General features: G+C 53.8%; 56 protein-coding genes and 1 other RNA gene (2 of these 57 only partly in view). 32 read left to right on the forward strand and 25 right to left on the reverse strand.

Translation table 11 applies throughout. The annotated features are described in order from the left end of the window. On the forward strand, window positions 1-550 hold the 3' portion of the coding sequence (gene thiI, locus ACFX4U_RS11380) for a tRNA uracil 4-sulfurtransferase ThiI (protein ID WP_313506424.1). 899 nt of this gene lie to the left of the window's left edge; only the last 550 of its 1449 coding nucleotides appear in the window; its start codon lies beyond the left edge, outside the window; its stop codon occupies window positions 548-550. 91 nt (window positions 551-641) lie between these two features. On the opposite strand, the gene yajL is transcribed toward thiI, so the two are convergent. Both yajL and panE read right to left on the reverse strand, forming a co-directional pair. Next, entirely contained in the window at window positions 642-1235 is a 594-nt protein-coding gene (yajL, locus tag ACFX4U_RS11385) for a protein deglycase YajL (protein ID WP_313506425.1), read from the reverse strand. Next, window positions 1198-2109 carry a 2-dehydropantoate 2-reductase gene (panE, locus tag ACFX4U_RS11390; RefSeq protein ID WP_305736942.1) on the reverse strand — a complete coding sequence of 304 codons (912 nt, stop codon included), beginning with the start codon at window positions 2107-2109 and terminating at the stop codon, window positions 1198-1200. Before panE ends, yajL begins: the two co-directional genes overlap by 38 nt. 139 nt (window positions 2110-2248) lie before the next feature. Between panE and ACFX4U_RS11395 the strand changes: the two genes are divergently transcribed. Then, entirely contained in the window at window positions 2249-2740 is a 492-nt protein-coding gene (locus ACFX4U_RS11395; protein ID WP_200552983.1) for a YajQ family cyclic di-GMP-binding protein, read from the forward strand. Between the two features lie 41 nt (window positions 2741-2781). Here ACFX4U_RS11395 and ACFX4U_RS11400 read toward each other — a convergent pair whose 3' ends face one another. From ACFX4U_RS11400 to ACFX4U_RS11435, 8 genes are all read right to left on the reverse strand, one after another. Then, window positions 2782-4143 carry an MFS transporter gene (locus ACFX4U_RS11400; RefSeq protein WP_313506426.1) on the reverse strand — a complete coding sequence of 454 codons (1362 nt, stop codon included), beginning with the start codon at window positions 4141-4143 and terminating at the stop codon, window positions 2782-2784. A gap of 147 nt (window positions 4144-4290) precedes the next feature. Beyond that, on the reverse strand, window positions 4291-5178 hold the full coding sequence (gene cyoE, locus ACFX4U_RS11405; protein ID WP_200552981.1) for a heme o synthase: 888 nt from the start codon (window positions 5176-5178) through the stop codon (window positions 4291-4293). A gap of 12 nt (window positions 5179-5190) precedes the next feature. Then, a complete protein-coding gene (locus ACFX4U_RS11410) occupies window positions 5191-5517 on the reverse strand; it encodes a cytochrome o ubiquinol oxidase subunit IV (RefSeq protein WP_017458876.1) in 327 nt (108 codons plus the stop codon). Continuing rightward, on the reverse strand, window positions 5517-6131 hold the full coding sequence (locus ACFX4U_RS11415; protein WP_017458877.1) for a cytochrome o ubiquinol oxidase subunit III: 615 nt from the start codon (window positions 6129-6131) through the stop codon (window positions 5517-5519). Before ACFX4U_RS11415 ends, ACFX4U_RS11410 begins: the two co-directional genes overlap by 1 nt. Then, on the reverse strand, window positions 6121-8112 hold the full coding sequence (cyoB, locus tag ACFX4U_RS11420; RefSeq protein WP_200552979.1) for a cytochrome o ubiquinol oxidase subunit I: 1992 nt from the start codon (window positions 8110-8112) through the stop codon (window positions 6121-6123). The genes ACFX4U_RS11415 and cyoB overlap by 11 nt, the downstream gene beginning before the upstream one ends. Window positions 8113-8130: 18 nt before the next feature. Then, window positions 8131-9078 carry a cytochrome o ubiquinol oxidase subunit II gene (gene cyoA, locus ACFX4U_RS11425; RefSeq protein WP_200552978.1) on the reverse strand — a complete coding sequence of 316 codons (948 nt, stop codon included), beginning with the start codon at window positions 9076-9078 and terminating at the stop codon, window positions 8131-8133. Window positions 9079-9709: 631 nt separating this feature from the next. Further along, window positions 9710-11185 carry a muropeptide MFS transporter AmpG gene (gene ampG, locus ACFX4U_RS11430; RefSeq protein WP_313506427.1) on the reverse strand — a complete coding sequence of 492 codons (1476 nt, stop codon included), beginning with the start codon at window positions 11183-11185 and terminating at the stop codon, window positions 9710-9712. Window positions 11186-11224: 39 nt separating this feature from the next. Next, the gene (locus tag ACFX4U_RS11435) at window positions 11225-11803 is read right to left on the reverse strand and encodes a lipoprotein (protein ID WP_017458882.1); all 579 of its coding nucleotides are present in this window, start codon (window positions 11801-11803) and stop codon (window positions 11225-11227) included. A 297-nt stretch (window positions 11804-12100) separates the two neighbouring features. On the opposite strand from ACFX4U_RS11435, the gene bolA reads away from it, so the two are divergent. The 9 genes from bolA (at window position 12101) to ACFX4U_RS11480 (ending at window position 22520) form a co-directional block, all read left to right on the forward strand. Further along, window positions 12101-12418 carry a transcriptional regulator BolA gene (bolA, locus tag ACFX4U_RS11440; RefSeq protein WP_017458883.1) on the forward strand — a complete coding sequence of 106 codons (318 nt, stop codon included), beginning with the start codon at window positions 12101-12103 and terminating at the stop codon, window positions 12416-12418. 349 nt (window positions 12419-12767) lie between these two features. After that, entirely contained in the window at window positions 12768-14066 is a 1299-nt protein-coding gene (gene tig / locus ACFX4U_RS11445) for a trigger factor (protein WP_313506428.1), read from the forward strand. A 287-nt stretch (window positions 14067-14353) separates the two neighbouring features. Beyond that, a complete protein-coding gene (clpP, locus tag ACFX4U_RS11450) occupies window positions 14354-14977 on the forward strand; it encodes an ATP-dependent Clp endopeptidase proteolytic subunit ClpP (protein WP_017458886.1) in 624 nt (207 codons plus the stop codon). Between the two features lie 125 nt (window positions 14978-15102). Continuing rightward, window positions 15103-16377 carry an ATP-dependent protease ATP-binding subunit ClpX gene (gene clpX, locus ACFX4U_RS11455; protein ID WP_007373539.1) on the forward strand — a complete coding sequence of 425 codons (1275 nt, stop codon included), beginning with the start codon at window positions 15103-15105 and terminating at the stop codon, window positions 16375-16377. Window positions 16378-16560: 183 nt separating this feature from the next. Beyond that, complete coding sequence (gene lon, locus ACFX4U_RS11460) at window positions 16561-18915, forward strand: endopeptidase La (RefSeq protein WP_017458888.1); 2355 nt, start codon at window positions 16561-16563, stop codon at window positions 18913-18915. A gap of 210 nt (window positions 18916-19125) precedes the next feature. Next, a complete protein-coding gene (gene hupB / locus ACFX4U_RS11465) occupies window positions 19126-19398 on the forward strand; it encodes a nucleoid-associated protein HU-beta (RefSeq protein ID WP_017458889.1) in 273 nt (90 codons plus the stop codon). Window positions 19399-19607: 209 nt separating this feature from the next. Further along, the gene (gene ppiD / locus ACFX4U_RS11470; protein WP_380218023.1) at window positions 19608-21485 is read left to right on the forward strand and encodes a peptidylprolyl isomerase; all 1878 of its coding nucleotides are present in this window, start codon (window positions 19608-19610) and stop codon (window positions 21483-21485) included. A gap of 151 nt (window positions 21486-21636) precedes the next feature. Continuing rightward, window positions 21637-22017: a helix-hairpin-helix domain-containing protein gene (locus ACFX4U_RS11475; RefSeq protein WP_313506430.1), complete on the forward strand. Its 381-nt coding sequence runs from the start codon at window positions 21637-21639 to the stop codon at window positions 22015-22017. 95 nt (window positions 22018-22112) lie between these two features. Then, window positions 22113-22520, forward strand: coding sequence for a YbgC/FadM family acyl-CoA thioesterase (locus ACFX4U_RS11480; RefSeq protein WP_065369168.1), 408 nt, complete (start codon window positions 22113-22115; stop codon window positions 22518-22520). Window positions 22521-22617: 97 nt separating this feature from the next. Here ACFX4U_RS11480 and queC read toward each other — a convergent pair whose 3' ends face one another. Next, complete coding sequence (gene queC / locus ACFX4U_RS11485) at window positions 22618-23313, reverse strand: 7-cyano-7-deazaguanine synthase QueC (protein ID WP_289892368.1); 696 nt, start codon at window positions 23311-23313, stop codon at window positions 22618-22620. A gap of 66 nt (window positions 23314-23379) precedes the next feature. Continuing rightward, window positions 23380-25077, reverse strand: a complete 1698-nt coding sequence (locus ACFX4U_RS11490; protein WP_313506431.1) for an SgrR family transcriptional regulator — start codon at window positions 25075-25077, stop codon at window positions 23380-23382. Between the two features lie 110 nt (window positions 25078-25187). On the opposite strand from ACFX4U_RS11490, the gene cof reads away from it, so the two are divergent. After that, on the forward strand, window positions 25188-26006 hold the full coding sequence (gene cof, locus ACFX4U_RS11495) for an HMP-PP phosphatase (protein WP_313506432.1): 819 nt from the start codon (window positions 25188-25190) through the stop codon (window positions 26004-26006). Between the two features lie 42 nt (window positions 26007-26048). Here cof and ACFX4U_RS11500 read toward each other — a convergent pair whose 3' ends face one another. Further along, window positions 26049-27095, reverse strand: a complete 1047-nt coding sequence (locus ACFX4U_RS11500; protein WP_380218019.1) for a PLP-dependent cysteine synthase family protein — start codon at window positions 27093-27095, stop codon at window positions 26049-26051. 115 nt (window positions 27096-27210) lie between these two features. Between ACFX4U_RS11500 and ACFX4U_RS11505 the strand changes: the two genes are divergently transcribed. From ACFX4U_RS11505 to amtB, 5 genes are all read left to right on the forward strand, one after another. Beyond that, on the forward strand, window positions 27211-27669 hold the full coding sequence (locus ACFX4U_RS11505; protein ID WP_017458897.1) for an Lrp/AsnC family transcriptional regulator: 459 nt from the start codon (window positions 27211-27213) through the stop codon (window positions 27667-27669). Window positions 27670-27720: 51 nt separating this feature from the next. Then, window positions 27721-29484: a SmdA family multidrug ABC transporter permease/ATP-binding protein gene (locus tag ACFX4U_RS11510; protein ID WP_313506434.1), complete on the forward strand. Its 1764-nt coding sequence runs from the start codon at window positions 27721-27723 to the stop codon at window positions 29482-29484. Beyond that, complete coding sequence (locus ACFX4U_RS11515) at window positions 29477-31255, forward strand: SmdB family multidrug efflux ABC transporter permease/ATP-binding protein (protein WP_313506435.1); 1779 nt, start codon at window positions 29477-29479, stop codon at window positions 31253-31255. Before ACFX4U_RS11510 ends, ACFX4U_RS11515 begins: the two co-directional genes overlap by 8 nt. A gap of 255 nt (window positions 31256-31510) precedes the next feature. Then, window positions 31511-31849 (forward strand): P-II family nitrogen regulator, encoded by a 339-nt coding sequence (gene glnK, locus ACFX4U_RS11520; RefSeq protein ID WP_002891893.1) that lies wholly within the window; start codon window positions 31511-31513, stop codon window positions 31847-31849. A gap of 31 nt (window positions 31850-31880) precedes the next feature. Further along, window positions 31881-33167, forward strand: a complete 1287-nt coding sequence (amtB, locus tag ACFX4U_RS11525) for an ammonium transporter AmtB (RefSeq protein WP_020456781.1) — start codon at window positions 31881-31883, stop codon at window positions 33165-33167. A gap of 74 nt (window positions 33168-33241) precedes the next feature. Here the strand turns inward: amtB and tesB are convergent, their stop codons facing one another. Next, window positions 33242-34102: an acyl-CoA thioesterase II gene (tesB, locus tag ACFX4U_RS11530; protein WP_305736933.1), complete on the reverse strand. Its 861-nt coding sequence runs from the start codon at window positions 34100-34102 to the stop codon at window positions 33242-33244. A gap of 215 nt (window positions 34103-34317) precedes the next feature. Here tesB and ACFX4U_RS11535 point away from each other — a divergent pair, with 215 nt between their 5' ends. After that, window positions 34318-34887 (forward strand): YbaY family lipoprotein, encoded by a 570-nt coding sequence (locus ACFX4U_RS11535; RefSeq protein ID WP_200552965.1) that lies wholly within the window; start codon window positions 34318-34320, stop codon window positions 34885-34887. Window positions 34888-34919: 32 nt separating this feature from the next. On the opposite strand, the gene ACFX4U_RS11540 is transcribed toward ACFX4U_RS11535, so the two are convergent. Then, on the reverse strand, window positions 34920-35231 hold the full coding sequence (locus ACFX4U_RS11540; protein ID WP_313506604.1) for an MGMT family protein: 312 nt from the start codon (window positions 35229-35231) through the stop codon (window positions 34920-34922). A 171-nt stretch (window positions 35232-35402) separates the two neighbouring features. Here ACFX4U_RS11540 and ffs point away from each other — a divergent pair. Continuing rightward, window positions 35403-35499: signal recognition particle sRNA small type (ffs, locus tag ACFX4U_RS11545), an RNA gene on the forward strand. A gap of 30 nt (window positions 35500-35529) precedes the next feature. Here the strand turns inward: ffs and ACFX4U_RS11550 are convergent. Then, complete coding sequence (locus tag ACFX4U_RS11550; protein WP_313506437.1) at window positions 35530-35940, reverse strand: GFA family protein; 411 nt, start codon at window positions 35938-35940, stop codon at window positions 35530-35532. Window positions 35941-36095: 155 nt separating this feature from the next. On the opposite strand from ACFX4U_RS11550, the gene ACFX4U_RS11555 reads away from it, so the two are divergent. Next, complete coding sequence (locus tag ACFX4U_RS11555) at window positions 36096-36689, forward strand: hypothetical protein (RefSeq protein WP_313506438.1); 594 nt, start codon at window positions 36096-36098, stop codon at window positions 36687-36689. Window positions 36690-36692: 3 nt separating this feature from the next. Here ACFX4U_RS11555 and ACFX4U_RS11560 read toward each other — a convergent pair whose 3' ends face one another. Further along, window positions 36693-38114, reverse strand: coding sequence for a PLP-dependent aminotransferase family protein (locus ACFX4U_RS11560; protein ID WP_313506439.1), 1422 nt, complete (start codon window positions 38112-38114; stop codon window positions 36693-36695). Between the two features lie 84 nt (window positions 38115-38198). On the opposite strand from ACFX4U_RS11560, the gene ACFX4U_RS11565 reads away from it, so the two are divergent. The 7 genes from ACFX4U_RS11565 (at window position 38199) to ACFX4U_RS11595 (ending at window position 45119) form a co-directional block, all read left to right on the forward strand. Next, window positions 38199-38810 (forward strand): hypothetical protein, encoded by a 612-nt coding sequence (locus ACFX4U_RS11565; RefSeq protein WP_313506440.1) that lies wholly within the window; start codon window positions 38199-38201, stop codon window positions 38808-38810. A 132-nt stretch (window positions 38811-38942) separates the two neighbouring features. Then, window positions 38943-39488 carry a GNAT family N-acetyltransferase gene (locus ACFX4U_RS11570; protein ID WP_313506441.1) on the forward strand — a complete coding sequence of 182 codons (546 nt, stop codon included), beginning with the start codon at window positions 38943-38945 and terminating at the stop codon, window positions 39486-39488. A gap of 234 nt (window positions 39489-39722) precedes the next feature. Continuing rightward, on the forward strand, window positions 39723-39974 hold the full coding sequence (locus ACFX4U_RS11575; RefSeq protein WP_313506442.1) for a hypothetical protein: 252 nt from the start codon (window positions 39723-39725) through the stop codon (window positions 39972-39974). Further along, window positions 39971-40189, forward strand: a complete 219-nt coding sequence (locus ACFX4U_RS11580) for a hypothetical protein (RefSeq protein WP_313506443.1) — start codon at window positions 39971-39973, stop codon at window positions 40187-40189. Before ACFX4U_RS11575 ends, ACFX4U_RS11580 begins: the two co-directional genes overlap by 4 nt. A gap of 256 nt (window positions 40190-40445) precedes the next feature. After that, a complete protein-coding gene (locus ACFX4U_RS11585; protein ID WP_305736927.1) occupies window positions 40446-41525 on the forward strand; it encodes a LacI family DNA-binding transcriptional regulator in 1080 nt (359 codons plus the stop codon). 105 nt (window positions 41526-41630) lie between these two features. Further along, window positions 41631-44705, forward strand: a complete 3075-nt coding sequence (locus tag ACFX4U_RS11590; RefSeq protein WP_313506444.1) for a beta-galactosidase — start codon at window positions 41631-41633, stop codon at window positions 44703-44705. Window positions 44706-44765: 60 nt separating this feature from the next. Next, window positions 44766-45119, forward strand: a complete 354-nt coding sequence (locus ACFX4U_RS11595) for a DUF1428 family protein (RefSeq protein WP_313506445.1) — start codon at window positions 44766-44768, stop codon at window positions 45117-45119. 8 nt (window positions 45120-45127) lie between these two features. Here ACFX4U_RS11595 and ACFX4U_RS11600 read toward each other — a convergent pair whose 3' ends face one another. Continuing rightward, window positions 45128-45673 (reverse strand): flavin reductase family protein, encoded by a 546-nt coding sequence (locus ACFX4U_RS11600; protein ID WP_313506605.1) that lies wholly within the window; start codon window positions 45671-45673, stop codon window positions 45128-45130. A gap of 43 nt (window positions 45674-45716) precedes the next feature. Next, window positions 45717-47276: an EAL domain-containing protein gene (locus ACFX4U_RS11605; RefSeq protein WP_313506446.1), complete on the reverse strand. Its 1560-nt coding sequence runs from the start codon at window positions 47274-47276 to the stop codon at window positions 45717-45719. 99 nt (window positions 47277-47375) lie between these two features. On the opposite strand from ACFX4U_RS11605, the gene ACFX4U_RS11610 reads away from it, so the two are divergent. After that, window positions 47376-48092, forward strand: coding sequence for a GntR family transcriptional regulator (locus ACFX4U_RS11610; protein ID WP_313506447.1), 717 nt, complete (start codon window positions 47376-47378; stop codon window positions 48090-48092). 2 nt (window positions 48093-48094) lie between these two features. Here ACFX4U_RS11610 and ACFX4U_RS11615 read toward each other — a convergent pair whose 3' ends face one another. Beyond that, window positions 48095-49294, reverse strand: a complete 1200-nt coding sequence (locus ACFX4U_RS11615; RefSeq protein WP_313506448.1) for an enolase C-terminal domain-like protein — start codon at window positions 49292-49294, stop codon at window positions 48095-48097. Window positions 49295-49570: 276 nt separating this feature from the next. On the opposite strand from ACFX4U_RS11615, the gene ACFX4U_RS11620 reads away from it, so the two are divergent. Next, complete coding sequence (locus ACFX4U_RS11620) at window positions 49571-50941, forward strand: PTS transporter subunit EIIC (RefSeq protein WP_313506449.1); 1371 nt, start codon at window positions 49571-49573, stop codon at window positions 50939-50941. Window positions 50942-50943: 2 nt separating this feature from the next. On the opposite strand, the gene ACFX4U_RS11625 is transcribed toward ACFX4U_RS11620, so the two are convergent. From ACFX4U_RS11625 to ACFX4U_RS11640, 4 genes are read right to left on the reverse strand one after another with little or no spacing between them, the layout of a single operon-like run. Continuing rightward, window positions 50944-51603, reverse strand: a complete 660-nt coding sequence (locus tag ACFX4U_RS11625) for a methionine ABC transporter permease (RefSeq protein ID WP_305737640.1) — start codon at window positions 51601-51603, stop codon at window positions 50944-50946. Further along, window positions 51600-52391: an ATP-binding cassette domain-containing protein gene (locus ACFX4U_RS11630; RefSeq protein ID WP_349350614.1), complete on the reverse strand. Its 792-nt coding sequence runs from the start codon at window positions 52389-52391 to the stop codon at window positions 51600-51602. Before ACFX4U_RS11630 ends, ACFX4U_RS11625 begins: the two co-directional genes overlap by 4 nt. Beyond that, complete coding sequence (locus ACFX4U_RS11635; protein WP_305736921.1) at window positions 52388-53194, reverse strand: MetQ/NlpA family ABC transporter substrate-binding protein; 807 nt, start codon at window positions 53192-53194, stop codon at window positions 52388-52390. The genes ACFX4U_RS11630 and ACFX4U_RS11635 overlap by 4 nt, the downstream gene beginning before the upstream one ends. Window positions 53195-53216: 22 nt before the next feature. After that, window positions 53217-54245 (reverse strand): isopenicillin N synthase family oxygenase, encoded by a 1029-nt coding sequence (locus ACFX4U_RS11640; protein ID WP_313506451.1) that lies wholly within the window; start codon window positions 54243-54245, stop codon window positions 53217-53219. Between the two features lie 260 nt (window positions 54246-54505). Between ACFX4U_RS11640 and ACFX4U_RS11645 the strand changes: the two genes are divergently transcribed. Both ACFX4U_RS11645 and ykgO read left to right on the forward strand, forming a co-directional pair. Next, a complete protein-coding gene (locus tag ACFX4U_RS11645; RefSeq protein ID WP_017459984.1) occupies window positions 54506-54766 on the forward strand; it encodes a type B 50S ribosomal protein L31 in 261 nt (86 codons plus the stop codon). A gap of 3 nt (window positions 54767-54769) precedes the next feature. Next, window positions 54770-54910, forward strand: a complete 141-nt coding sequence (ykgO, locus tag ACFX4U_RS11650; RefSeq protein ID WP_025263710.1) for a type B 50S ribosomal protein L36 — start codon at window positions 54770-54772, stop codon at window positions 54908-54910. Here ykgO and ACFX4U_RS11655 read toward each other — a convergent pair. Then, window positions 54907-55608, reverse strand: coding sequence for a GNAT family protein (locus tag ACFX4U_RS11655; RefSeq protein WP_313506452.1), 702 nt, complete (start codon window positions 55606-55608; stop codon window positions 54907-54909). The two genes, ykgO and ACFX4U_RS11655, sit on opposite strands and share 4 nt — an antisense overlap. A gap of 99 nt (window positions 55609-55707) precedes the next feature. Here ACFX4U_RS11655 and ACFX4U_RS11660 point away from each other — a divergent pair, with 99 nt between their 5' ends. Continuing rightward, window positions 55708-56578: the 5' portion of a PLP-dependent aminotransferase family protein gene (locus ACFX4U_RS11660; RefSeq protein WP_313506453.1), read on the forward strand. The gene runs 578 nt beyond the window's last position; 871 of the gene's 1449 nt are visible here — the first part of the coding sequence; it begins with the start codon at window positions 55708-55710; its stop codon lies off the right edge, out of view.

Here is a 56578-nt window from a genome sequence, read left to right on the forward strand (position 1 = left end):
CCTGCGTTTGATTGACAACGTTTCTGACACGCTGATTTTGCGCCCGCTTATCTCTTACGACAAAGAGCACATCATCGATCTGGCGCGTGAAATCGGTACTGAAGATTTCGCCCGTACCATGCCGGAATATTGCGGTGTGATCTCAAAAAGCCCAACCGTTAAAGCGGTGAAGGCGAAGATTGAAGCGGAAGAGGAGCATTTCGACTTCTCCATCCTTGATAAAGTGGTTGCTGAAGCGAGCAATATCGATATCCGCGAAATCGCCCAGCAGACCCAGGAAACGGTTGTTGAAGTTGAAACAGTAACTGGTTTTGGCCCGAACGATGTGATCCTGGATATTCGTTCTATTGATGAACAGGATGACAAACCGCTGAAGCTGGAAGGGATCGACGTGGTTTCGCTGCCGTTCTATAAACTGAGTACCAAGTTTGGCGATCTCGATCAGAACAAAACCTGGTTGCTGTGGTGCGAGCGCGGCGTGATGAGCCGCCTGCAGGCGCTCTATCTGCGCGAGCAGGGCTTTGCCAACGTCAAAGTGTATCGCCCATAAAAACTGCCGGAAAGGTTGACCTTTTCCGGCAGCGTTCGCGTTAATTTTCATTGCAAGCCCGGCAGACATCGCACCGCCGGGCTTTTTGTTTTCAGGCTTCGTAGTAGTTATAAATTCCGGCAGCTATCACCAGTTGTGACGCCACTTCGTGCGCTTTTTCGCGCCCCACCAGTAAGTCAATGATCTTCAAACCAAAATCGATGGCGGTACCCGGCCCCTGGCTGGTGAGCAGATTAACGCGCGGATCCCACACAACGCGTTTATCCTGCCACTGTTCGGCGGGAATGGTCTCTTTCAGGCCGGGAAAGCCGGTCATGTTGCCCAGCGGGAAAATCTCATGCGGTACCAGCACGGTGCCCGCTGCCGCGCAAATTGCGGCAACAATACGGCCCGAGAGATGGAACTGGCGCACGGTTTCCACCATTAACGGACTATCGCGAAAACACTCTGCCCCTTTCAGACCACCGGGCAGTACTATCACGTCGTAATCGCCATCGGCTACCTCTACTAACGGCGCATCCGCCACCAGTTTGACGCCGCGTGAGCAGGTGATGACCAGGTCGCCATCGCTGGCGACGCTGGCGGTAGTAACGGCAATTCCGCCACGAACCAGCAGATCGATAGTGGTGACCGCTTCGGTTTCTTCACTACCAGGGGCGAGACATATCAGAGCCGATGCGCTCATACTCACTCTCCTTACGTTTAATCATTTCATAGAGACGGGCGTTTTCCGGCACTGCGATACCGTGCGCGCGGGCGCGTCTGAGCAGGTAACCCGTAATATAATCGCACTCGGTATGGCGCATCGCGCGTACGTCCTGCAGCATAGATGAAATATTTTCTGCCGTGTTTTCAATAATCTGATTCACGTAGCTCAGTAAATCATCGGCAGAAATATGGTGGCCTTCACGTTCAATCACTGCGGCAACTTCATGCGTGACCTTGTGGATCTCTTCCGGGAAAGCACGCAGATCGCCATTTTTACAGTCATGCAGCGCGGTTAACGGGTTGATGACGCAGTTCACTGCCAGCTTGCGCCACAGCGCCGGACGAATCGTGTTATGCCAGGCAACGTCCGGCAGCACATCCTGCAGGATGTCGGCCAGATAGCTGAATTCGCCATCCTGCTGTCGCGCCGGGCCAATGTGCGTGGTGCCGCTGGCAACGTGCACGATAACGTTGCCATCGCGGCGCGCAGCATGAGTAGTAGTGCCGATCAGTAACGGATTCGTCAGCGCTTTCAACTCTTCGACGGTGCCCATGCCGTTGTGAATCAGTAGCACGGGTGTTGAAGGCGAGAGTGTTGCTGCCAGCCCTTTCACCGCATCGGAAACTTGCCACGCTTTTAACGTCACCAGCAATAAATCGCTTCGCGCCAGGAATTCAGGATCGTTGGCCGTCAGGGATTCGTTAAATATTGAGCCGTCTTCATCAACGACATTCACACTGCAAAATGGCTGTGGAACGCGCAACCAACCCTGTACCTCATGTCCCTTTTTACACAACGCGGTTAACCACAATTGCCCTAAAGCACCGCATCCGAGTACGGTAATTCTCATTTATCCTCCTCACCTGCAACGTCGCCAGGTGTTGCTTTCACCATTATAGCGCTGTCGGCTAAGCTTCCCGTATTACAAGTTGAGTTATGCCTCGTTGCGGGTATTATGCAACGCAACAAATGCAGAGGGAGAAGAAAAGATGCCATCTTTCGATATCGTTTCCGAAGTTGAAATGCGTGAAGTGCAAAACGGCGTTGAGAATGCGACCCGTGAAGTAGCGACTCGCTTTGATTTTCGCAACGTTGAAGCCACGTTTGACCTGAACGAAGAGAAACAGACCATTAAGGTGTTGAGCGAATCCGATTTCCAGGTTAACCAGTTGCTGGATATTTTGCGCGCTAAGTTGCTGAAACGTGGCATTGAAGGGGCGTCGCTGGACGTGCCGGAAGAGTTTGTCCACAGCGGCAAGACCTGGTTCGTTGAAGCAAAACTGAAACAGGGTATTGATGCAGCGACGGCGAAGAAAATCATCAAGCTGATTAAAGACAGCAAGCTGAAAGTGCAGGCGCAGATTCAGGGTGAAGAGATCCGTGTGACCGGAAAATCCCGTGATGACTTGCAATCCGTCATGGCGCTGGTGCGCGGCGGCAATCTCGGTCAGCCGTTCCAGTTCAAAAACTTCCGCGATTAATGTGCGCGCTCTCTCCCCGGCGGAGAGAGCGTGTCGCAGCGTTAACCCGCTACGGCTTGTTCAACTTCAAAGCGGTTAGTGATCTTACTGTCGATTTTGACGTAAGCGCTGCGCTCTTCGGCAACCACCAACACTTCACTCACACCCTCAGTTGCCAGCAAACGTTGCTGCAGCGCTTCATTAATGGTGACATTTTCCGGGATCGCGATGCGTAAGCTGCTGACATAGGGCGGTTCCTGCATGGTGCCTGCGACAAGCAGCCAAACCATCGCCAACAATGCACCGGCAAGAAACACCGTTTGCGAGTCAAACAGACCATCTACCCAGCCGCCGAGCGCGCCGCCAATCGCCACGCCGATAAACTGGCTGGTGGAGTAAATCCCCATCGCCGTGCCTTTATAACCCGCAGGCGCTTCTTTGCTGATTAACGAAGGTAATAATGCTTCCATCAGGTTGAAGGCGAGGAAAAAGATCTGCACGCCAATGACGATTTCCCAGAAATGTGGCCCCGCGCCCCACAACACGATTTCCGCAATCAGCAGCAGCGCCACGCAGAACACGAAAACGCGCTTCATTCGGCGCTTTACTTCGGCGTAGATAATAAACGGCACCACCGAAACGAAAGAGATAAGCATGGTGACAAGGTAGATTTTCCAGTGATCCGGCGCGAGAAAACCAGCGGCTTCGAGTTGCCCTGGCAGGGCAACGAACGTCGACATCAGCAGGATATGCAGGCACATAATGCCAAAGTTGAGTTTTAGCAGCTTCGGGTTGACCATCACCATCTGGAAACAGTCTTTCACCATGCCGGATTCGCGGTTACGCACGTGTTGCTGGCTGTCTGGTACTACCCATACGGTTAACGCAATGCCGGCAGTTGCCAGCCCGGCAATCATCCAGAACAGCGCATGCAAACCCAACTGGTGCGTGATAATCGGGCCGAGAACCATCGCAATCGCGAAGGTGACGCCAAAGCTGACACCGATAAAGGCCATCGCTTTGGTGCGGTTCTGTTCGCGGGTGAGATCGGAAAGAAGCGCCATGACGGCAGCGGCGATGGCACCGGAGCCTTGTAATGCGCGGCCAAGAATAATGCCCCAGATAGAATCGGAAAGGGCGGCAATCACACTACCGGCAACAAAAATCGCTAACCCACCAACGATAAGCGGCTTGCGGCCAATGCGGTCAGAAAGCAAGCCAAAGGGAATTTGAAACACGGCTTGCGCGAGACCATAAATACCAATCGCCAGACCGATGAGAGCTTCACTGGCACCCTGCAGCGCCATACCGTAGGTGGTCAGAACGGGCAGGACCATAAACATGCCGAGCATGCGCAGTGAGAATACAGTCCCTAAACCCCAGGTAGCGCGCAACTCGCCTGGCGTCATTTTATAATCGTTCATTACCACCTCAATTTGAAAACCGGACATAGTGTAGTGCGGGGGCAGGGCGGGGTAAATAACAGCTTAATTAACAAATATTACCTGTAAAGCGGGGCGTTTGGGCATGAAAAAAGGGTGCCGTAGCACCCTTTAGAATGGCGGTTTGGATCACCAGACGTAGGTCAACAGGTTATGGGAATCCGGCACCATAAAATCGACTGACATCATCACGCTGAGCGAGGTGATAGCGACAATGGAGAAGACGAACAGCTTGCGCGCCCACACCCTGTCATCCTCAACTTTATATCCACGTAGCGCCATGCCCAGCCACCAGAGGCTTACCGCTGCGGCAACGACCAGGTATTTGTAACCGGCATAGCCGCCAAGCGACAGCATCAAAGTGGCGATAGCGAACGCCAGGATATAGAGCGTGATATGGTTTTTCGCCACGGAAATACCTTTCACCACCGGCAGCACCGGGATGTTCGCTGCCTGATAATCCTTAAAGCGGAAAATCGCGATGGCATACGAGTGAGGCATCTGCCACAGGCTGAAAATCGCCAGCAGGATCGCCGCGCCGCTGTCAAATTCGTTGGTGACGGCGCAGTAGCCAATCACCGGCGGCGCAGCGCCGGAGAGCGAACCAATCAGCGTGCCGTAAACGGAGTGGCGTTTCATATACAGGCTGTAGACGCCCACATATACCACGAACCCCATTACCCCGAGCCAGCAGGCCAGCGGGTTGGCACCAAACCACAGCAGCATGAAGCCAGCAATACCCAGCAAGGCGGCGTAAACCAGCGAGACTTTTGGCGAGATCAGCCCTCTGACCAGCACCCTGTTTTTCGTCCGTTCCATCTTTTTGTCGATGTCACGATCGATGTAGTTGTTAAAAACACAACCAGAGGCGACCACCAGCGACACACCAATCAGCGTGTAGATGAACAGGGGATAATCGATGTGGCCTTTAGAGGCCAGCAGGAATCCCCCGATCACGGAGATCAAGTTGCCAAAAATAATGCCCGGTTTCGTGACTTGCAGGTATTGCTTAAACATACTTCGCCGCTCTTATCGAACCATCATGTTGTAGTTGAGGTTCCACATAATCCAGATGGAACCTACCACCACGATTGCGATGATCAGCACAGTAAAGACGAAAGCCGTCATGTTCCAGCCTTCATCAGACTTGGTGTTCATGTGCAGGAAGCACACCAGATGCACCAGAATCTGTACTACCGCTGTCACCAGCACAGTGCCGAGAATCGCAACGTGGGACGCAGTACCGCTCATCACCATCCAGAATGGGATTACCGTCAGGATGATCGACAGGATAAAACCTGTCATGTAGGTTTTTACGCTACCGTGGGAAGCGCCATGATCGGTTGAATGACTCATTACATCGCCCCCATCAGATAAACTACTGAGAATACGCAAATCCATACCACGTCCAGGAAGTGCCAGAACAGGCTCAGGCACAGGATACGTGTACGGTTTGTACTGGTCAGGCCGCGACGGGAAATCTGGAACATCAGCACGGCCATCCAGATCAGACCCGAGGTCACGTGCAGACCGTGAGTGCCAACCAGCGCGAAGAACGCTGACAGGAAGCCGCTGCGATCCGGACCCATGCCTTCAACAATCAGGTGATGGAATTCATAGAGTTCCATCCCGATGAAGCCTGCGCCGAACAGCCAGGTCAACGCCAGCCAGGAAACGACCTGGCTTTTGTTGTTCTTATACATGGCGATCGCCGCCATGCCATAGGTAATGGAGCTGAACAGCAGCAGGGCGGTTTCCACCAGAACGAACGGCAGTTCAAAGATGTCTTTACCCGACGGGCCACCCGCCGTGTTATTCACTAACACGGCATAGGTCGCGAACAGGATCGAGAACAGAATGCAGTCGCTCATCAGGTAGATCCAGAAACCGAAGACTTTCGTCGGTCCTGAATCATGGTGCCCATGTTCGTGCGCGTGGGCGTTCGCAGTCGTCAGAGTATCAGTTGCCATTTTTCAGCCCTGCCTTTTTGATCTCATCGAAATGCTGATTTTCCAGTTTTTCGACTTCTGCAACCGGTACGTAGTAATCCACGTCCTCATCAAAGCTCTTCACAATCCAGCTAATTACGATGCCGGCGAAACCGACGATCGCCATCCACCAGATGTGCCAGATCATGGCAAAGCCAAACACCGTTGCGAAAGCAGCAATAACAATGCCCGCACCGCTGTTTTTCGGCATATGAATTTCTTCATAATGCGCAGGTTGCTTATACGCTTCGCCTTTTTCTTTCATTTCCCAGAATGCATCACGCTCATGAACGTGCGGCACTTCAGCGAAGTTGTAGAACGGCGGCGGAGAAGAGGTTGCCCACTCCAGCGTACGTCCGCCCCACGGGTCACCGGTCAGGTCACGGTTGAGGTGACGGTCGCGGATGGAGACGTAGTACTGAATCAGCTGGCACAGAATACCGCAGGCAATCAGCGCAGCGCCGCAAGCGGCAACCACCAGCATGGTGTGGAACTGCGGATCGATCTGCTGGCTCAGGCGACGGGTCATACCCATAAAGCCCAGCACATACAGCGGCATAAATGCTACGAAGAAGCCGATGATCCAGAACCAGAACGCGCGTTTACCCCAGGTTTCATTCAGGGTGAAGCCAAACGCTTTTGGCCACCAGTAAGTGATACCCGCAAAGCAACCAAATACCACACCGCCGATGATGACGTTATGGAAGTGAGCAATCAGGAACAGACTGTTGTGCAGCACAAAGTCCGCGCCCGGTACCGCCAGCAGTACGCCGGTCATACCACCCACAGAGAAGGTCACGATAAAGCCGATAGTCCACATCATTGCTGAATGGAACACGATACGGCCCTGGTACATGGTGAACAGCCAGTTGAAGATCTTCACCCCGGTCGGGATGGCGATAATCATGGTGGCGATACCGAAGAAGGCGTTAACGTTCGCGCCTGCACCCATGGTGAAGAAGTGGTGCAACCAAACGATAAACGACAGTACGGTAATACACACGGTCGCCCAAACCAGCGAGGTGTAACCGAACAGGCGTTTACGCGAGAAGGTTGCGGCGACTTCCGAGAACACACCGAACACCGGCAGAACCAGGATGTACACTTCCGGATGGCCCCAGGCCCAGATCAAGTTGATGTACATCATCATGTTGCCGCCCATTTCGTTGGTGAAGAAATGGGTACCCAGATAGCGGTCCAGGGTCAGCAGCGCGACGGTGACTGTCAGGATCGGGAACGAGGCGATAATCAGCACGTTGGCGCACAGTGATGCCCAGGTAAATACCGGCATCTTGAACATGGTCATGCCCGGCGCACGCATCTTCAGAATGGTGACGAAGAAGTTGATACCGGTCAGCGTCGTACCGATACCGGAGAGCTGAAGTGCCCAGATCCAGTAATCGACCCCTACGCCCGGACTGTACTCGATTCCCGATAGCGGCGGATAAGCCAGCCAGCCAGTCTGCGCGAATTCACCCACGCCGAGAGACAGGTTAACCAGGATCACACCGACAACCGTGAACCAGAAGCTCAGGTTGTTCAGGAACGGGAACGCCACGTCGCGAGCGCCGATCTGCAGTGGGATAACCACGTTCATCAGACCGATAACCAGCGGCATTGCTACGAAGAAGATCATGATCACGCCGTGGGCGGTGAAGATCTGATCGTAGTGGTGCGGCGGCAGGAAGCCTGCTTCACCCGCCGAGGCGAGTGCTTGCTGGCTACGCATCATGATGGCGTCAGCAAAGCCACGAATCAGCATTACGATACCGACGATGCAGTACATGATGCCGAGTTTTTTGTGGTCAACCGAAGTCAGCCACTCTTTCCACAAGTAGTTCCACTTACCGAAGTAAGTAATCAGGGCCAGTAATGCCAGGCCACCGATGATAATGGCAGCCACCGTAACCACAATAATGGGTTCATGGTAGGGGACTGCATCCAGTGTCAATTTTCCGAACATCGTTTCTTCCTCGACCCCTTAGTGAGAGGTTTCCGCGTGGCTCATGTCCATGCCTTCCATACCCTGGTGCTCGCTATGCTCGCCCTTCGGTTGGTTCATGTCCATGCTCATGCCGTGGCCCATAAATTTGTTGATAACGTCTTTAAACAAATCGGGTTTCACGCTGGAGAAGTATTCAACCTTGTTGTATTCGCTTGGCGCAGCAAGTTTGTCATACGCTGCCATATCCGGCAGTGTATTCGGAGCTTGTTTCGCTTTTGCGACCCACTGGTCGAATGCGGCACGGTCCGGCGTAGCAATTGCTTTAAACTTCATACCCGAGAAGCCCGGGCCGCTGTAGCTTGCGGAGATACCATCGTAGGTTCCAGCTTCGTTGGCGATCAGATGCAGGTTGGTCTGCATACCGGCCATCGCATAAATCTGGCTACCCAGTTTCGGGATAAAGAACGAGTTCATCACGGAGTTGGAGGTCACTTTGAACTGAACCGGAACGTTAGCCGGGAAGGCGATTTCGTTCACGGTAGCAATGCCTTGCTCCGGATAGATGAAGAACCATTTCCAGTCCATAGAAACAACTTCAATGGTGATCGGTTGTTCGTCATGGGCTAATGGTTTGCTTGGTTCAAGCGCGTGGGTGGTTTTCCATGTCAATACGGCAAGGAACAGGATGATCAGAATTGGCACCGTCCAGACCACAGCTTCCACTTTATTGGAGTGTGACCAGTTAGGGCTATACTTCGCATCTTTATTGCTCGCACGATACTTCCAGGCGAAACCAACGGCCATCAAGATGGCGGGAATAACGACAATCAACATCAGGCCAAAAGCCGTCAGTATCAGCGAACGTTGCTCCAGTCCAATCTGTCCTTTGGGGTCAAGAAGTGCAGAATCGCAGCCACTGAGTAAAACAGTACCGGCGATTAATGACAACCATCCCAAACTTTTATTGTATTTCCTGAGTCTCATTTAACGACCTCAATTCCACGGGATCTGGTGGCGCTTAAAGTGTGCGGGCATTTTACGGAAAGGTTACGTTACTGTAAACATGATTGGCTCTGTGTCAGTAAGGTGTTACTGGCTTTTGCCGTTTATGTCACATCGAATGCAACAATCTGTAAAAAAAGCGATTCGCACTGCCAGAGAGTGAGATTATAACGGAAAAATTACATCACAATCAGTCTTGGGGGTAAATTGGTATAACCAATTAGTTAAATATACATTTATTTAACAAATATCCAGCAAATATCGAACATTATTGGAACGAACTTGAAACCCAACAATTAATAACCGTGCTGAATCGTTAAAGAGTAGCCTTTAATTTATAAGGCACAAAACAATTAAGATTTTTTATTTGTTCAGTTTGAATTAGGTGATTTGCTAAAAAGATAGAGTGTTTATTTATTGAGCATAATAATAACTTCGGTGAATTGTTTTGGGCCGTTTTTATTTTTAGATGGCCTGATTTTAATAGAAAAATAGTCGGGAAATATATTCTTAAGTGATTTTTTTGTCACTTTACTGTTTTTTAACATTTTGAGGCTTTCGACGCCGAAAAAAAGCGCCCGCAGGCGCTTCTTAATCACGTCTGTTCATCACGTCATAGCAACTCTGTTTTACGTAGCGCCAGCAAATCCAACACACCGCCAAACACAATGCCGATAATGGCTAACAGCGCACCCCATTCCAGCAGCATGGTGCCGAAAGACCAGGCAGTAAAACCTGTGGCGTTAATCATCAGCACCAGCAGCCAGCATCCTAACAGCACGCAACCGGCGCTCAGTATGCGCAGCGCCAGCCGGTACGCCGCAGCGTATTCCGTCCTGCAGAGAAAACGTTCACTCTGTTGCGTAAATTCCAGCGTTTTTTTGCACAACACCAGCAATACCAGGCCGGGAAGCGCGGCCACAATCGAAAAGAGATAGAATGTCGACCAGCTGTAGCTTTCAACAAACCAGCCAGCCAACGGGCCGACATAGACGCGCCCAACCGCCGACAGTGCCGAGAGCAAAGCAAACTGCGTTGCGGAGAAGGATTTGTTGCAGAGCGTCATTAATAGTGCAACAAACGCTGCGGTCCCCATGCCGCCACACAAGTTTTCTAAAAAGACGGCTGAACCCATCGTAAAAATGCTTTTCGCCGTAATCGATAGCAGCCAGTAACCGGCATTTGAAATGGCCTGCAGTACGCCAAAAATGAATAGCGCGCGGAACAGGGATAACCGTTGCATCAGTACGCCGCCAAACAACGCGCCGATAATCGTGGCGATAAGCCCCAGGGTTTTGTTCACCACGCCGACTTCTCCGGCGTCAAAACCGACACCGCGGATGAGAAATGTTGTTGTCAGGCTCATGGCGAACGCATCGCCCAGTTTGTACAGCACTATTAATAGAAGGATAAGCCAGGCGTTGTTGCGCCCGAAGAAATCACGCAGCGGCTCGACAACGGCGCGTTCCAGCGTTTTCGGCACCGGAATCACATCCTCTGGCTCCGGTGCGAGCAGGGTGGCGATAATGCACGGGACCAGTAGCACGGCCATTAACCAGTACATCCCTTGCCAGCCGAGCCAGCGATCTGCCAGCCATAAGGCCAGACCCCCGGAAACCAGCATTCCGAGCCGATAGCCCAGCACACTGATTGCCGCACCTGCGCCTCGCTCTTCGAGCGGCAGCACATCCGTTTTCCAGGCGTCGAATACAATATCCTGAGACGCAGAGCAGAAAGCGATAAGCACAGCCAGCGCTGCCATCCAGCGTAAATGGTTGGCAGGATCGAGGAAACCCATTGCGGCAATCGACACCAGCAACAGGATTTGCGTAAGGAGCAGCCAGCCGCGACGACGCCCGAGTAAAGGCGGCGTGTAGCGATCCATCAGCGGCGACCACAGAAATTTAAAGACGTAAGCCTGGCCGACCAGAGAAAAGAAACCGATGGTTTTTAAATCGATGTTTTCAACGGTCATCCAAGCCTGGATCGTGCCGCTGGTCAGGGCGAGAGGCAAACCGGAAGCGAAACCCAGAATCAGCAGGATGGCTGATTTCGGCTGAGTGAATATGCGTAAGTAGTGACTGGACATGAGTTAAAAACTGGCCCGGAAAACCGGGCCAGAAAAAGATTAACGGGCGTTTTGCTTGATGAAATCGTGAATGCTGGTGTCCTGAGACATATCAGCGATGGTATCAGTCAATACGCTGTTAACGGCACCAGCAATCTTGTCGTTGGTAGCCTGGAATGCGCCTTCAACGTTATAGCTGGCACGGTAGTTTTTGGTCATCTTGTTGCCGTTCGCGGCAGTGGCGATGATTGCAATATCCGCTTTGGTCGCAATGTTGTAGCGGACGTTGCCCTGAGAGACATCCGCATACAGCTGGTTAACAATAATCTGCAGATTTACCGCGCCGTTTGGCCCGATCATATAACCGCGCGCGGTCATCTGTTTTTCCAGCACTTCTTGCAGCAGGAAACGCAGATCGCGTGAGGCGGTCAGGGTGACCAGCTGGTTATCGCGCGTCACTTTGGCCAGCGCCTGGTCCGGGCGCTGATCGGCACCGTTGATGCTCACGGTGACACCCATCAGGCTTGGATCCTGCTGCGGCAGAGTAATTTTTGGGGTGACATCAAGCGTTGTCGGCGGGGTTGCGCACCCGGCCAGCATAAATAAAGCGACCAACGGAAAGAGTAGTTTTTTAAACATGTTCAGGCTCTCAAGGATCTAAGCTTCTGGGGGAAAATTCTCGCCATCATAACATTGCCGCTGTTAAGAGGAAGTCCTCAATGCATGGAAATTCATCGTCTTGTGCTTTTTTTGCCGTCAAAAACCTTTTTATGGGTGATGCCACGCAAAAAAGCTGCTTTCAGTAGAGTTCATCACCTTGAGCGGGAAAATAGGACGAACGCTAATTTTTTGTTGTTTTATTGTTATGGAGACGGTAAAAGCGGCTAACATTTAAAGAGATGTCTGGCATCTCAGCGTTGTCGGAGGTGTAATATCATGATGATGCGCGAACAAATAGAAGCAAAGCTGAAGGCGGCATTTGAGCCCCTCATTCTCGAGGTTGTTGACGAGAGCTATCGTCACAATGTCCCCGCAGGTTCTGAAAGTCACTTCAAAGTTGTACTGGTTAGCGACCGCTTTACTGGAGAGCGTTTTCTGAACCGTCATCGCATGATTTACGGCACGTTGGCAGATGAACTGTCTACGACGATTCATGCACTGGCTCTGCATACTTACACACTTAAGGAGTGGGAAGGTTTGCAGGATACCCTGCTGACCTCGCCAGCCTGTCGCGGTGCCGGAAGCATCGCGTAGAAAACCTGGTTGCAACTGCCCAAACTTTTCCAGTATGTTGCATGCAGATTATGTAAAAACGGCCTACGGGCCGTTTTGTTTTGTCTGAATTTTGAGCGAGAAACGCCCTTTTTTGAGCGAAATTGCTTCAGAAGTGTGAAAAATGACGCACCATTGCGACATTCCCGTTCTCGACTCATATCTGTGATGCCGCTATAATGCTGCGTCTTATTTTTCGGAATGTCTTCGGGATGATTCTGACGACAGGGAATGTATATCTGATTTGAGAGAACATCCCGGTTCTGCAAGCGAAACGGTTTGCTTCGCAGAGTAGAGTTGACCGAGCACTGTGATTTTTTGAGGTAACAAGATGCAAGTTTCAGTTGAAACCACTCAGGGCCTTGGGCGCCGTGTAACGATTACAATCGCTGCTGACAGCATCGAGACCGCTGTGAAGAGCGAGCTGGTCAACGTAGCGAAGAAAGTGCGTATTGACGGCTTCCGTAAGGGTAAAGTACCGATGACCGTTGTTGCTCAGCGTTATGGTGCGTCTGTTCGCCAGGACGTTCTGGGCGATCTGATGAGCCGCAACTTTATCGATGCGATCATTCAGGAAAAAATCAACCCAGCTGGCGCGCCGAACTATGTTCCTGGCGAATACAAACTGGGCGAAGACTTCACCTACTCTGTAGAGTTCGAAGTGTATCCGGAAGTTGAGCTGAAAGCGCTGGATACCATCGAAGTCGAAAAACCGGTTGTTGAAGTGACCGATGCTGACGTAGACACCATGCTGGAAACTCTGCGCAAGCAGCAGGCGACCTGGAAAGACAAAGACGGCGCTGTTGACGCTGAAGATCGCGTGACCGTTGATTTCACCGGTTCCGTTGATGGCGAAGAATTCGAAGGCGGCAAAGCCACTGATTTCGTACTGGCAATGGGCCAGGGTCGTATGATCCCGGGCTTTGAAGACGGTATTAAAGGCCACAAAGCGGGCGACGAGTTCACCATTGATGTGACCTTCCCGGAAGAGTACCACGCAGAAAACCTGAAAGGTAAAGCGGCGAAGTTCGTCATTAACCTGAAAAAAGTTGAAGAGCGTGAGCTGCCGGAACTGACCGAAGAGTTCATCAAACGCTTTGGCGTTGAAGATGGCTCCGTTGCGGGTCTGCGCGCTGAAGTACGCAAAAACATGGATCGCGAACTGAAAGGCGCGGTGCGTAACCGTGTTAAATCTCAGGCGATTGAAGGCCTGGTAAAAGCGAACGAAATCGACGTTCCGGCTGCACTGATTGACAGCGAAATCGACGTTCTGCGCCGCCAGGCTGCACAGCGTTTCGGTGGCAACGAGAAGCAAGCTCTGGAACTGCCGCGCGAGCTGTTCGAAGAGCAGGCTAAACGCCGTGTTGTTGTTGGCCTGCTGCTGGGAGAAGTTATTCGTACCCACGAGCTGAAAGCTGACGAAGAGCGCGTTAAAGGCCTGATCGAAGAGATGGCATCTGCGTATGAAGATCCGAAAGAAGTGATCGAATTCTACAGCAAAAACAAAGAGCTGATGGAAAACATGCGTAACGTCGCGCTGGAAGAACAAGCGGTTGAAGCAGTTCTGGAAAAAGCGAAAGTGACTGAGAAAGCCACTTCCTTTAACGAACTGATGAACCAACAGGCTTAACCGACTTCTGCGATAGCTAAAAGCAATAAGCCCGTCACCTGCTTGCTGGTGACGGGCTTTTTTTATCGCATCAGGACTATCAGATCTGTGCTAAAAGGGCGTTTCAGTGTTAGCGTAACAGCAAAAGATTGTTATGCTTGAAATCAGGTAATGTCATCCCCACTAAGGGAATAGCGACAGAAAAGACTCTGGCTGATAATCCGTCCGTGAGGCGTCGTAGTCAGACCCCACTCACTCAAGTACAATCAGTACAGCAGGTTTGTTAATTTTTTATCCAGGAGACGGAAATGTCATACAGCGGCGAACGAGACAACTTTGCACCCCATATGGCCCTGGTGCCAATGGTTATTGAACAGACCTCACGCGGTGAGCGCTCTTTCGATATCTACTCCCGTCTTCTCAAGGAACGCGTAATTTTTCTGACTGGTCAGGTTGAAGACCACATGGCGAACCTGATTGTGGCGCAAATGCTGTTTCTGGAAGCGGAAAACCCGGAAAAAGACATTTACCTGTACATTAACTCGCCCGGCGGGGTAATTACCGCAGGGATGTCAATTTATGACACCATGCAATTTATCAAGCCGGACGTCAGCACGATTTGTATGGGCCAGGCTGCGTCGATGGGCGCATTTCTGCTGACGGCGGGTGCAAAGGGCAAGCGTTTCTGCCTGCCAAACTCACGTGTGATGATTCACCAGCCGCTGGGCGGCTATCAGGGCCAGGCGACGGATATTGAAATCCACGCGCGTGAGATTCTGAAAGTGAAAGGGCGCATGAATGAACTTATGGCGCATCATACGGGTCAATCTTTAGAACAAATTGAACGCGATACAGAACGTGACCGCTTCCTTGCCGCGCAAGAAGCGGTTGAATACGGGCTGGTTGATTCAATTTTAACCCATCGTAACTAAGCTCAGGCTGCAGGTGCCGCTATACTATTGAGTACAAGCGGCACACGCTTGAGTAATGTTTTGCGCCTGGAATGGCATATGCGTCGTCATGTGCGGCACAAAGAACAGATAAGAGGTTTTGACTCATGACAGATAAACGCAAAGATGGTTCGGGCAAACTGTTGTACTGCTCTTTTTGCGGCAAAAGCCAGCATGAAGTGCGTAAGCTGATCGCCGGGCCATCCGTGTATATCTGCGACGAATGTGTGGATCTGTGTAACGACATTATTCGCGAAGAGATTAAAGAAGTTGCGCCGCATCGCGAGCGCAGCGCGCTGCCGACTCCGCATGAAATTCGCCACCATCTTGATGATTATGTCATCGGTCAGGAGCAGGCGAAAAAAGTGCTGGCGGTCGCGGTATATAACCACTACAAACGTCTGCGCAATGGCGACACCAGCAACGGCGTTGAACTGGGTAAAAGTAACATTCTGCTTATCGGGCCGACAGGTTCCGGTAAAACGTTGCTGGCGGAAACGCTGGCGCGCCTGTTGGATGTCCCGTTTACCATGGCCGATGCCACGACGTTAACCGAAGCAGGTTACGTGGGTGAAGACGTGGAAAATATCATTCAGAAACTGCTGCAGAAGTGCGACTACGATGTGCAGAAAGCGCAGCGTGGGATTGTCTACATTGATGAAATCGACAAGATCTCCCGTAAGTCTGATAACCCGTCTATTACCCGTGACGTTTCCGGCGAAGGTGTACAGCAGGCGCTGCTAAAACTGATCGAAGGTACCGTAGCTGCAGTTCCGCCGCAGGGTGGACGTAAGCATCCACAGCAGGAGTTTTTGCAGGTTGATACCTCTAAAATTCTGTTTATCTGTGGTGGCGCGTTCGCAGGGCTGGATAAAGTGATTTCTCACCGTGTTGAAACCGGTTCCGGCATTGGTTTTGGCGCAACGGTGAAAGGAAAATCTGAGAAAGCCAACGAAGGCGAATTACTGGCGCAGGTTGAACCGGAAGATTTGATCAAATTCGGTCTGATTCCTGAATTCATCGGCCGTCTTCCGGTCGTTGCAACGCTGAGTGAATTGAGCGAAGAAGCACTTATTCAGATTCTGAAAGAGCCTAAAAACGCCCTGACGAAGCAGTATCAGGCGTTGTTCAACCTGGAAGGCGTGGATCTCGAATTCCGCGACGAAGCGCTTGACGCTATCGCTAAGAAAGCAATGGTGCGCAAAACCGGCGCTCGTGGGCTGCGTTCTATCGTTGAAGCCGCGTTGCTGGACACCATGTATGACCTGCCATCACTTGAAGATGTCGAGAAAGTGGTGATTGATGAGTCGGTCATCGCCGGTCAAAGCAAACCCTTGCTGATTTATGGCAAGCCGGAAGCGCAGCAGGCATCTGGCGAATAATTAACCAAATCTTACAATCAGTTAATCGAAAAGGGGGGATTTTATCTCCCCTTTTATTTTTCCGTAAACACAGCGTTGAATGTGTGGGAAACATCCCCATATACTGCTTTACATGTTAATGGTGCGTGTTGCACAGTCACGTCACCTGATTACCTGGCGGACTTTAAACTAAGAGAGAGCTCTATGAATCCTGAGCGTTCTGAACGCATTGAAATCCCCGTATTGCCGTTGCGCGATGTGGTGGTTTATCCGCACATGGTCATTCCGTTATTTGTGGGACGGGAAAAATCTATCCGTTGTCTGGAAGCGGCCATGGACCATGATAAAAAAATCATGCTGGTTGCACAGAAGGAAGCCTCAACGGATGAGCCGGGTGTAAACGATCTTTTCACCGTCGGGACCGTGGCGTCTATTTTGCAAATGTTGAAACTGCCCGATGGCACGGTGAAAGTGCTGGTCGAGGGGCTTCAGCGCGCGCGCATTACCACGCTTGCCGACGATGGTGAGCACTTCTCAGCGAAAGCAGAATACCTTGACTCGCCGGCTATCGATGAGCGCGAGCAGGAAGTGCTGGTGCGTACGGCGATCAGCCAGTTTGAAGGCTATATCAAGCTCAACAAAAAAATCCCGCCAGAAGTGCTGACGTCGCTCAATAGCATCGACGATCCTGCACGTCTGGCTGACACCATCGCTGCGCACATGCCGCTGAAACTGGCGGATAAGCAGTCCGTGCTGGAGATGTCCGACGTCAACGAACGTCTGGAGTATCTGATGGCGATGATGGAGTCTGAAATCGATCTGCTGCAGGTTGAGAAACGCATTCGCAACCGCGTGAAAAAGCAGATGGAAAAATCCCAGCGTGAGTACTATCTGAATGAACAGATGAAAGCCATTCAGAAAGAGCTGGGCGAAATGGATGACGCGCCGGACGAAAACGAAGCGCTGAAGCGTAAAATCGACGCCTCGAAAATGCCGAAAGAGGCAAAAGAAAAAGCCGAATCTGAACTGCAAAAGCTGAAAATGATGTCGCCGATGTCTGCGGAAGCAACCGTGGTGCGCGGCTATATCGAATGGATGGTACAGGTACCGTGGAACGCGCGTAGCAAGGTCAAAAAAGATCTGCGTCAGGCGCAGGAAATTCTGGATACCGACCACTACGGCCTCGAACGTGTCAAAGACCGCATCCTTGAGTATCTTGCGGTCCAGAGCCGTATGAACAAGCTGAAAGGACCGATTCTGTGCCTGGTGGGACCTCCGGGGGTTGGTAAAACCTCGTTGGGTCAGTCCATTGCGAAAGCTACCGGGCGCAAATACATCCGCATGGCGCTGGGTGGCGTGCGTGATGAAGCGGAAATCCGCGGTCACCGCCGTACTTACATCGGCTCAATGCCGGGCAAACTGATTCAGAAAATGGCGAAAGTGGGCGTGAAAAACCCGCTGTTCCTGCTTGATGAGATCGACAAAATGTCGTCTGACATGCGCGGCGATCCGGCTTCAGCATTGCTGGAAGTGCTGGATCCGGAACAGAACGTGGCGTTCAGCGATCACTATCTGGAAGTGGATTACGACCTCAGTGACGTCATGTTCGTTGCCACCTCCAACTCCATGAATATTCCGGCGCCGCTGCTGGATCGTATGGAAGTGATTCGCCTTTCTGGTTACACCGAAGACGAAAAACTGAACATTGCCAAACGTCATCTGCTGACCAAGCAAATTGAACGTAATGCATTGAAACCTAATGAGTTAACGGTTGATGACAGCGCTATTGTCGGCATCATTCGTTACTACACGCGTGAAGCCGGTGTGCGTGGTCTGGAGCGTGAAATTTCGAAACTGTGCCGGAAAGCGGTGAAACAGCTGCTGCTGGATCCGTCTCTGAAGCATATCGAAATCAACGGTGAAAACCTGCACGACTATCTTGGCGTGCAGCGCTTTGATTACGGCCGTGCGGACGATGAAAACCGCGTAGGTCAGGTCACCGGTCTGGCCTGGACGGAAGTGGGCGGCGACTTGCTGACCATTGAAACCGCCTGCGTACCAGGCAAAGGTAAGCTGACTTATACCGGTTCTCTGGGTGAAGTGATGCAGGAGTCTATCCAGGCGGCGCTGACGGTTGTGCGTGCCCGTGCAGAAAAACTCGGTATCAATGGTGATTTCTATGAAAAACGTGATATTCACGTTCACGTGCCGGAAGGTGCGACGCCGAAAGATGGTCCGAGCGCTGGTATTGCGATGTGCACCGCGCTGGTTTCTTGTCTGACCGGTAACCCGGTTCGTGCAGATGTGGCGATGACAGGGGAAATTACCCTGCGCGGCCAGGTTCTGCCAATTGGCGGTCTGAAAGAAAAACTGCTGGCGGCGCATCGTGGGGGCATTAAGACTGTTCTGATTCCTTACGAAAACAAACGCGATCTGGAAGAGATTCCGGATAACGTTGTTGCTGATCTGGATATCCATCCGGTTAAGCGTATCGAAGAAGTTCTTGCCCTTGCGCTGCAGAATGAACCCTTTGGTATGCAAGTCGTAACGGCAAAATAGTGACCTTGCGCAAAGTGCGTTAATAAAAACAAGGTTGGTGAGTGATTTCGGACTTGCCAGCCTTTTTTTGTATAGCTAATTTAGATTGCTGGTTGGGTGTGTCATCATCAACTGGTGTTGTAAGGGCATGACAGGCCTGATATAACTGCTGCGCGGTCGCGCTGTGAAGGATTCAGGTGCGATATAAATTATAAAGAGAGGAAGAGTAGAGTGAATAAATCTCAACTGGTAGACAAGATTGCCGCAGATGCTGACATCTCTAAAGCTGCGGCTGGACGTGTGTTAGATGCTTTTATTGCTGCCGTTACTGATTCTTTGAAATCCGGGGACGACGTAGCGCTGGTAGGTTTTGGCTCTTTTGTTGTTAAAGAGCGTGCTGCCCGTACTGGCCGCAACCCTCAGACCGGCAAAGAAATCACCATTGCTGCGGCTAAAGTTCCTGGTTTCCGCGCAGGCAAAGCACTGAAAGACGCAGTAAACTGATCGCCTTCCCTTTGAAGGGATAGCGACAAACTACAAGGGCGCATCGCGAGATGTGCCTTTTTTATTTGTGCAGACGCACTTTCTGCGAGTTAATACGCGATGCGGGCTAACAATTACCCCGTTTTCTTGTCAAAATACGCGCTTACACGCAGCGGGCAACTTGAGCTGCCTGAGATCTACAGTCACCTACAGCGGAGTGTTGTTACACCATGATGGACAATTTACGCGCGGCGGCAAATCACGTCGTGCTCAAGATCATTCTGGGTTTGATTATCGTGTCATTCATTTTGACTGGCGTAGGTAACTACCTGATTGGCGGTAACAATAATTACGCCGCAAAAGTTAATGGTCAGGAAATCGGCCGTTCACAGTTTGAAAATGCGGTGAATAGCGAGCGCAACCGCATGGCGCAACAGCTGGGCGATCAGTTCTCGGAGCTGGCGGCCAACGAAAACTACATGAAATCGGTGCGTCAGCAAGTGCTCAACCGCTTAATTGATGAAGCGCTGCTGGACCAGTACGCAAAAAACCTGGGTCTTGGCATTAGCGATGATCAGGTGAAAAAAGCGATTTTCGCTACTCAGGCATTTCAGGCTAACGGTAAATTTGATAACAATCGCTTCAGCGCCATCGTAAACCAGATGGGGATGAGCACCGATCAATATGCTCAGGCGCTGCGCAACCAGTTAACCTCTCAGCAACTGATTAACGCCGTTGCCGGTACTGATTTCATGCTCAAAGGTGAGACCGACGAGCTGGCTGCGCTGGTCGCTCAACAGCGTGTTGTGCGCCAGGCGGTAATTAATGTTAACGCGCTGGCGGCGAAGCAGACCGCGAGCGATGAAGAAATTGCCAGCTACTACGATCAGAACAAGAGCCGCTTTATCTCGCCGGAGCAGTTCCGCGTAAGCTATATCAAGCTGGATGCTGCATCAATGCAGGAAAACGTCACCGACGAGCAAATCCAGGCCTATTATGATCAGCATCAGGATCAGTTCACTCAGCCGCAGCGTAATCGCTACAGCATTATCCAGACCAAAACGGAAGACGAAGCGAAAGCGGTGCTGGATGAGCTAAAAAAAGGCGCGGACTTTGCGGCGCTGGCAAAAGCGAAATCTGCGGACATCATCTCTGCGCGTAACGGCGGTGATATGGGCTGGCTTGAAGATGCCACCACGCCGGAAGAGCTGAAAAACGCCGGTCTGAAAGAGAAAGGCCAACTGTCTGGCGTCATTAAATCTTCTGTGGGTTACCTGGTTGCACGTCTGGATGATATCCAGCCTGCGCAGGTGAAACCGCTGAACGATGTGCGTGATGAACTGGCAGCGAAAGTGAAACAGGAAAAAGCGCTGGATGCATGGTACGCGCTGCAGCAGAAAGTGAGCGAAGCGGCGAGCAACGATAACGAATCGCTGGCGGGTGCTGAGCAGGCTGCTGGTGCCAAAGCAGTTCAGACCGGCTGGTTCGGTCGCGATAATCTGCCGGAAGAGCTGAATTTCAAACCGGTAAGCGATGCCATTTTCAATGGTGGTCTGGTAGGGCAGAACGGTACGCCAGGCAGCAACTCCGATATCATCACCGTTGATGGTGACCGCGCATTTGTGCTGCGTATCTCCGATCACAAAGCCGAAGCGATCAAGCCGCTGGACCAAGTAAAAACTCAGGTCAGCGATATCGTGAAGCACAACAAAGCGGAGCAACAAGCAAAACTCGATGCGGATAAACTGCTGGGTGAACTGAAAGCCGGTAAAGGTGATGATGCGCTGAAAGCGGCTTACCTGAGCTTTGGTGAGGCAAAAACGCTGGCACGTACTGGCCAGGATCCGGTAAGCCAGGCGGCATTCAATCTGCCGCTGCCAGCAAAAGATAAGCCTTCCTTCGGCACCGCCAACGATCAGCAAGGCAATGTCGTTATTATGGCGCTGGATGAAGTGAAAGCAGGCACGATGCCGGATGCGCAGAAGAAAGCGATGGTGCAGGGCATCACGCAGAACAATGCGCAAATCGCGTTTGAAGCATTGATGAGCAACCTGCGTAAAGAAGCCAAGATCAAACTGGGTGACATCGTCGCTGAGCCACAGCAATAAAAAGGCTCGATGCGCCTCGCAAAAAAAGAGTAATTCTCTGCAAACCTTAAAGGCCGCTTTCGCGGCCTTTTCCATTTTGAATGTTTGTGTTTTGTCTGCGTCCTTCGTTGTGGTTATTGTTGCCTGGCGTTGAAAACAAAGGAGAAACACAATGAAACATGGAATCAAAGCACTCTTAATTACGCTGTCCTTCGCTTGCGCGACACTGAGCCACAGCGCGCTGGCTGCGCCTTCTGCTGCGGCTAAGCCACCCGCAGTGCAAAGTAAGAGCGACGCCGCCACGCCAGCGCAAAGCAAAGCGCAGGATGCGGCGAAAGGCGCGGATGATGAAGGTGGTACCCGGGTGAGTATCGATAGCGCAACGGCAGAAGAGCTGTCGCGGGTCATGAATGGCGTGGGTATCAAGAAAGCGCAGGCGATTGTCAGCTATCGGGAAGAGTATGGCCCGTTTAAATCAGTAGACGATCTTAAGCAGGTGCCAGGCATAGGAGGGACGCTGGTTGAGCGTAATCTGTCGAACCTGAAACTGTAAGCCGCTTGCGTAGTCGCTAATCTTTGCCAGAATAAAGAGGTCATACCAGTATGACCTCTGTCTCTATAACTATAAACGGTAAAGGTTGAAGCGCTATGCAGACGCAAATCAAAGTTCGTGGTTTTCATCTTGATGTCTACCAACATGTGAATAATGCCCGCTATCTGGAATTCCTTGAAGAGGCGCGCTGGGATGGGCTGGAAAACAATGAGAGCTTTAAATGGATGACCGCCAACAACATCGCTTTCGTGGTGGTCAATATCAATATCAACTATCGCCGTCCGGCCGTATTGGGCGATGTGCTTACGGTGACCAGCCATGTGCAGCAGATTAATGGAAAAAGCGGTGTGCTGAGCCAGTCGGTGACATTGAACCCTGAGGGGCAAATGGTTGCCGACGCGCTGGTGACGTTCGTCTGTATCGATCTCAAAACGCAAAAAGCGCTGGCGCTGGAAGGTGAACTGAGAGAAAGGCTGGAGAAGATGATCCGCGAAGGTGATTAATTCATCCTTTTCGCGTCGTTTCGTCATTCGGATAACGCAATGCCGCCATCAGGCTAAAGCCCGGTGGCGCGCATGCTCACCGGGCCGTGTAGCGTGCTTACTTGAGCCCGGTTTTCTGTTTCATTGCCGCCATCACGGCAGGTTTATCCGCAAGGTAGTGCTGTAAACCATTGGCGCGCAGGTTACAGGCCGCGCAATGCCCGCAGCCATCGCCTTTGATGCCGTTATAGCAGGTCAGCGTCTCGCTACGCACCAGATCCAGCTTGCCCCAGTAATCCGCGAGCGCCCAGGTCTCGGCTTTATCAATCCACATCAGCGGCGTTTCGAAACGAATCTCTTTTGCCAGGCCCAGGTTGACCGCATGATTCAGCGCCTTAACAAACTCATCGCGGCAGTCGGGATAACCGGAAAAATCCGTTTCGCATACGCCGGTAATCACTGCTTCCGCCTGCACCTGATAGGCATATACGGCGGCCAGCGTCAGAAACAGAATATTACGTCCCGGCACGAAGGTGTTCGGAATGCCGGTCGCGTCGGGTTCATAATCCGGAACCGGGATGCTGTCGCGCGTCAGGCTACTCACCGCCAGTTCATTCAGCAGCGTCACATCCAGTACTTTATGCGCGCGAGCGCCCAGCGTTAGCGCCAGTTCTCGTGCCACATCAATTTCGGCGCGATGACGCTGGCCGTAATCAAAGGTCACGCAATGCACTTCATCGTAGTGCTGCAACGCCTGAACCAGGCAGGTTGTGGAGTCTTGTCCGCCACTAAACACGACAACGGCTCGTTTCATAATTCTTCCTGACAATAACAAATAAAGCACTATGGTAGCGCGAGCCGCTGGCAGCGACCAGCTTCTTCACAGCGATGGGGCAGGAAGCCAGGCTTCGGCAAAATCAAACCAGCCGCGCGTATTTAGGTGGATCCCTTCCACGCCCGGTGGTGCACTAATGCGGTACTGATAATTAAACATCGGGGTGAGAATGGCGTTGTCCATCAAGTGATAAAAAACATCCTGTAGCGCGCGGTTGCGCTGCTGTTCGTCGGGCTGGCGTTGAACCGCATCCAGTGTGGCTTGCAGATGCGCAAACTGTTGAGCGCTCAGCAGGTTTGGCCATAGCGGATCGCAGCGCAGCCACTGTTCCAGCGTGCATTCTGGCGCTTCGCCGATCAGCCTGTCGCCCATCATCAAATCGGCGCTGGCGAGCTGAGTACAACCTTCCCAGTTTTTGCCGTTATGGAAAATCACCGTCAGTTCACAGCCGAGTGTCCGCAAATGCTGCTTAAACTGTTCCGCCATGGTGTGTAATTCCACAGGTAAGTGATAAACCAGCGTAAGTTTGTCCGGTAGCGAAACCTGTTCGGTGGGCCAGTCGGGCATTTGCCAGCCGGGTAAAAGCTCCCGACTTGGCGTGATGAGATTCTCATCCAGCGGCAGCGTTTGCAGCAGCGAAGAGTGGTGAATAATCTGCACCAGCCGGCGTAGCTGGGCGCCATTCAACCGCGCACCCGGACGCAGAGTAAGGTAGCAGAACCCCAGGCTGATACTGTTACTCACCGGCTGCAAGTGCTGTAACTCATCGGCCTCGCCAATGGCAATCTGCACCGGGTGTCGACAGCTGGTGCCGAGATCTTGTTCAAAGAGTTGCGGGGTTATCCAGAATTCCACCGCTTTAAGCAGCGGGTGGCCAAGGTGGTAATAGTCGTGGCTTTCCAGGCGAACCAGTTCCCGGCTGAATGTCACCAGCCGAAAAGGCCCAGTACCCAGCATCGGCTGCTGCGGGTGCGCCAGACGGCTGCCATAGCTGGCTAGCCTGTGCGCCAGCCAGTAATCGGGGTGATGCAGCTTGAAGGTCAAACACCAGGGATGCGTTATGTCGATACGCTCGACGCTGGCAAACAGCTTTTGCAGGGCGGGCAGCGTCAGCAGCATGTACAACTGCGCCTGCAACTGTTCAGCCGTCACGGCGTCGCCGTTATGCCAGTGCAACGTTGAGTGCAGATGAAAACGCCAGCACAGCCCATCCGGGCTGACATCCCAGTGATGCGCCAGGTCGCCCTGCGGCTGGAAACTGCGCGTCACGAAACGTGTTAAGCCGCTAAAAATCTGCCCGGCTAAATGCTGCTCCGCACGGCCGGGGAGAAAGCCCGGTACCAGCGGATCCAGCGGGCGATAATAGGGAATGCGCAGCGTCGGCGTTTCGTTTTGCCATAAGCCACCCAGAAAGGGATTGAGCAATGCGCGAAGATCGTCAGGATCGAGCTGCGCCAACGCCAGCGCGTTCTGCTGTTGCCCGGCGTTTAACGCGAGTTCCAGCATTTCGCTACGCAGAGATTCAGGTGTGGCGAGAAAATGAAGCTCACCGCGCTTGCCGCGCCCGGATTGCGACTGCCAGTTTAACCAACCCGCTTCCTGCATCTGGCGCAGCAGCGTGCGCATATGCCTCTCGCTGCAAAAACAGCGCGTTGCCAGTTCACCAATGCTGACGGATTGCGCCTCTCCGGCGGATGCCTGCCACAGGCGCTGATATTGATTAAGCCGATTCAGTTGTCGCATAAACCCGGAACAATAATTTTCATCTATTCACTATTACTTCCGTATATCCCACGCAATACTGGATCGCAACACTGAACTTCACAAAAACGCACTGCAAGCGGAGAAAAATCATGGCACGTCTGGCCGCTTTTGACATGGATGGCACCTTGTTAATGCCCGACCATCGTTTGGGCGACCAAACCCTGGCAACCCTCCGGCGCTTACATGAGCGCGAGGTGACGCTCGCTTTCGCGACCGGGCGGCACGTTCTGGAGATGCGCCGCATTCTCAGCGCTATTGCGATGGACGCCTTTTTAATTACCGGTAATGGTACGCGGATCCATTCTCGCGAAGGTGACGTGCTGTATCGCCAGGATCTTAGCCCGGAAGTGGCCGATCTGGTGCTGCATAGCCGCTGGGAAACCGAAGCTACTGTCCATGTTTTCAATGATTCGGGTTGGTTAACCAACAAAGCATTGCCAGAGACGTTGCAGGCGCACCTTTATAGCGGATTTACCTACCAGCTCACCGATCTCAAACGCCTGCCAGCGCATGACGTGACCAAAATCTGCTTTGTTGGCGATCACGACGATCTTTGCCGTTTGCGCATTCAGCTAAATGAGGCGCTGGGCGCACGTGCGCACTTGTGTTTCTCTGCGATGGACTGCCTGGAAATCCTGCCGGTAGGGTGCAACAAAGGCTCGGCGCTGGCGGTTCTCAGCACGACGCTGGGTTATTCCTTGCAGGATTGCATGGCATTTGGCGATGCGATGAATGACAGAGAGATGCTCGAAAGCGTCGGTAAAGGAATGATCATGGGCAACGCCATGCCGCAATTGCGTGCGGCGCTGCCCCATTTACCGGTAATTGGACACTGCCGGGATCAGGCGGTATCACACTTTTTGACACACTGGCTGGACACACCCAATCTTCCTTATTCCCCCGAATGAAAAGATCTTTCCAGCAAGCCAGGCGCTACTGCCTGGCTTTTTTTATGCCGTAAGGCGGGCGATTTCGGCTTTCCACTGCTCAATATCGCCAAAGTTCGCCGCTACCCATTGCGGGTTGTAGTAAGTGTCCAGATAGCGTTCACCGCTGTCGCACAGCAGCGTCACGATAGAGCCGCTGCGGCCTTCTTCACGCATCCGCGCGGCAAGCTGCAACACGGCCCACATATTGGTGCCGGTGGATGCGCCCACTTTGCGCCCCAGTTGCGTTTCCAGCCATTGTGCGGTGGCAATGCTTGCCGCGTCCGGCACGCGCAGCATCTCATCAACAACGTCGGCGATGAACGAGGGTTCCACACGCGGGCGGCCAATACCTTCGATTTTACTGCCCACCGCGCTTCGCAGACTGGCGTCGCGATGTTGCCAGTAGTCGAGGAACACGGAGTTTTCAGGATCGACCACCATCAACTGTGTGCCATAACCCTGGCTGCGAATATAGCGGCCTATGGTGGCGGAAGTCCCGCCGGTGCCCGCGCTCATCACAATATAATCGGGTTGCGGGTGCGGTTCGTTTTTCATCTGACGGAAAATACTGTCGGCAATATTGTTATTGCCGCGCCAGTCGGTTGCGCGCTCGGCAAAAGTGAACTGATCCATATAGTGACCGTTCAACTCTTTTGCCAGCCGTTCGGACTCGGCGTAAATCTCGCAGGCGCTATCGACAAAGTGGCAGCGACCGCCGTAGAACTCAATCTGTTCAATCTTGCGTTTCGCCGTACAGTGCGGCATCACGGCAATAAACGGTAAACCTAAAAGCCGTGCGAACCACGCTTCTGAAACCGCCGTGGAACCGGAAGAGGCTTCAATAATCGTGGTGCCTTCTTTGATCCAGCCGTTGCATAAGCCGTAAAGAAACAGCGAGCGTGCCAGACGGTGCTTCAGGCTGCCGGTCGGGTGAGTGCTTTCGTCTTTTAAATAGAGGTTGATACCTGCAAAACCGGGCAGTGCCAGACGGATTAAATGGGTATCTGCCGAACGCTGTGCGTCAGCATTGATTTCGTTGATAGCGTATTTAACCCAGTTGCTATTCATGGTGGTTATCCGTTTGTCATTTTGTGCCCAGTCTAGCGAAAGAGAAAGAAAAAAGGGTTGTCATTTCGCCTTTGTATTAGACTGTTAAGAGAAAAATATTCTCCTGAGGTGGGTAATGTTAGATAAAATTGACCGCAAACTGCTTTCGCTGCTGCAACAGGATTGTTCGCTCTCTTTGCAGGCGCTGGCAGATGCCGTTAATCTGACCACCACACCGTGCTGGAAACGTCTGAAGCGGCTGGAAGATGACGGTATTTTACTCGGTCGGGTGGCGGTGCTGGATGCCGAAAAGCTGGGGTTAAATTTAACGGCATTTGTGCTGATCAAAACCCAGCATCACAGCAGCGACTGGTACTGCCGTTTCGTTAACGAAGTCACGCAGATGCCGGAAGTACTCGGTTTCTGGCGTATGGCGGGAGAATACGACTATCTTCTGCGGGTGCAGGTGGCCGATATGAAACGCTATGACGACTTTTACAAGAAGCTGGTGAACAGCGTTCCGGGGCTGTCAGATGTCACTTCTAGCTTCGCCATGGAACAGATAAAATACACCACGGCTTTGCCCATTGAATAACCCTCGCGGCAGTAATTCACTGCCGGAAAATCACGTTCAGGATGTAACCGCGTGCGATTATTTGCTCAGTTAGGCTGGTACTTTCGCCGGGAATGGCAACGCTATCTCGGGGCTGTCGCCTTACTTATTATTATTGCTATCTTGCAGCTTATCCCACCCAAAGTGGTTGGGATTGTGGTGGATGGCGTCACCAAACAGCATTTCACTACGCAACAAGTGTGGATGTGGGTGGGGGTGTTGGTCGCCGTTGCGATCGTCACCTACTTGCTGCGCTACGTCTGGCGTGTCTGGCTGTTCGGCGCATCCTATCAACTGGCCGTTGAACTGCGGGAAGATTTTTACCGACAGTTGAGCCGACAACACCCGGAATTTTATCTCCGTCACCGCACCGGTGATTTGATGGCGCGCGCGACCAACGATGTCGATCGCGTCGTTTTTGCCGCAGGCGAAGGGGTGCTGACACTGGTGGATTCGCTGGTGATGGGGTGCGTGGTGCTGGTGGTGATGTCAACGCAAATCAGCTGGCAGCTTACGCTGCTGTCGCTGTTACCGATGCCGATTATGGCGCTGGTTATCAAGCGTTACGGCGATCAGTTGCATCAGCGCTTTAAGCTGGCGCAGGCGGCGTTTTCGGCATTAAACGATCGAACCCAGGAGAGCATGACCAGCATTCGCATGATCAAAGCATTCGGCCTGGAGGATCGCCAGTCGGCACTGTTCAGTCGCGAAGCGGCAGACACCGGTGCGAAAAACATGCGCGTGGCCCGCGTCGATGCCCGTTTTGATCCCACTATTTATATCGCCATTGGTATGGCAAATATGCTGGCAATTGGCGGCGGTAGCTGGATGGTGGTGCACGGTTCCTTAACGCTCGGCCAGTTGACCAGCTTCGCCATGTATCTGGGCCTGATGATTTGGCCGATGCTGGCGCTGGCATGGATGTTTAATATCGTCGAGCGCGGCAGCGCGGCTTACAGCCGTATCCGCGATATGCTGGCGGAAGCGCCGGTAGTGGATGATGGCCCCGAACCGGTGCCGGAAGGGCGCGGTAATCTGAATATCGCCATCCGTGAATTTCGTTACCCGCAGACTGAAAGCGCGGTGCTCAGCAATGTGGCTGTGATGCTGGCGCCAGGCCAGATGTTGGGCATTTGCGGCCCGACAGGCGCTGGGAAAACCACATTGCTTTCTCTCATTCAGCGCCATTTCGATGTTGAGCAGGGCGATATCCGTTTTCACGATATCCCCCTGACGCGCCTGCAACTGGACGCCTGGCGCAGCCGCCTGGCAGTGGTCAACCAGACGCCATTTCTCTTCTCCGATACCGTGGGCAACAATATTGCGCTGGGTAAACCGGGTGCGACGCAAGAGGAGATCGAGCATGTCGCGAAACTTGCCAGCGTGCACGACGACATTCTGCGTCTACCGCAGGGGTACGACACCGAAGTGGGTGAGCGCGGCGTGATGCTCTCCGGCGGGCAAAAGCAGCGAATCTCGATTGCCCGTGCGCTGCTGCTGAATGCGGAGATTTTAATCCTCGATGATGCGCTCTCCGCTGTGGATGGGCGTACTGAACACCAGATTTTGCACAACCTGCGCCAGTGGGGCGAAGGACGCACTGTTATTATCAGCGCGCATCGCCTGTCGGCGCTGACCGAAGCCAGTGAGATTATCGTCATGCAGCATGGGCACATCGCACAACGCGGCCAGCACGAGCAACTGGCGCGCCAGCCCGGCTGGTATCGCGATATGTATCGCTATCAGCAACTGGAGGCGGCGCTGAATGATGTTCCGCAGGAGGCGGTTGATGCGTAATTTCACCAGACAGTGGCCAACGCTTAAACGCTTGCTGAAATACGGCTCGCCGTGGCGCAAACCGTTGGCTAAAGCGGTGCTGATGCTGTGGGTCGCGGCGATTGCCGAAGTCTCCGGCCCGGCGCTGATCAGCTACTTTATCGATAATATGGTGGCGAAAAACTATCTGCCGCTCGGCGTGGTTGCCGGGATGGCAGCGGTGTATATCGGCCTGCAATTGCTGGCGGCGCTACTGCATTATGCGCAAGCGCTGCTGTTTAACCAGGCGGCGGTCGGCGTCGTCCAACAGTTGCGTACCGATGTTATGGATGCCGCCCTGCGCCAGCCACTCAGCGCGTTTGATACCCAGCCCGTCGGGCAGATTATTTCGCGGGTGACCAACGATACTGAAGTGATCCGCGATCTCTACGTCACGGTGGTGGCAACGGTGTTGCGCAGCGCGGCGCTGATTGGCGCGATGCTGGTGGCGATGTTCAGCCTCGACTGGCGCATGGCGCTGGTGGCGATGGCGATTTTCCCGGCGGTGTTGATAGTGATGCTGCTATACCAGCGTTACAGCACGCCCATTGTGCGGCGCATGCGTGCTTATCTGGCGGATATTAACGATGGTTTCAACGAAATCATCAACGGGATGAGCGTTATTCAGCAGTTCCGTCAGCAGGCGCGTTTTGGGGAACGCATGAGCGAATCCAGCCGTTCGCACTATATCGCCCGCATGCAAACCCTGCGGCTGGACGGTTTTTTGCTGCGCCCGCTGTTGAGCCTTTTCTCCGCGCTGGTGCTGTGTGGCTTGCTGATGCTGTTTGGTTTCTCGTCCGTAGGCACGGTAGAGGTCGGGGTGCTGTATGCCTTTATCAGCTATCTCGGGCGTCTCAATGAACCGCTGATTGAACTGACAACACAGCAGTCGATGTTGCAGCAGGCGGTGGTCGCCGGTGAGCGCGTGTTCGAGTTGATGGACCGACCGCGCCAGACTTACGGCTACGATGACGCGCCACTGCAAAGCGGGTCTATCGACATCGACAATCTCTCTTTTGCTTACCGCGACGATCAACTGGTGCTGCAGGATATCTCCCTGCACGTTGAGCCGCGCAGTTTTGTCGCGCTGGTCGGGCATACCGGCAGCGGGAAAAGTACGCTGGCCAGCCTGTTAATGGGCTATTACCCACTGACGAAAGGGGGGATCCGTCTGGACGGGCGTCCGCTTTCTGCATTAGGGCATGCACCGCTGCGCAAAGGTGTGGCGATGGTGCAGCAGGATCCGGTGGTGCTGGCGGACAGTTTCTATGCCAACGTGACACTGGGTCGCGATATTAGCGAAGAACAGGTATGGAAAGCACTGGAAACGGTGCAGTTGGCTGAACTGGCGCGCACGATGAGCGACGGGATTTACACCCGGCTGGGCGAGCAGGGCAATAACCTCTCGGTGGGGCAAAAACAGCTGCTGGCGCTGGCGCGCGTGCTGGTTGAGACGCCGCAGATCCTGATTCTGGATGAAGCGACAGCGAACATCGATTCCGGCACCGAACAGGCGATTCAGCACGCGCTGGCGGCCGTGCGTGAGCATACGACGCTGGTGGTGATCGCCCACCGTTTATCGACCATCGTTGAGGCAGAAACGATTCTGGTGCTGCATCGTGGGCAGGCAGTTGAGCGCGGCACCCATCAGCAACTGCTCGAAGCGAAAGGCCGTTACTGGCAGATGTACCAGTTACAGCTTGCCGGTGAAGAGCTGGCTGCCAGCGCGCGTGAAGAGTCGCTTATCGCCTGATGCACCAAAATTAAGCACGCACCTTCACGGAATCTCTGTTGGTGCAAAAAAGTAACGCACCATGCACTGTCATGGTGCGTTTTTCTTTGCGCTTAACCTGCCGAATCCCAGGCAGACTTTTTTCCCTTTCTGACTCTGCCCGTCCGGGCGCACTAACGGCCTGAAATACTCCCTCTTTTCATTCCTGGCACAACGATTGCAATGTCTGTTGCGTGTTAGCTGCGGCCATTATCGAATTCGACTGGAGGGGGATCTATGAAGCTGGTTACCGTGGTGATTAAGCCATTCAAACTTGAAGACGTGCGTGAAGCGCTTTCTTCTATTGGTATTCAAGGGTTGACCGTAACTGAAGTGAAAGGCTTTGGCCGTCAGAAGGGTCACGCTGAGCTGTACCGCGGTGCGGAATATAGCGTTAATTTCCTGCCGAAAGTGAAAATTGATGTGGCGATCGCTGACGATCAACTCGATGAAGTAATCGATGTGATCAGCAAAGCGGCCTACACCGGAAAAATTGGCGACGGCAAAATTTTCGTTGCTGAGCTGCAACGCGTCATTCGTATTCGTACCGGCGAAGCCGACGAAGCGGCACTGTAATACAAGACACACAGTGATGGGGATCGGAACAATGAAAAACACAACATTAAAAACAGCGCTTGCTTCGCTGGCGTTACTGCCTGGCCTGGCGATGGCGGCTCCCGCTGTGGCGGATAAAGCCGACAACGGCTTTATGATGATTTGCACCGCGCTGGTGCTGTTTATGACCATTCCGGGCATTGCGCTGTTCTACGGCGGTTTGATCCGCGGTAAAAACGTGCTGTCGATGCTGACGCAGGTTGCCGTCACCTTCGCACTGGTGTGCATTCTGTGGGTGGTGTATGGCTACTCGCTGGCATTTGGCGAGGGCAACAGCTTCTTCGGGAGTTTTAACTGGGCGATGTTGAAAAACATCGAACTGAAAGCCGTGATGGGCAGCATTTATCAGTATATCCACGTGGCGTTCCAGGGTTCCTTCGCCTGTATCACCGTTGGCCTGATTGTCGGTGCGCTGGCTGAGCGTATTCGCTTCTCTGCGGTGCTGATTTTTGTGGTGGTATGGCTGACGCTTTCTTACGTGCCGATTGCACACATGGTGTGGGGCGGCGGTCTGCTGGCAACCCACGGTGCGCTGGATTTCGCAGGCGGTACGGTTGTTCACATCAACGCTGCGATTGCAGGTCTGGTGGGGGCTTACCTGATTGGCAAACGCGTGGGCTTTGGCAAAGAAGCATTCAAACCGCATAACCTGCCGATGGTCTTCACTGGCACCGCTATCCTGTATGTTGGCTGGTTTGGTTTCAACGCCGGCTCTGCAAGCTCGGCGAACGAAATCGCTGCACTGGCTTTCGTAAACACGGTTGTTGCCACTGCGGCCGCCATTCTGGCGTGGGTATTTGGCGAGTGGGCAATGCGCGGCAAGCCGTCTCTGCTCGGTGCCTGTTCTGGTGCCATCGCGGGTCTGGTTGGTATCACCCCGGCCTGTGGTTATGTGGGTGTCGGCGGTGCGCTGATTGTGGGTCTGATTGCCGGTCTGGCTGGGCTGTGGGGCGTTACCGCTCTGAAACGTATGTTGCGTGTCGATGACCCGTGCGACGTCTTCGGTGTACATGGCGTGTGCGGCATCGTGGGCTGTATCCTGACGGGTATCTTCGCTTCTACGTCGCTGGGTGGTGTCGGTTTCGCTGAAGGTGTGACCATGGGCCATCAGGTGCTGGTGCAGCTGGAAAGCGTTGCCATCACTATCGTGTGGTCTGGCGTGGTGGCCTTTATCGGTTACAAACTGGCGGACATGACGGTAGGCCTGCGCGTACCGGAAGAACAAGAACGTGAAGGGCTGGATGTGAACAGCCACGGCGAAAACGCCTATAACGCCTGATTGCGTTGAGTTATCTCCTGAGCATAAAAAAGCCTCCATTCGGAGGCTTTTCTTTTTTTAAGTTTAAAGCGCGGTTAGTTGCGATTGCGCATGACGCCTTCCTGCACGCTGGACGCGACCAGCACACCCTCTTGCGTATAGAACTCGCCGCGCACAAAACCGCGAGCGCTGGAGGCTGACGTGCTTTCCACACTGTAGAGCAGCCATTCGTTCATATTAAACGGGCGATGGAACCACATGGAGTGGTCAATGGTGGCAACCTGCATACCGCGCTCAAGAAAGCCCACGCCGTGCGGCTGAAGCGCAACCGGCAGGAAGTTAAAGTCTGAGGCATATCCAAGCAGATATTGATGCACGCGGAAATCGTCCGGCACCGTGCCGTTTGCGCGGATCCATACCTGGCGGGTGGGATCGGCAACGTGGCCTTTCAGCGGGTTATGAAACTCAACCGGGCGGATCTCCAGTGGTTTATCACTGAGAAACTTCTCTTTGGCCTGTGGTGGCAATAAATGGGCAAGTGCGCGGGCGATATCCGTTTCGGATTGCAGCGAATCCGGTGACGGTGCCTGCGGCATCGTTTTTTGGTGCTCGTAGCCGGTTTCCGGCGCCTGGAACGACGCGGTCATGTAGAAGATGGGTTTGCCGTTCTGGATGGCCGCGACGCGTCGGGCGCTGAAACTGTTGCCATCACGTAACACTTCCACGTCATAAACAATCGGTTTTTCACTATCGCCCGGACGTAAAAAGTAACTGTGGAACGAATGCACCAGGCGCTCGGCAGGAACAGTCTCTTTGGCGGCATACAAAGCCTGGCCTACGACCTGGCCGCCAAAAACTTGGCGCAAGCCGAGATCTTCGCTCTGCCCGCGAAACAAGCCCTCTTCAATTTTTTCCAGGTTCAGTAATGCCAGCAGATTAGATAACGCCTGACTCATAGATTTCCTCAAATTAATAACGGCTGACGGAGCGAATTATCCGAATAGTATAACCTGGAAAAATTGCTGGTCCGATGGGTTCAATAATCTGAATAGATGGCAGTTTGCAGGAATATATCTCGCACGTGTGCCACACTTGTTCAGGTTACGATGGTTTGACCACACATCCTGGCGGGCGAAACGCCTGCCGGTGCATTGAAGATAAGGAGAAATCAATGAAACTCGTGCACATGTTAAGTGGTTTAGCAGTCGCGGTCGCGCTGTCTGCCTGCGCCCAAAAGGGCGGCGATATTCCGACACCTGCACCTAACCCAAATGCACCTGCGGCAACAAATAAACCGGCGATCACGCAACCGAATGTTTCGGGTACGGTTTGGATCCGTCAGAAAGTGGCGCTGCCGCCAAATGCGGTACTCACAGTGACGGTTTCTGATGCCTCGCAGGCAGATGCGCCGTCGAAAGTGCTGGCGCAGAAAGCCGTCCGTACTGAAGGTAAACAGTCACCGTTTAGCTTTGTGCTGCCATTTAACCCGGCGGATATTCAGCCGAACGCCCGCATCCTGCTGAGCGCGGCGATTACCATTGACGACAAAATCGTCTTTATTACCGATACGGTTAAGCCGGTTATCAACCAGGGCGGTACCAAAGTTGACCTGACGCTGGTGCCGGTACAGCAAACCGCTGTGCCGCTGCAGCAAAGTGGCGGGGCGGCAACCACGGTGCCTTCTACTTCTCCGACTCAGGTAAACCCGTCGGAAGCGACACCGGCGCCGACGCAGTACTAATGTGACTGTGCTCCTCCCGGCCGGGAGGAGCCTTAATAAATCCAGCGATAGTGCTGTAAATCGGTTTGCCCACTCCCCGACACCACCACGCCTTCCGCCAGTAGCGCCTGACGCTGACGCTGTAAATCCGGCCCGGTCAGCGAGATACAACCATGACGATTCACTACCCGATGCCACGGTAACGTGCTGCCTTCTGGTAAGCGTTTCAGCACGCCGCCCACCTGGCGCGCCGCGCGCGGTGAACCAGCCAGCTTCGCCACATCACCATAGGTCGTGACATAGCCTTCGGGTATGGCGGCAACGATTTGCCACACCCGCTGCGGGAAAGAGTCCTGTGTATCCATTGTGATGTTGATGTCCTGAACGAAGAAGAGGCAGCATAAACAGCGAATCGTGTGCTGTGAAGAGAGGATTGCGCAAGAAACCAGCATCCGCCCCGGCGCGGCTTGCAATTGCCATCCCGGATAGGGATAATGCGCCAGCGCGTTGGTTAACAACGCTCTCAATGGGGGCTCTGTTGGTTCTCCCGCAACGCTACTCTGTTCACCAGGTCAGGTCCGGAAGGAAGCAGCCAGGGCAGATGACGCGTGTGCCGGGATGTAGCTGGCAGGGCCCCCACCCAATTCTGCTCCCCTTGTTTTCTTACTCGCGTGAATAACGCAAATACCCCGCAATGCCATCTTTTCCGCCATCCGAAGGGTGATGAATACCTTCTGAAACCGGAATTTGCGCAAAATCGAAGGGCGAGACTCCTTCAATGCAGGCCACATTCACGCCGTATTGATCCGGGTTAGATCGCCGCTGGTGAAACGTATAGATACCGCATACCGAGCAAAAATAGTGCACGGCGGTGCCGGTGTTAAAGCGATACTCGGTCAATTTTTCCTTGCCTTTAACAACCTCAATGCCCGATAGCGGGGCCGACACGGCAACAGCGCCGCGCATTCGGCAAAAAGAGCAATTACAGCGCCGCACGGTGTTAAAACCATCCGAAAGTTGCACAGAAAACGCCACCGCGCCGCAGTGACACTGCGCCATTAATTTTTCCGACATCGCTTCCCTCACAGAGCAAATCAAACGGGTCTTTCAACCTTAGCTTTTTTTTACCTTTTTTGGTGGGGGAAAACGCGTGGGTTCACTGGTGATGTTTTTATGCAGAAACGGTACGCTGTAGCCGCAAAAATAATTCTGATAAAAGGGCAAGGAGTATGCGCAACATCGTATTGGCAGTGACGTTATCGGTATCGGCGGCACCTTTTGCCGCCACGTTGCAGTCGGGAGTTTATGAAGAGCTGCAACTGGCGGTCTCCCCCTCCGGGCAGGTCACGGGCTACTACTCTGAAACGATGGGTGTTGGCGTGACGCGAAACTGCGCGTTTGCGCTGGCGGGTAACGTGTCTCCGAACGGAGAAGCGGAAATATCCAGCTGGTCTTCTGATGTGCTGCCGGGACATATTTCTGCCACAGCGGACGGCGTGACATTGAAGATTGCGAACGGGCAAAACCATGACGGCTGCATGAATGTGATGGTGCCGCAAATCAACGAGGGGATTGCACTGAGTAAAACCCAGTCGACACAGTGGGTTTCTCTCGCCGAAGTGGTTGATGAGCGGGTTTATCTCAGCAGCACACCGGATGTCAGCACGCGTCGCAAGGCGTGGATTGTCAAAGATGATGTTGTCGGTGTGCTGAAAACCGAGAAAGGCTGGACACAGATCCAGTTTATTAACGAGTCAGGAAAAAGCACCACTGGCTGGGTTAACAGCCAGTCGATAAAACCGCTGACGCCGCCTGCTGCCTGAGTTTTACACCACGCTACGTTTTAATGGCGCTTGCGTTTCGCGAAGCGCCAGCCACAACGGTTTCAGTCGCAGCAGTGCATTTTCCAGCTCACTGGGATCCAGCGCGAAAGGGATGCGCAAATAGCGCTCAAACGCTCCCGTCAGCCCAAAACGCGGGCCAGCGCCGAGATGGATACCAATCGTTTCCGCGCGCGCGGCAAACTGCGTTGCCAGCATATCGGGCAGCTCTATCCAGAAAGAGAGGCCGCCTTCCGGCAGCGAGAAACGCCAGTCGGGGAAATGTTCCCGCAGCAACGCCGCACAGCCATCGCGTCGTGCTTTGAGCATGTCACGACGCGCGGGCAGGAAAGTTTCTGCATTCTCCATCAACCACAGTGTTGCCAGTTGTTCCAGCAGTGGTGAGCCAAGTTCCAGCGTATCGCGCGTCTGTACCAGCGTGGCAATAGTTCGCGATGAAGCGCGGATCCACCCTAAACGCAGCCCACCCCAGAACGTTTTCCCCGCCGAACCGAGCGTAATGACCGTGCTGCTACTATCAAACGCCGCCATTGGCGGTGGCGGCGGAGACTCGTACCACAAATCAACCATCGTTTCGTCGACCACCAGGGTGGTGCGCGCTTGCGCGGCAACGCTAACGATGGCCTGCCGCGTGGCGATATCCATACAGCGGCCGGTTGGGTTGTGATAATCAGGCATTAAGTACGCCAGCCGTGGCGCGGTCTGCGCCAGCGTCGCGGCGAAACCGTCAGTGTCCCAGCCCGTTTGCGGCAAGGACACGCCAAGTGGCCTGCACGACGCGCCCTGGATGGCGGCAATCGCCAGCGGATAGGTCGGATGATCGACCACCACGCGATCGCCTGGACCGGTCAGCATACGCAGAACCAGCGCCAGCCCACTGAGTGCGCCATTGACCACCATCACTTCATCAGCATGCGTCGGCAAGCCGCGAGCGGTGTATCGCGCGGCAATCGCTTCGCGCAGCGCCTGCACACCTAATTGCCCGTAACCGGTGCGAGAAAGATAGGGCGGAATGGCCGCCAGCGCGTGGGTATAAGCCTGGTGGATTTCAGGGCCAGCGCTGAGCGCGGCAGTGGAGAGATCGAGCGCTGTGCCTGCCGTGCTAAGCGTTGGGATCGCCCGGCTGTCGGGCAGGATCACGCGCGAACCACTGCCGTGGCGGCTCTCCAAATAACCTTCATCACGCAAGTGTGCGAGTGCGCTGGCAACCGTTGTGCGGCTGATCTCAAGCATTGAGGCCAGTTCACGCTCTCCGGGAAGGCGTGTCTCAATTGCCAGTCTGCCGTCAAGGATCAGCAGACGCAGCGCGTCGGCAAGTTGTCGCCATAGAGGCGTACGGGAAGCGGGTTGTTGCCAGTGTCCCAACAGACGGTGTAAAGAGTGGCTACCCAGGCGGCGTGATGACATATACAGTCCACTATTTTAAAACTGGACATTAATAATAAGGCCATTTCCGGTAAAGATTAAAGCCTGAACAACCGGAGAAAAACAATGCTGCGTCGATTAATTCAACTTTACATAGGCCTGGTTCTTTACGGCGTTTCCACCGCCATGTTTGTGCGCGCGGATCTGGGCGCGGATCCGTGGAACGTTTTTCACCTTGGCGTGATGAATCTGTTATCGCTGGATATTGGTACGGTGATGATCGTGACCGGTGCGCTGGTGCTGCTGTTGTGGATCCCGCTGCGCCAGCGGCCCGGATTGGGAACGATAAGTAATGTCATTGTATTAGGCCTTGCCGCCGATGCCGCGCTGTCGTTGATGCCGGTGCTGGATTCGCTGGTGGCTCGCGGCACTTTGCTGGTTTGCGCTGTGGCGGTGAATGCCATCGCGACCGGAATGTATATTGGCGCGGGGTTTGGTGCCGGGCCGCGCGATGGGTTAATGACCGGTATTCATGCGCGCACGGGCTGGTCGGTGCGTACTATCCGTACGGCGATTGAAGTTTCTGTGCTGTTTATCGGCTGGCTGCTGGGGGGAACCGTTGGCGTGGGTACGGTGGTTTACGCGCTGGCGATTGGCCCGTTGATCCAGCTTTGCCTGCCGTGGTTTCGTCAGAAACCGACGCTAAAGCCTGAGCCACAAAGCGAGCCCGCGCTATAACTGTGTATTAAATGCGGTGCGCTGCGCCATTCATCCCCTCAATTTTGGTGTGAAACTGGCGGTTTACTTTATAAAACGGCCAGGGGATTCTGGTGTAACAACATCCGTTGGCGTTGCAAAGGAGTATGGTCAATGACAACACCCGAGCTCGAAACCGCAAGACTACTTCTCAAGCCGCTGGCATCGGAAGATGCCACGCACATTCAGCGTATTTTTCCGCGCTGGGAAATTGTGCGCTACCTGATTGCCAGTGTGCCCTGGCCCTACCCGGACGGTGCAGCGCAACATTATGTCGATAACGTTGCGCTGGCGGCAAACCGCGCAGGGGAGGGCTGGTTTTGGACGCTGCGTCGCAAAGCAGACCCGGCAGAGTTGATGGGTGTTATTTGCTTAATGAGTACGCCAGACAATAACCGGGGTTTCTGGCTGGCACCGGAGTGGCAAGGGCAGGGTTATATGACGGAAGCTTGCCATGCGGTGAACGATTACTGGTTCAATGTGCTCGATCGCGATGTGCTGCGCGCACCGAAAGCTGTGACGAATGCCCGTTCGAAAAAGATTTCTGAACGTAGCGGAATGCGGCTGGTTCGCCGCCAGAAGGGGCAATATGTGGCCGGGGAACTGGACACCGAGCTATGGGAGATAACCCGCGACGAATGGAATAATCTTCACCGCTGAAACCTGTCAGCCTGAGACGGCTGGCAGGATATTTAAAATTCATTGTCGATATATTTATTTACGCTGGTTTATTTGTCATTTTACTGAAATATTAATTTAATCTTTTTGTCATAATTCTCAGGCAGATTAATCTAGGGTTTTTTTAAGTTGTTATAATTCTGAAATATATTTCTGGATCAGTTCCATAAGTTCGTGTATTAATTAGCATGTTTATTCACACAAGAAGGGATAATCATGGCCAGTGCTGTATTAAACGTCAAAATTGATGAAGCGCTAAAAGAGAAACTTCGTGATTACGCAGAAGTAAATAGTGAAAATCTCGGTACCGCGACAGAAAAGCTGTTGCTGCTGGCTTTTCAGGCTGCGGAAGAGGCGGGAGTATCGGAAGACGACATTGACAACCAGCATACCGAAGAAGAGAGTTCTACTCCGTTAACTCCTAAAGAAATTAAAGCGTTACGTAAACTTCTGAAGAAGAAAAAATGAACCAACAACTGCTATCAACCGCCAGCAACTATGGCGAGGCCTGCGAGATGCTGCGCTCAGGTTTTGTCAAACAAGTTCGTCTGGACTGGAATATCGGAAGTGATGAGTTTTTTCGCATCGCATCAGACTGGTGTGACGCCGGAGCGAAAATTAAAAAAGAAGGGCGCAGCTTTATTATTTCGATAAAAGGCTTCCCAATCCCACGTCAGCAGTAATGTATTTGTCATGAAACTGTCATTTTAATTGCATTAAAAAATGTGATGGTGGTTTCATAATAAAAATACGTAACCATCTCAAATGCACATTACGGATGATGTTTCCGACGAGCCTTTTGTGGCTCGTCGCTATTTCTTTTCCCACAAATTATTCTTCGATTGTATTTAGTCCCGTCTGGTTTTTTCTCCGAAGCGCTCACAGGCGCTGACCTGCAAACCGGGTATACTGGAAAACTGTTTGCAGCCGGGAAGCGCTATGAAAACCATCACTCTTTATGATGTCGCCAGCCATGCGGGCGTCTCTTACCAGACCGTTTCGCGCGTGATTAACGATGCGGCGCATGTCTCTACAAGAACGCGTGAGAAAGTGCTCGCCGCGATGGCGGAGCTGCATTACATCCCCAATCGCGGTGCTCAGCAACTGGCAGGTAAACGCACGAAAACGCTCGGTTTGTTGACGACCGATCTGGCGTTGCATGCGCCATCGCAAATCGCGTCGGCGGTAAAATCCCGCGCCGGGCAGGCTGCTGCCAGTGTGATCATCTCTATGCTGGAGCAGCACGATGCATCCAGTTGCACTGCCGCTTTACAGGAGTTGCTGGCGCAGCGCGTTGAGGGCGTGTTGATCAACGTGCCGCTTGATGATGCGCTGGCGCAGCAACTCGCGGCGCAGGCGGCTCCCACGCCCGTGTTGTTTCTGGATGTTGGCGAGACGGCGGCGGTGAACAGCCTGGTGTTTGATGCCATGCAAGGTGCGCGGCTTGGCGTAGAACATTTGCTGGCGCAGGGGCACCGTCAGATTGCGTTACTCGGCGGGCCGCAGACCTCGGTTTCCGCGCGCACCCGCTTTGCCGGTTGGCTGACGGCACTTCAGCAGGCGGGTCTAACGCCTTGTGCCAGCGCGTACGGTGACTGGAGCGCGGCTTCCGGTTATGAAAAAGCGCACAGTTTGCTCGCGGGCAGTCAGCTACCCGACGCGGTGCTGGTGGCAAACGATCAGATGGCGCTTGGCGTTATCCGCGCCTGCGTCGAGAAAGGGATTGCTGTGCCGGCGCAGATCTCGGTGGTGGGCTATGACGATACTGCCGACAGCGCCTGGTTTTCCCCGCCGCTCACCACTATCCGTCAGGCGTTTAAAGAGGCCGGGGAGCGAAGCGTCGACTGGCTACTCAGCCCGTCAGCCCGGGGCGATGTCACTGGTCAAACGCGGTTGCCGGTGATGCTTATTGAACGCCACTCCACTGCGCCAGCCCGACAACAGAAACTGAGCGGTGAAACCCTTGCCAGACGCTTAAGCGAACTGGCGCAGCAGGTAGCGATGCTGGATCGCCGTTAACACTTTTGTGATCCCCTTCGCTTTGATCCTGCTACCCGCTTTACCTGTGGTGAAAAATGCGTCATTGTGCCTTTAATTGTGAGCGCTTCGCAAAATGAGGTTTTTATGTCCGCTTCCGCGTTAAATTCGATTCTCTCCCGCCGCGACTGGGAAAACCCGGTCCTCACGCACTGGCACCGTTTAGCGGCGCATACGCCGATGCGCAGCTGGCGCGATGAAGCCTCTGCGCGCGACAACGCGCCATCGCCTGCACGTCGCTTACTGAACGGTCAATGGCAATTCAGTTTTTTCGCTGCGCCTGAAGCAGTGCCGGCGGAGTGGATCGAAGATGATTGTGCCGATGCGGTAGCAATGCCAGTCCCTTCAAACTGGCAAATGCAGGGGTTCGATACGCCGATTTATACCAACGTTACTTATCCGATTCCGGTAAATCCTCCGTTTGTACCGCAACAAAACCCGACCGGTTGTTACTCGCTCACATTTGAAGTGAGCCTGGCTGAATTGACGCACGGGCAAACCCGTATTGTTTTTGATGGCGTGAACTCGGCTTTTTATCTGTGGTGTAACGGGCAATGGATCGGTTACTCCCAGGACAGTCGCCTGCCTGCAGAGTTTGATTTGAGCCACGCGCTCAAGGCCGGCGAGAACCGGCTGGCGGTGATGGTATTGCGCTGGTGTGATGGTAGCTACCTGGAAGATCAGGATATGTGGCGGATGAGCGGCATTTTTCGCGATGTCGCTTTGCAACATAAACCGGCCACGCGGATTGCCGATTTTCATCATGTTACGCAGTTAAATGCGCAGCTGACTCACGCGCAGTTGCAGGTTAATACCCGGCTTGAAGGCGATTTTACCGATTGCCGCGTCGCTTTTGTTTTATGGCAAGGGGAAGAGAAAGTTGCCGAAGCGCAACAAACGCCGGGTAGTGCAGTGGTTGATGAGCGCGGATGCTGGGCGGAGCGCCTGAACGTCACGTTGCCGGTGGCTTCCCCGTTGTTGTGGAGCGCCGAAACGCCGCATCTTTATCGCCTGACGCTCACACTGCTCGACGCGCAGGGAAATATCCTGGAGGTGGAAGCCTGTAATGTCGGGTTCCGCCAGGTTGAAATCAGCAACGGCTTGCTGAAACTCAACGGTAAACCGTTGCTGATCCGTGGCGTTAACCGCCACGAGCACCACCCGGAAAACGGGCAGGCGATAGATGAAGCCACTATGCGTCGCGACATTGAGCTAATGAAACAGCATAACTTTAATGCGGTGCGCTGCTCTCACTATCCTAACCACCCGCTGTGGTATCAGTTGTGCGATGAATACGGTTTATATGTAGTGGATGAAGCCAATATCGAAACCCACGGTATGGTACCGATGAGCCGCCTCGCTGATGATCCGCTCTGGTTGCCGGCAATGAGCGAACGCGTAACCCGCATGGTGCAACGCGATCGTAACCATCCATCAATCATCATCTGGTCGCTGGGAAATGAGTCTGGGCATGGCGCGAACCACGATGCGCTCTATCGCTGGCTGAAAACCACCGATCCGACGCGCCCGGTGCAATATGAAGGTGGCGGGGCGAATACCGCCGCAACCGATATTGTTTGCCCGATGTATGCACGCGTTGACCAGGATCAGCCATTCCCGGCGGTGCCGAAATGGTCAATCAAAAAGTGGATCGGTTTGCCGGATGAAAACCGTCCGCTGATTTTATGTGAATACGCCCACGCGATGGGCAACAGCTTTGGTGGCTTTGCCAAATACTGGCAGGCCTTTCGCGCCGCGCCGCGCTTGCAGGGCGGTTTTGTCTGGGACTGGGTCGACCAGGCGCTAACGAAAACGGACGAGAACGGGCAACCGTTCTGGGCTTATGGCGGCGATTTTGGCGATACACCAAATGACCGACAGTTCTGTATGAATGGGCTGGTTTTCCCGGACCGCACACCGCATCCGGCGCTGTATGAAGCGCAGCGCGCCCAGCAATTTTTCCAGTTCAGCTTGCTGAGTACGCAGCCGCTGGTTATTGAGGTGGAGAGTGAATACCTGTTCCGCGCCACCGATAATGAGTTCCTGCGCTGGCGTGTGGAGCGAGATGGCGAAGTACTGGCGCAGGGAGAAACCGCACTTGATATCGCACCGCAAGGAAAACAGAAAATTGCGCTTACGCTCCCTGAGTTGCATGCGGCGCCAGGGGAAGTGTGGCTGAATGTGGATGTTTTCCAGCGTGCGGCAACTCGCTGGTCGGCGGCGGACCATCTTTGCGCGTGGGATCAGTGGCGTTTACCTGCACCGCTGTATAGCGCGCCGCGCGTGGCAAGAGGTGCGCGCCCTTCGTTGCAGACGAGCGCGCAGGATTACACAGTCAGCGCAGGTCACCAGCGCTGGCAGTTCTGTCGCCAAAGCGGCCACTTGGTGCAGTGGTGGCGCGATGATCAACCAACACTGTTAACGCCGCTAACGGACTGTTTTGCCCGTGCGCCGCTGGATAACGATATCGGTATCAGCGAAGTGACGCGTATTGATCCCAATGCCTGGGTGGAGCGCTGGAAAGCGGCTGGCATGTATGACCTGCACGCACAGTTGCTCTATTGCGAGGCGGAAGAGGGGGCGGCGGAAGTCGTTATTCATACGGGCCATTGCTGGGTAGGCGCGGGAAAAACGGCTTTTATCAGCCACAAGCGCTGGCGCATTGATAGCGACGGTGTATTGCACGGTGATGTGGAGGTGCAGGTGGCAACCGATATTCCGCCACCGGCGCGTGTTGGCCTGGTTTGCCAGCTCGCAGAACACCATGCACAGGCAAGCTGGTTAGGGTTAGGGCCGTATGAAAACTACCCCGACCGTAAACTGGCAGCGCGCCAGGGATTGTGGACATTGCCGCTTGCCGCGCTGCATACGCCCTATATTTTCCCCGGCGAGAACGGCCTGCGTTGTGATACGCGCATGTTGCGCTATGGCGCGCATCGACTGGACGGCGATTTCCACTTTTCGCTGGGGCGATACAGCGATAAGCAACTGCGCGAAACCACACATCACCATTTACTGCATGAAGAGGCCGGTTGCTGGTTGCATGTCGATGCGTTCCATATGGGCGTTGGCGGCGATGACTCCTGGAGCCCAAGTGTGTCGGCGGAGTTTATTCTCAACACGGACAAGGTGCGTTACGCCTTTTGCTGGCGGCAAGACTAAACTTATCGGGCCTGATGCGGTGGGGCTGTCCTGCCGCACGGCCACTTCGGAGGTCAACTCATGAAGTATGTTGATGGTTTTGTGGTTGCCGTACCGGCGGATAAAAAAGAGGCCTACCGCCAGTTAGCGGCGAAGTCTGTCGCGCTGTTTAAAGAGTTTGGCGCCATGCGAATTGTCGAATGCTGGGCGGACGATGTTCCCGACGGCAATTTCACCGATTTTCGCATGGCAGTGAAAGCTGAAGACAACGAAGAGGTAGTCTTCAGCTGGATTGAATACCCGTCAAAAGAGATACGCGACGCCGCGAATCAAAAAATCATGGCTGATCCGCGGATGCGCGAGCTGGGCAACGAGATGCCCTTTGATGGCAAGCGCATGATTTACGGGGGCTTCGTTCCCATTCTTGACGAATAAGTGGCCGCTCAGGAAACTTTGGTAAACAGTGCCTTGCGTTCCAGCACGTCGCCATCTGTACGGAATACGCCCCCACCGACATAGTGCAGGGTTTGCGGCCACTCCGGCTGGGGGTTAACCCGCGCAGCAACCACTTCAAAAATAAAGAAGTTATAGTTATCCACCATCGCGTCATCGTAGAGGCGACACTCGAACTGCCCGAAACACTCTTTTATCGACGGTGCGCTGACCTTGTCGCTCTTTTCTGCTGTCAGGCCAAATTCCGCGAACTTGTCGACGTCATCGCCGGTGCAGTTACCGATGCGTGAAATGGTATCAATCATGCTGGCTTCCGGCAGATTAATCACACATTCACCGCTCTGGCGAATGCGCGAAAAACTGGCGTTCCCCGCTGAGATCATGCAGCCAACCAGCGACGGCGAAAATTCCAGAATCGTGTGCCAGCCGAGGGTCATAATATTGTTTTGCCCTTGCCAGTGGCTGCTGAGCAGCACCACCGGTCCGGGTTCCAGCCAGTGCCGGACATCATGCAGCGGCCAGGATTGCTTTTTCATCATGCTTCCTCCGCGTGTTAAACCACTTTTAACCGTAGCAAAACTAGGCGGCGTGCAGGTTGTTTTCCGCCCAAAGAATAAACGCGTCAGGCGGCAGCGCTTTGCTGTAGAGCCAGCCCTGGCCGTATTCCACGCCATACTTCTTTAGCCACTGAAGCTGGCCTTCGGTTTCAATGCCTTCCGCCACCATCGCCAGCCTGAGCGCTTTTGCCATATCGATGATGTGCGGCGTCACGGCTTTGTACTCCAGCGCATCAACAAACGATTTATCGATTTTGATGATGTCGACATCCAGATTTTGCAGATAACTCAGGCTGCAATAGCCGGTACCAAAGTCATCAATGTAAATCGCGTGACCGGCGGCGCGTAGCGCACTGATTGCCGGGCCACTCACCGCTGGATCGGCGAAACCGCGTTCGGTAAGTTCAAGGGCGATTTGTGATGGCGAGAGTTGCCAGTGGGCGATCAAACGCGCCAGCAAATCCGGCAGGGTGGGATCAAGCAGATCCGCAGGCTCAAGGTTAATCGAAATATGCTGATCCGGGTGTTGATGCAGCCAGGAACCGAGGGTGGAAAACACGGTTTCGATCACCAGTTTTGTCAGCTGCGGCATCAAGCCGCTGTGCACTGCCAGGGGAATAAAAATATCAGGCGCAAGGTCACTGCCATCTTTCTGCCGCCAGCGTGCCAGCGCCTCAGCGCCGACTATCTTGCCGTTATCAAGCTCGACAATGGGTTGAAAAAAAACAGTAATTTCGCGTCCGTGAATGGCGTCCTGCAACTGCGCGCGCGGTGAATGCAAACGGCGCAGCAGCCTTAACATGACAAACGCGAGCAGCAGGCTTACCAGCAAACCGAGTGGCAACCAAACCATCAATAATCGGTGCCAGTTTTTTTCCAGCGGCGCAATCGCCATCCAGGTGACAATTGCCAGCCCCATGTCCGCATCCCGTTGGATCCGGTAGACCTCGCCGTTGGTCATGATGCGCGTGGGCCCCTGCTGGTTTATTTGTGCCAACCTGGCCGCAGTCAGCCGGGGGCTTCCGGCAATGCGCTGGTGCGTTTTGGTATTGATAAGCGCGATATAAACGGGGGAAGTGCCATGCGGCAAAATATCGATAAACGACGTTGGATCGACCATTACCACATAATGCGCGCTGCCGATCGCGACCATATATTTCGCCAGACCCAGATCGTTATGACGAGTTAGCCAGGCGCGAAAGCCATCGGAGGTGATCTTCCCGGGGGCGGGGAAAGGCGGAATATGGCTATCGGCTTGCAGTGATGAGCAGAGCGGTTGCAGCCCGTCCAGATACAGCACTTCACGTACATAGCGCCATGAATAAGAAATACGCCGCATTGCCAACAAATGTTCTGCTGTACAGGGCGCGCCATCGTAGGCATCCAGCTCACGAAGCGCGGCTTTACTCTGGTTGATAACGCGTTGGGTTCGCATTTCGGCCAGAGTAGAGTACGCATCCAGATCATTCATAAAGTTTTCTTCAGCCTGGCGGTGACTCATCCAGATACTCAGGCTCACCGGCAGGAAAATGGCGAGCACCAGAGCAACTGTCGCAAGACTCATCAGTCGTCGGTTGGTCATGATCAAAAATCCTTCTTTGATACTGATAAACGAGGAGTATCTTTTAGCCGCTGATGTTATAACACGCGGCAGCGATTGTTTTCTTTCAGGAAAGAAAGGATGAAGAAAAAAGAGTTTGTGACCCAGGATTTGCTAAGCAAAATTTATCAAATCAGTGCGCCTGGCCCGCGCAAACTCCCGCCTGAACGACAACTGGCTCAGGAGTATGGCGTCTCGCGCTTTACCATCCGACAGGCGCTGGAAAAACTCGCGAGTATTGGTGTGGTGAATATTGTGCAGGGTTCCGGCATCTGGATTAACGAGCAGGCGCGCAACAATCCGCTGGTTTACAACTCGATCACTGAAAAGCGTTTTGATCAGATCCGTTTCCGCATGATTAGCCTGCATAAAAAGCGCCCGGATCGCGATGAACAGCAAATCTTTGGCCTGAACGAGGAGAGCTTTATCTGGCAGTTTTGCCGCTTGCGGTTTGTCGACGAACAAGCGATACAGATTGAGATTTCCCGCATGCCGGTGGAAGGGTTTGCCGATCTCAACCAGCAGGTCATTGAGCGTTCTATCCAGCAGTATGTGCTGGGCAAAGGCTACCGGATTTCACATCTGCTGACCACCTACCGGGCGGTGAGCGTGAGTCGCGAACAGGCGGCGCTGTTGGGATGTAAAAAGGGCAGCCCGGCAATGCACATCAGTAACCGCGGCATCCTGGAAGGCGGGCAGGTGTATGAGATCAGCGACATTATTGATATCAACTACACCTGCACGTATGTCATTCCGCATAACCGCGAAAACCTCACCTTCCGCCAGGGCGGCGGCTAACGTTACGGCGTGTGGATGGCGCCGTCGGCAAGGCGGCTTTGCGTCCACTCATGCGGGCGATAGACTCCTGGGTGTGCCAGCGCTTGCAGCTCGTCAAAACTCACGCCAATGCCCGGTTTTTCCGGTGCATAAATGAATCCATCTTTAACTTCCGGTGCACCAGGGAAAACCGCGTCTGTGCCGGCGGAGCGGGGGATGTACTCCTGAATCGCCGCATTATGCAGATGAATATTGAGATGCGTGTTCACCGCTACACCAATGGGCGTCATATCTCCCGGCCCGTGCCAGGCCAGTCGTACGCCGAATGCCTGACACAGAATCGCCAGTTTTAATGCCGGTGTGATGCCGCCAATTTGTGAAATGTGGCAGCGGATAAAATCGATGCGGCGATTGACAATCAACTCGTGCCACTCTGCCGGGTTGTTAAACAGCTCGCCCATCGCCAGCGGCGCGCTACTGTGCTGGCGCACCTGACCCAGCCAGGCGCTTTGCGCTGGCGGCAGAATATCTTCAATAAAATAAGGCTGATACGGCTCAAGCTGCTTCGCTAGCTGCACCGCCTGCTGCGGGAATAAGCGCTCGTGAACATCGTGCAGGATCTGCAGGCGATAACCATATTTTTCCCGCAACGCTTTAAACATCGCCACGGTGTTGGTCATGTACTCCTGCTGATCAAAATAGGCGCCGGTCGTGGCGTTTTCAGGCGTATGCAGTTGCGCAGGCGTCCCGCCATAAAAACCGAGCTGGCAGCGAATATGGCGATAGCCCTGAGCCGCCAGCTTATCAACCGCGGTGAATAATGCTTCCAGCGTTTCGCCACTGGCATGGCTGTAAGCGGCAATGGCATCACGTGATTTCCCGCCGAGCAACTGGTACAGCGGCATACCCGCCAACTGACCTTTGATATCCCACAGCGCCATATCAACGCCGGAGATGGCGTTGTTCATGATCGGGCCGTTACGCCAGTAGGCGTTGACGTTCATCATTTGCCAGAGATCTTCGATGTGGTTGGCATCGCGGCCAATCAGCAGAGGTTTTAGATATTCATCGACGAGGGTTTTTACCGCCAGCGGGCGTTGCTGAAACGTGGCGCAACCGTGTCCTGTGATGCCTTTATCGGTTGTCACCCGCACCACCACCAGGTTGTGGCGGTCAGGCCGGGTGATAAAACATTCGATATTCTGGATAAGCGTGGGCGTCACGGGAGCTCCTTTACAACGTGAGATAAGCGAGTGAGGGCTATTATCTTCGCCCTAATTTTGGCGAAAGGTAAACTGTTTTGTGGAATAAATTTTTTGGTCAGTTATTGCTTTTGTTTTTAATTAAAAACCAAACCAATTTAAGGTTTGTTGTGTTTTTATGGCTTGTTAATTGGTAATTGTGACGCAATTCATATTTTATTGGTTTGTTTTAAGATTGGGCTTTCTCTACCATTTGTGGCAATGATTAAAACGACAACACATCCGGCAGGAGTTTTTATGGGGACGCAAGAAGCCATCGGCAATATTATTCGCCTGGTGGGCGGACGGGATAATATCAACAACGTCTGGCACTGCATGACACGCCTACGTTTTGACCTGATCGACGATGACAAAGTGGATCAGAATGAAATTAAAAAATTGCCGGGTGTACTGGGCGCGCAACTGCAAAGTGACCAGTTCCAGATTGTCATTGGCCCAAAAGTGAATAGCTGGTACGAACAATTGCTGGCTATGTTGGGCAACGCGCCAGAGCAAACCGCAGGGCAGGGGAAAGCGCGCAAAAGCCTGGTATCGATGTTTATGGATACGGTATCTGGCGTGTTTGGGCCGATTGTGCCCGCTATCGCTGGCGCGGGGATGATCAAAGGGCTGCTGGCCGGGTTGATTGCGCTAAAAGTGGTGTCGGCGAAAAGCGATACGGTGATGGTTATCGATCTTATCGCCAGCGGTGTTTTCTATTTCCTGCCGTTTTTCCTTGCGGTTTCGGCGGCGAAAATATTCAAGACCAATGAATACCTCGCGGCGGCGGTTGCCGCTTGCCTGATGTACCCGTCGCTGATTGAGGCGGCAAAAGCGCTGGCGGCCCATCAGGATGGTGCGGTCAGCGCATTCTGGCTGCTTAACGCGCTGCCGGTGTCGGTGTTTAACTATTCGGCCAGCGTCATCCCGGTTATCTTCTCGATCCTCGCGCTGAGTTATATTCATCGCTGGGTCGATAGCATCATGCCCGATGTGTTGAAAACGGTCTTTACTCCAACATTGACGCTGTTTCTCGGCGCGCTGGCGGCGCTGGTGGTGATTGGCCCGATTGGTATTTACCTGGGCAAAGCGCTGGCGTGGTTTATAGAAGGGCTGTTTGGCGTGTCGGCGAGTTTTGCCGGGCTGATTGTCGGCGCGATTCGCCCGGTGGCGATCCTCACCGGGATGCATCACGCGATGACGCCGATTGCCTTACAGAACTTTAGCGAGCGCGGTTACGACATGCTGATGCCGATGATGTTTATGGCAAACATGGCGATTGCCGGGGCAACGTTTGCTATCTGGCGGTTGAGTAAAAACCGTCAGGACAAAACCGTTACGCTGTCGGCGGCTATCTCCGCGCTGCTGGGGATCACGGAACCGGCGCTGTTTGGCGTACTGACGCGCTACAAAAAAGCCTTTATCGCCGCCACCGTCGCAAGCTCGCTGGCTTCTGCGTTCATCGCCTTCTTCGGCGTGCGGCTGTATGGCTATATTTTGTCGAGCATTTTCAGCCTGCCGGCCTATATTGGCCCGTACTTTGTCTTTGCGGTTTCAGGTGTGATCATCGCGCTTGTCCTGTCGTTTGTGCTGACCACCTTGCTGGTGGGCAAAGCGGCGCAAGAGTAACCTTATCGTCGGTGCGCCAGGCGGCGCACCAGCCTGTCGCCCGCCATTTGTACCCCCTGAACCAGCGCCACCAGAATCACTACCGTGCCGATCATCACCTGATCGTTAAACCGCTGATAGCCATAACGAATCGCCAAATCGCCAAGACCGCCGCCGCCAATTACGCCAGCCATCGACGAGAAGCCAATCAGCATGACGATAGTGAGCGTAATACTTGCCAGCAGCGTGGGTAACGCCTCCGGTAGTAGTGCTTTCGCAATCACATGCCACAGATTGCCGCCCATCGAGAGAATCGCTTCAATACGCCCGTAATCTACTTCATCGAGCGCGTTTTCCGTTAACCGTGCGAAGAAGGGAAACGCGCCGATGGTAACCGGCACCACGGCAGCGGTGCTGCCAAGCGTGGTGCCAATCAGCGCGCGGGTAAAGGGAATGAGCGCAATCAGCAGCACAATAAAAGGTAGCGAGCGGCCAAAGTTAATCACCGCACCCAGCAAGGCATTCAGTTTTGGCATTGGCGCCAGCCCGTTGCCGCGGGAGACAAATAACAGTACGCCGACGGGCAAACCGATCAGTACGGTGAAAAAGGCCGCCAGCCCAACCATATAAATTGTCTCCAGCGTGCCGTTAAGCAGCAGCGGCCAGAGATCGTCCCAGCTCATGCGACCACGCATAACGGCCTCCCGCTAAAACCATGGCGGGCTAAAAACGCCTGTTCGGCTTTCGGATCGTGCAATAGCGCCTGGCGCAGTTGTGACCACGGCGCGACCAGTAAATCAGCAATTTTTCCGCTCTCGATAAGCTCGCCGTTTTCAAGCAGCGCGGCGTGATCGCACAGGGTTTTCACCACTTCCAGCTCATGGGTGATCAGTACAATGGTAAGTTTCAGCTTTTGATTGATATCAGCCAGCAGCTCAAGCACGGAGGCGGTGGTTTGTGGATCTAACGCGCTGGTGGCTTCATCGCACAGCAGCACGTCAGGCCTTGTCGCCAGCGCGCGGGCGATACCGACGCGCTGTTTTTGCCCACCGGAAAGCTGCGAGGGAAAGGCATCGGCTTTTTCACTCAACCCGACCAGCCAGAGCAGCTCTTCGACCCGCGCCTGACGCTGCGCTTTTGCGACGCCGGCGATTTCGAGCGGCACGGCGATGTTGTCGGCCACCGTGCGCGCATGTAATAAATTGAAGTGCTGGAAAATCATGCCGGTACGTAGTCGATGCTCGCGCAATGCCGCTTTGTCTAATTGCGTGATGTCGTTGCCGTTGACAATAATGCGGCCCGCCGTGGGCCGCTCCAGCAAGTTAAGGCAGCGAATCAGCGTGCTTTTGCCTGCGCCACTGCGCCCAAGGATGCCGTAAATCGCCCCCTTTGGTACGCTCAGCGAGACCTCTTTCAGCGCCGGTCGGCCTGTTCCGGCATAGGTTTTACTCAGCCCTTCAATCTCTATCATGACTGCGGCGCGACCGGGATCACCGAGCCGTTATATTGCTTACGGATAAACTCCGCCACCTGCGGCGAAGTGAGATCTTTCGCCAGCTCTTTGATGCGCGGATCGTTAGCTAACTGTGGATTGGTGACCAGAATATTGGCATACGGGTTGTGGCTCGCGCTCTCCAGACCGAGCGCATCTTTTGCAGGAGTTAACCCGGCCTCCAGTGCGTAGTTACCGTTAATCACCGCCAGATCGACATCATCCAGCGAGCGTGGGATCTGCGGCGATTCGATCTCGAGGATCTTCAGATGCTTTGGATTTTCGGCAATATCTTTCGGCGTTGCCAGCGTAGTTGCCGGGTCGGTGAACTTACTGTTGAGCTTTATTAGCCCCTGAGCTTGCAGCAGGAATAGTGCGCGGCTCAGGTTAGTCGCGTTGTTCGGAACGGCTACGGTGGCGTTGTTGGGCAGCGATTTGAAATCTTTATATTTGTGCGAGTAAATGCCGAGAGGTTCGATATGGACCGTCGCGGCCACCGCAAAGGTTTTACCCAGCGCTTTTTCCTGATCCTTCAGGTAGGGAACATGCTGGAAATAGTTCGCATCGACGTCGCCGTTCGCCAGCAGTTCGTTGGCATTAGCGCCACTGGTTAGCTCTACCACTTGCAGATCCAGTTTGGGGTCGATCTTTTTGATGTAGTTGAGAATTTCTGCGTGTGGCACCGGGTCGGCAGCAACGCGCAGGGCGGCAGCCTGGGCGGAAGACCAGGCCAGTGAAAGAGACAGTGCAACCCCTGCCAGAGCGAATGCGGCATGTTTCATGATGTGTGTTCCTGTGTTGTTATTAGACGATCAGTTGTTCTGTGCGTTCGCGCAGCACATCGCGGTAATAGCGTTCCGCCACATCCGGGTGGGAGCGCAGACGCCCTTTCAGGTAGTTCCATCCCACGTCGCGCAGCAGCGGATTTTGTGGGTCGCTCTCTGGCCCGCGCGCTTCCTGTGCCAGCTCAGCAGGCAGTGTATAAAGCGGGACGACGGCATCCAGTTGCGCGCCGAGGAAGAAGGCGATAGAGAGACGCTGCCGGCCGGCCGGGGGGGAGACCACGCGGTGCACGGTGGCGCGCAGATAACCGTTTGTCGCCAGTTCCAGCAACTCGCCAATATTGACCACAAAGCTGCCTGACAGCGGTAAGGCATCCACCCAGCGACCAGGTTCGACTTCGACCTGCAACCCTTTTTGCTCGTCCTGCAGCAGGAAACTGAGGAAACCTGAATCTTTATGCGCGCCGACACCCTGTGAGCTCTGCGTGTTTTGCTGACCGGGATAGCGGATCAATTTGATATGTTCGTTGGGCTTGCTGCCATACAACGCATCAAAAGCGTTGGCTGGCAGGTGCAGTGCTTCGGCAAAGGCGCGCAGCAAAGTGATCGCCATGTTGGTCATTGCCTGTTGCCAGTTAAGCAGGGCGGGTTTTAGCGTCGGCTGCGCCGTCGGCCACAAGTTTGGGCCTTGTAAACGTCGCCAGCGCGGGTCATTTTCACTGAGCTGTAAGGCCGAGCGTTCCGCGCCAATATCAAACTGTTCGCGCCAGTCAGGCTGCCCGCGGGTGATTTCCGATGCCGCGCGGTTGTAACCGCGAAAATGCGGAGAGTGGATCATCGCCACTTGCTGTTTTTGTGCATCAGAAAGGGCAAAAAATTGCCGGGCTTCGTGCTGGACAGCCTGCTGTAGCGCGTCATCGACGCCGTGGTTAATAAGGTAAAAGAAGCCAATATCGCGTGCGGCATAGCGCAGCTCGGCAAGAAAAGTGTCGCGCTCAGCGCGTTGCGTATAGCGGGCGAGATCGAGAATAGGCAGTGTTGTCGCGGTCATTGTGTTCTCCGGGGACGGTAAAAAGATGTCGGTTCTGGCTCAGGGTTCGGGGACAACAACAGCGCATTTTCTTTTCCTCACTTTTGGGTGTCGTCACAGCTTGCCTGACGACAAGCACTTCAACCAATAACGTTATTTTCTAATTTATGACCGGGCAGGATCATGTGCTTTTGCAAAAAACGCATAACGCGGAACGCTTGAAATGGGCAAACAAGTCCGATAGACTTTTGTTATGTTATAACAAAACAAAAGAGTAAATAATGAGACCTGATATCCATCCCCATTACCGTACCGTTGTGTTCCATGACACCAGCGCCAATGAGTATTTTAAAGTGGGTTCGACCATTAAAACGGACCGCGAAATTGAGCTGGAAGGCGTAACGTATCCGTACGTCACGATTGACGTCTCTTCGGCTTCGCACCCGTATTACACCGGTAAACAGAAAGTGATTGCTAACGAAGGCAGTGCGGCACGTTTCCAGCAGCGTTATGGCCGCTTTTTTGCTGATAAAAAGGAGTAAATGATGCAGGTGCTGAATTCACTACGCAGTGCGAAACAACGCCACCCTGACTGCCAAATCGTTAAGCGCAAGGGGCGTTTGTACGTGATTTGCAAATCTAACCCGCGCTTCAAAGCCGTGCAGGGTAAAAAGAAAAGACGCTAAGCGCGAAGCGATGCCAGGGAATAACGCTGCTTGCCGTCAGCACTAAAATTATCGGCGGCAAGCCAGCGTTGCAGCGCGCTATCCACTGCTGGCCATTCACTGTCAATAATTGAAAACCAGTCTGTGTCGCGGTTATGTCCTTTACTCACCAGCGCCTGACGAAAGCGGCCTTCAAACTGAAAACCTAAGCGCAGCGCGGCCTGGCGTGAAGGTTCATTCAGGCTGTTGCATTTCCACTCATAGCGGCGATAGCCAAGCGTGTCGAAAACATAGCGCATCAGTAACCATTGCGCTTCTGTCGATGCCGGGGTACGGCTTAGCAGGGGCGAAAAATGCACGCTGCCCACTTCTACCACACCGTTTTTTTCATCAATGCGCATCAACGATAAGCTGCCAACCGGCAAGCCGGTTTGTTTATCGATAACGGCAAAATGAAGTGGATCGCGAAGGTCACATACGCTGGCGACCCACGCGCCAAACGCGGCTTCATCCTGCTCGGGCTCGCGTAACAACCATGTCCAGCTACGGTTGTCCCCCGCACGTTGATGCGCCTGAAACAGCGCGGCGGCGTGGCCTGGCTGCAAGGGTTCGAGACGACAATAATCGCCTTTCAGTACTACTCGCCCGGGTAAAGGTCGCGGTTGCCAGTCCGGCAGCGCTGCGCCAATCGGCTGTTGATATATGTTGAATGCGTTCATTGTGGCTCCTTTTGATGTGCTGCCAGCGTAGCGTGGTACTGGTTCCCTAAAAAGAGCCATGCCGTTATAGTCTTATGGGGCCACGATTGAGAGCGGGAAATGAACATTCCGGACGATGAGTTATATGCACTACTGCGCCAGCCGCTGGCGGCGCGCACGGGCGCGACGCGGCAGCGGACGCTTTATCTGGCGCTGCGTGATGCGATACTTAACGGCAGGTTAAAATCGGGCAGCCTGTTGCCGGGCTCACGTGTGCTGGCGCAGGCGTTGGTGCTTTCACGCAATACCGTTAACACGGCGCTTGAGCAACTGGCGGTGGAGGGCTATGTATTGCGTGATCGGCAAGGAACGCGTGTCGCCACACTGTCAAATGTTGAACGTTCATCGCAGACACCGCCACCGGTCAGGCTGGCTTGCGGCGTACAACAGTTGCCCGGCGGTGTGCAGCGTTATTCACCCGCGCTGGCATTTACTCCTGGCATTCCCGCCGCCAACTATTTTCCGCTGGCTATCTGGCGGCGTCTTACGGAGCGAGTATGGCGCGACGAGGGCAACGCGCTACTGAATTATGGGGCGTCTGCCGGTGAACTGCGCCTGCGCGCGGCAATTGCGCGCCATCTGGCAATTTCCCGCGGTATTCATTGTGACGCCGAACAGATTGTGATCACTGAAGGTGCGCAGGAAGCACTGATGCTGTGTGTACGTTTGTTGTGCGATGCCGGTGATGAAGCGTGGGTGGAAGAGCCTGGCTATGGCGGAGCAAAAACTGCGTTTTTATCGGCGGGGCTAAATGTCACGGGAATCGGCGTCGATAATGAAGGAATGCGGCTGGATATTACGGCAACTACGCCGCGCATTATTTATTCCTCGCCATCGCATCAATATCCCTTAGGCCAGGTGATGAGCGCCACCCGACGACTGGCTCTACTGGATTATGCCAGTCGCACAGGGAGCTGGATTATCGAGGATG

It is taken from the genome of Kosakonia sp. YIM B13588 (assembly GCF_042788165.1).
GTDB lineage: Bacteria > Pseudomonadota > Gammaproteobacteria > Enterobacterales > Enterobacteriaceae > Kosakonia > Kosakonia sacchari.

Bases quoted from the DNA above. Each gene is read 5' to 3' on its own strand.
- clpP (WP_017458886.1), top strand. From the start codon at position 14,354: ATGTCATACAGCGGCGAACGAGACAACTTTGCACCCCATATGGCCCTG.
- lon (WP_017458888.1), top strand. From the start codon at position 16,561: ATGAATCCTGAGCGTTCTGAACGCATTGAAATCCCCGTATTGCCGTTG.
- amtB (WP_020456781.1), top strand. From the start codon at position 31,881: ATGAAAAACACAACATTAAAAACAGCGCTTGCTTCGCTGGCGTTACTG.
- ACFX4U_RS11505 (WP_017458897.1), top strand. From the start codon at position 27,211: ATGTTAGATAAAATTGACCGCAAACTGCTTTCGCTGCTGCAACAGGAT.
- ACFX4U_RS11605 (WP_313506446.1), bottom strand. From the start codon at position 47,276: ATGACCAACCGACGACTGATGAGTCTTGCGACAGTTGCTCTGGTGCTC.
- ACFX4U_RS11550 (WP_313506437.1), bottom strand. From the start codon at position 35,940: ATGTCGGAAAAATTAATGGCGCAGTGTCACTGCGGCGCGGTGGCGTTT.
- ACFX4U_RS11570 (WP_313506441.1), top strand. From the start codon at position 38,943: ATGACAACACCCGAGCTCGAAACCGCAAGACTACTTCTCAAGCCGCTG.
- bolA (WP_017458883.1), top strand. From the start codon at position 12,101: ATGATGATGCGCGAACAAATAGAAGCAAAGCTGAAGGCGGCATTTGAG.
- ACFX4U_RS11395 (WP_200552983.1), top strand. From the start codon at position 2,249: ATGCCATCTTTCGATATCGTTTCCGAAGTTGAAATGCGTGAAGTGCAA.
- ACFX4U_RS11580 (WP_313506443.1), top strand. From the start codon at position 39,971: ATGAACCAACAACTGCTATCAACCGCCAGCAACTATGGCGAGGCCTGC.
- cyoA (WP_200552978.1), bottom strand. From the start codon at position 9,078: ATGAGACTCAGGAAATACAATAAAAGTTTGGGATGGTTGTCATTAATC.
- ACFX4U_RS11500 (WP_380218019.1), bottom strand. From the start codon at position 27,095: ATGAATAGCAACTGGGTTAAATACGCTATCAACGAAATCAATGCTGAC.
- panE (WP_305736942.1), bottom strand. From the start codon at position 2,109: ATGAGAATTACCGTACTCGGATGCGGTGCTTTAGGGCAATTGTGGTTA.
- ACFX4U_RS11645 (WP_017459984.1), top strand. From the start codon at position 54,506: ATGAGACCTGATATCCATCCCCATTACCGTACCGTTGTGTTCCATGAC.
- queC (WP_289892368.1), bottom strand. From the start codon at position 23,313: ATGAAACGAGCCGTTGTCGTGTTTAGTGGCGGACAAGACTCCACAACC.
- ACFX4U_RS11435 (WP_017458882.1), bottom strand. From the start codon at position 11,803: ATGTTTAAAAAACTACTCTTTCCGTTGGTCGCTTTATTTATGCTGGCC.
- ppiD (WP_380218023.1), top strand. From the start codon at position 19,608: ATGATGGACAATTTACGCGCGGCGGCAAATCACGTCGTGCTCAAGATC.
- ACFX4U_RS11560 (WP_313506439.1), bottom strand. From the start codon at position 38,114: ATGTCATCACGCCGCCTGGGTAGCCACTCTTTACACCGTCTGTTGGGA.
- ACFX4U_RS11585 (WP_305736927.1), top strand. From the start codon at position 40,446: ATGAAAACCATCACTCTTTATGATGTCGCCAGCCATGCGGGCGTCTCT.
- ACFX4U_RS11640 (WP_313506451.1), bottom strand. From the start codon at position 54,245: ATGACCGCGACAACACTGCCTATTCTCGATCTCGCCCGCTATACGCAA.
- ykgO (WP_025263710.1), top strand. From the start codon at position 54,770: ATGCAGGTGCTGAATTCACTACGCAGTGCGAAACAACGCCACCCTGAC.
- ACFX4U_RS11595 (WP_313506445.1), top strand. From the start codon at position 44,766: ATGAAGTATGTTGATGGTTTTGTGGTTGCCGTACCGGCGGATAAAAAA.
- cyoE (WP_200552981.1), bottom strand. From the start codon at position 5,178: ATGTTTAAGCAATACCTGCAAGTCACGAAACCGGGCATTATTTTTGGC.
- ACFX4U_RS11415 (WP_017458877.1), bottom strand. From the start codon at position 6,131: ATGGCAACTGATACTCTGACGACTGCGAACGCCCACGCGCACGAACAT.
- ACFX4U_RS11630 (WP_349350614.1), bottom strand. From the start codon at position 52,391: ATGATAGAGATTGAAGGGCTGAGTAAAACCTATGCCGGAACAGGCCGA.
- ACFX4U_RS11400 (WP_313506426.1), bottom strand. From the start codon at position 4,143: ATGAACGATTATAAAATGACGCCAGGCGAGTTGCGCGCTACCTGGGGT.
- cof (WP_313506432.1), top strand. From the start codon at position 25,188: ATGGCACGTCTGGCCGCTTTTGACATGGATGGCACCTTGTTAATGCCC.
- ACFX4U_RS11635 (WP_305736921.1), bottom strand. From the start codon at position 53,194: ATGAAACATGCCGCATTCGCTCTGGCAGGGGTTGCACTGTCTCTTTCA.
- tesB (WP_305736933.1), bottom strand. From the start codon at position 34,102: ATGAGTCAGGCGTTATCTAATCTGCTGGCATTACTGAACCTGGAAAAA.
- glnK (WP_002891893.1), top strand. From the start codon at position 31,511: ATGAAGCTGGTTACCGTGGTGATTAAGCCATTCAAACTTGAAGACGTG.
- ACFX4U_RS11620 (WP_313506449.1), top strand. From the start codon at position 49,571: ATGGGGACGCAAGAAGCCATCGGCAATATTATTCGCCTGGTGGGCGGA.
- tig (WP_313506428.1), top strand. From the start codon at position 12,768: ATGCAAGTTTCAGTTGAAACCACTCAGGGCCTTGGGCGCCGTGTAACG.
- ACFX4U_RS11590 (WP_313506444.1), top strand. From the start codon at position 41,631: ATGTCCGCTTCCGCGTTAAATTCGATTCTCTCCCGCCGCGACTGGGAA.
- ACFX4U_RS11515 (WP_313506435.1), top strand. From the start codon at position 29,477: ATGCGTAATTTCACCAGACAGTGGCCAACGCTTAAACGCTTGCTGAAA.
- ACFX4U_RS11625 (WP_305737640.1), bottom strand. From the start codon at position 51,603: ATGAGCTGGGACGATCTCTGGCCGCTGCTGCTTAACGGCACGCTGGAG.
- ACFX4U_RS11655 (WP_313506452.1), bottom strand. From the start codon at position 55,608: ATGAACGCATTCAACATATATCAACAGCCGATTGGCGCAGCGCTGCCG.
- ACFX4U_RS11555 (WP_313506438.1), top strand. From the start codon at position 36,096: ATGCGCAACATCGTATTGGCAGTGACGTTATCGGTATCGGCGGCACCT.
- ACFX4U_RS11540 (WP_313506604.1), bottom strand. From the start codon at position 35,231: ATGGATACACAGGACTCTTTCCCGCAGCGGGTGTGGCAAATCGTTGCC.
- ACFX4U_RS11410 (WP_017458876.1), bottom strand. From the start codon at position 5,517: ATGAGTCATTCAACCGATCATGGCGCTTCCCACGGTAGCGTAAAAACC.
- ACFX4U_RS11565 (WP_313506440.1), top strand. From the start codon at position 38,199: ATGCTGCGTCGATTAATTCAACTTTACATAGGCCTGGTTCTTTACGGC.
- ACFX4U_RS11575 (WP_313506442.1), top strand. From the start codon at position 39,723: ATGGCCAGTGCTGTATTAAACGTCAAAATTGATGAAGCGCTAAAAGAG.
- cyoB (WP_200552979.1), bottom strand. From the start codon at position 8,112: ATGTTCGGAAAATTGACACTGGATGCAGTCCCCTACCATGAACCCATT.
- ACFX4U_RS11480 (WP_065369168.1), top strand. From the start codon at position 22,113: ATGCAGACGCAAATCAAAGTTCGTGGTTTTCATCTTGATGTCTACCAA.
- ACFX4U_RS11535 (WP_200552965.1), top strand. From the start codon at position 34,318: ATGAAACTCGTGCACATGTTAAGTGGTTTAGCAGTCGCGGTCGCGCTG.
- ACFX4U_RS11600 (WP_313506605.1), bottom strand. From the start codon at position 45,673: ATGAAAAAGCAATCCTGGCCGCTGCATGATGTCCGGCACTGGCTGGAA.
- clpX (WP_007373539.1), top strand. From the start codon at position 15,103: ATGACAGATAAACGCAAAGATGGTTCGGGCAAACTGTTGTACTGCTCT.
- ACFX4U_RS11490 (WP_313506431.1), bottom strand. From the start codon at position 25,077: ATGCGACAACTGAATCGGCTTAATCAATATCAGCGCCTGTGGCAGGCA.
- ACFX4U_RS11475 (WP_313506430.1), top strand. From the start codon at position 21,637: ATGAAACATGGAATCAAAGCACTCTTAATTACGCTGTCCTTCGCTTGC.
- yajL (WP_313506425.1), bottom strand. From the start codon at position 1,235: ATGAGCGCATCGGCTCTGATATGTCTCGCCCCTGGTAGTGAAGAAACC.
- ampG (WP_313506427.1), bottom strand. From the start codon at position 11,185: ATGTCCAGTCACTACTTACGCATATTCACTCAGCCGAAATCAGCCATC.
- ACFX4U_RS11610 (WP_313506447.1), top strand. From the start codon at position 47,376: ATGAAGAAAAAAGAGTTTGTGACCCAGGATTTGCTAAGCAAAATTTAT.